Source organism: Nonomuraea sp. NPDC052634 (assembly GCF_040678535.1).
GTDB classification, from domain to species: Bacteria; Actinomycetota; Actinomycetes; order Streptosporangiales; family Streptosporangiaceae; genus Nonomuraea; species Nonomuraea fastidiosa.
Genome location: NZ_JBFATY010000001.1, coordinates 2,427,612 through 2,484,342 on the forward strand (window position 1 = coordinate 2,427,612; position 56,731 = coordinate 2,484,342).

53 protein-coding genes (2 of these 53 only partly in view) are annotated in these 56,731 nt (G+C 73.3%); 24 read left to right on the forward strand and 29 right to left on the reverse strand.

Features of this window, described 5'->3' with window-relative positions:
* The 3 genes from AB0K67_RS10820 to AB0K67_RS10830 all read right to left on the reverse strand — a co-directional run.
* Positions 1-132: the beginning of a C45 family peptidase gene (locus tag AB0K67_RS10820; RefSeq protein ID WP_364056327.1), read on the reverse strand. It extends 942 nt beyond the left edge of the window; the window shows 132 of its 1,074 coding nt (coding positions 1-132); its start codon is at positions 130-132; its stop codon lies off the left edge, out of view.
* A 500-nt stretch (positions 133-632) separates the two neighbouring features.
* On the reverse strand, positions 633-1,298 hold the full coding sequence (locus AB0K67_RS10825) for a lytic polysaccharide monooxygenase (RefSeq protein WP_364056330.1): 666 nt from the start codon (positions 1,296-1,298) through the stop codon (positions 633-635).
* Between the two features lie 185 nt (positions 1,299-1,483).
* Positions 1,484-1,759: a hypothetical protein gene (locus AB0K67_RS10830; RefSeq protein WP_364056333.1), complete on the reverse strand. Its 276-nt coding sequence runs from the start codon at positions 1,757-1,759 to the stop codon at positions 1,484-1,486.
* 187 nt (positions 1,760-1,946) lie between these two features.
* On the opposite strand from AB0K67_RS10830, the gene AB0K67_RS10835 reads away from it, so the two are divergent.
* Both AB0K67_RS10835 and AB0K67_RS10840 read left to right on the forward strand, forming a co-directional pair.
* Positions 1,947-2,738 (forward strand): SAM-dependent methyltransferase, encoded by a 792-nt coding sequence (locus AB0K67_RS10835; protein WP_364056336.1) that lies wholly within the window; start codon positions 1,947-1,949, stop codon positions 2,736-2,738.
* 63 nt (positions 2,739-2,801) lie between these two features.
* Positions 2,802-3,794, forward strand: coding sequence for an endonuclease/exonuclease/phosphatase family protein (locus AB0K67_RS10840; RefSeq protein WP_364056339.1), 993 nt, complete (start codon positions 2,802-2,804; stop codon positions 3,792-3,794).
* A gap of 181 nt (positions 3,795-3,975) precedes the next feature.
* Here AB0K67_RS10840 and AB0K67_RS10845 read toward each other — a convergent pair whose 3' ends face one another.
* Entirely contained in the window at positions 3,976-4,164 is a 189-nt protein-coding gene (locus AB0K67_RS10845; RefSeq protein ID WP_364056342.1) for a hypothetical protein, read from the reverse strand.
* Between the two features lie 470 nt (positions 4,165-4,634).
* On the opposite strand from AB0K67_RS10845, the gene AB0K67_RS10850 reads away from it, so the two are divergent.
* From AB0K67_RS10850 to AB0K67_RS10860, 3 genes are all read left to right on the forward strand, one after another.
* A complete protein-coding gene (locus tag AB0K67_RS10850) occupies positions 4,635-5,636 on the forward strand; it encodes a winged helix-turn-helix domain-containing protein (RefSeq protein ID WP_364056345.1) in 1,002 nt (333 codons plus the stop codon).
* Positions 5,637-5,696: 60 nt separating this feature from the next.
* On the forward strand, positions 5,697-5,978 hold the full coding sequence (locus tag AB0K67_RS10855) for a hypothetical protein (RefSeq protein WP_364056348.1): 282 nt from the start codon (positions 5,697-5,699) through the stop codon (positions 5,976-5,978).
* A gap of 142 nt (positions 5,979-6,120) precedes the next feature.
* Entirely contained in the window at positions 6,121-7,206 is a 1,086-nt protein-coding gene (locus AB0K67_RS10860; RefSeq protein WP_364056351.1) for a transglycosylase SLT domain-containing protein, read from the forward strand.
* Between the two features lie 4 nt (positions 7,207-7,210).
* On the opposite strand, the gene eccB is transcribed toward AB0K67_RS10860, so the two are convergent.
* On the reverse strand, positions 7,211-8,620 hold the full coding sequence (gene eccB, locus AB0K67_RS10865; protein ID WP_364056354.1) for a type VII secretion protein EccB: 1,410 nt from the start codon (positions 8,618-8,620) through the stop codon (positions 7,211-7,213).
* Between the two features lie 27 nt (positions 8,621-8,647).
* A complete protein-coding gene (gene eccD, locus AB0K67_RS10870; RefSeq protein ID WP_364056357.1) occupies positions 8,648-10,033 on the reverse strand; it encodes a type VII secretion integral membrane protein EccD in 1,386 nt (461 codons plus the stop codon).
* Between the two features lie 103 nt (positions 10,034-10,136).
* Here eccD and eccCa point away from each other — a divergent pair, with 103 nt between their 5' ends.
* Positions 10,137-14,114, forward strand: coding sequence for a type VII secretion protein EccCa (gene eccCa / locus AB0K67_RS10875; protein ID WP_364056360.1), 3,978 nt, complete (start codon positions 10,137-10,139; stop codon positions 14,112-14,114).
* A 102-nt stretch (positions 14,115-14,216) separates the two neighbouring features.
* Here eccCa and AB0K67_RS10880 read toward each other — a convergent pair whose 3' ends face one another.
* From AB0K67_RS10880 to mycP, 7 genes are read right to left on the reverse strand one after another with little or no spacing between them, the layout of a single operon-like run.
* The gene (locus tag AB0K67_RS10880) at positions 14,217-14,642 is read right to left on the reverse strand and encodes a YbaB/EbfC family nucleoid-associated protein (protein ID WP_364056363.1); all 426 of its coding nucleotides are present in this window, start codon (positions 14,640-14,642) and stop codon (positions 14,217-14,219) included.
* The gene (locus AB0K67_RS10885; protein WP_364056366.1) at positions 14,639-15,148 is read right to left on the reverse strand and encodes a hypothetical protein; all 510 of its coding nucleotides are present in this window, start codon (positions 15,146-15,148) and stop codon (positions 14,639-14,641) included. The genes AB0K67_RS10880 and AB0K67_RS10885 overlap by 4 nt, the downstream gene beginning before the upstream one ends.
* Positions 15,149-15,153: 5 nt before the next feature.
* On the reverse strand, positions 15,154-16,422 hold the full coding sequence (locus AB0K67_RS10890) for a hypothetical protein (protein ID WP_364056369.1): 1,269 nt from the start codon (positions 16,420-16,422) through the stop codon (positions 15,154-15,156).
* Between the two features lie 21 nt (positions 16,423-16,443).
* A complete protein-coding gene (locus AB0K67_RS10895) occupies positions 16,444-16,791 on the reverse strand; it encodes a hypothetical protein (RefSeq protein ID WP_364056372.1) in 348 nt (115 codons plus the stop codon).
* A 4-nt stretch (positions 16,792-16,795) separates the two neighbouring features.
* Positions 16,796-17,086, reverse strand: coding sequence for a WXG100 family type VII secretion target (locus tag AB0K67_RS10900; RefSeq protein WP_364056375.1), 291 nt, complete (start codon positions 17,084-17,086; stop codon positions 16,796-16,798).
* Positions 17,087-17,107: 21 nt separating this feature from the next.
* The gene (locus AB0K67_RS10905; RefSeq protein ID WP_364056378.1) at positions 17,108-17,449 is read right to left on the reverse strand and encodes a WXG100 family type VII secretion target; all 342 of its coding nucleotides are present in this window, start codon (positions 17,447-17,449) and stop codon (positions 17,108-17,110) included.
* Positions 17,443-18,711 (reverse strand): type VII secretion-associated serine protease mycosin, encoded by a 1,269-nt coding sequence (mycP, locus tag AB0K67_RS10910; protein ID WP_364056381.1) that lies wholly within the window; start codon positions 18,709-18,711, stop codon positions 17,443-17,445. Before mycP ends, AB0K67_RS10905 begins: the two co-directional genes overlap by 7 nt.
* Before the next feature lie 162 nt (positions 18,712-18,873).
* On the opposite strand from mycP, the gene AB0K67_RS10915 reads away from it, so the two are divergent.
* Genes AB0K67_RS10915 through AB0K67_RS10925 form a run of 3 tightly spaced genes read left to right on the forward strand, consistent with a single transcriptional unit; the run spans position 18,874 to position 22,860 of the window.
* Positions 18,874-19,497, forward strand: a complete 624-nt coding sequence (locus AB0K67_RS10915) for a hypothetical protein (RefSeq protein ID WP_364056384.1) — start codon at positions 18,874-18,876, stop codon at positions 19,495-19,497.
* A gap of 10 nt (positions 19,498-19,507) precedes the next feature.
* Entirely contained in the window at positions 19,508-20,755 is a 1,248-nt protein-coding gene (locus tag AB0K67_RS10920; protein ID WP_364056386.1) for a hypothetical protein, read from the forward strand.
* A complete protein-coding gene (locus tag AB0K67_RS10925) occupies positions 20,752-22,860 on the forward strand; it encodes a protein kinase (RefSeq protein ID WP_364056389.1) in 2,109 nt (702 codons plus the stop codon). The genes AB0K67_RS10920 and AB0K67_RS10925 overlap by 4 nt, the downstream gene beginning before the upstream one ends.
* Before the next feature lie 123 nt (positions 22,861-22,983).
* Here AB0K67_RS10925 and AB0K67_RS10930 read toward each other — a convergent pair whose 3' ends face one another.
* The 9 genes from AB0K67_RS10930 to AB0K67_RS10970 form a co-directional block, all read right to left on the reverse strand.
* Positions 22,984-25,545, reverse strand: coding sequence for a transglutaminaseTgpA domain-containing protein (locus tag AB0K67_RS10930; RefSeq protein ID WP_364056392.1), 2,562 nt, complete (start codon positions 25,543-25,545; stop codon positions 22,984-22,986).
* Positions 25,533-26,657 carry a DUF58 domain-containing protein gene (locus AB0K67_RS10935; protein WP_364056395.1) on the reverse strand — a complete coding sequence of 375 codons (1,125 nt, stop codon included), beginning with the start codon at positions 26,655-26,657 and terminating at the stop codon, positions 25,533-25,535. The genes AB0K67_RS10930 and AB0K67_RS10935 overlap by 13 nt, the downstream gene beginning before the upstream one ends.
* Positions 26,654-28,825: a hypothetical protein gene (locus tag AB0K67_RS10940; RefSeq protein WP_364056398.1), complete on the reverse strand. Its 2,172-nt coding sequence runs from the start codon at positions 28,823-28,825 to the stop codon at positions 26,654-26,656. The genes AB0K67_RS10935 and AB0K67_RS10940 overlap by 4 nt, the downstream gene beginning before the upstream one ends.
* 112 nt (positions 28,826-28,937) lie before the next feature.
* Complete coding sequence (locus AB0K67_RS10945) at positions 28,938-29,708, reverse strand: methyltransferase domain-containing protein (protein ID WP_364056401.1); 771 nt, start codon at positions 29,706-29,708, stop codon at positions 28,938-28,940.
* Positions 29,709-29,781: 73 nt separating this feature from the next.
* Positions 29,782-30,837 (reverse strand): LacI family DNA-binding transcriptional regulator, encoded by a 1,056-nt coding sequence (locus AB0K67_RS10950; RefSeq protein WP_364056404.1) that lies wholly within the window; start codon positions 30,835-30,837, stop codon positions 29,782-29,784.
* 12 nt (positions 30,838-30,849) lie between these two features.
* On the reverse strand, positions 30,850-31,569 hold the full coding sequence (locus AB0K67_RS10955; RefSeq protein WP_364056407.1) for a cupin domain-containing protein: 720 nt from the start codon (positions 31,567-31,569) through the stop codon (positions 30,850-30,852).
* Positions 31,566-32,468, reverse strand: coding sequence for a PmoA family protein (locus AB0K67_RS10960; RefSeq protein ID WP_364056410.1), 903 nt, complete (start codon positions 32,466-32,468; stop codon positions 31,566-31,568). Before AB0K67_RS10960 ends, AB0K67_RS10955 begins: the two co-directional genes overlap by 4 nt.
* A complete protein-coding gene (locus tag AB0K67_RS10965) occupies positions 32,465-33,556 on the reverse strand; it encodes a Gfo/Idh/MocA family oxidoreductase (RefSeq protein ID WP_364056413.1) in 1,092 nt (363 codons plus the stop codon). Before AB0K67_RS10965 ends, AB0K67_RS10960 begins: the two co-directional genes overlap by 4 nt.
* A 294-nt stretch (positions 33,557-33,850) precedes the next feature.
* Complete coding sequence (locus tag AB0K67_RS10970) at positions 33,851-34,882, reverse strand: LacI family DNA-binding transcriptional regulator (RefSeq protein WP_364056416.1); 1,032 nt, start codon at positions 34,880-34,882, stop codon at positions 33,851-33,853.
* 131 nt (positions 34,883-35,013) lie between these two features.
* On the opposite strand from AB0K67_RS10970, the gene AB0K67_RS10975 reads away from it, so the two are divergent.
* Positions 35,014-36,291, forward strand: coding sequence for a serine hydrolase domain-containing protein (locus AB0K67_RS10975; RefSeq protein ID WP_364056419.1), 1,278 nt, complete (start codon positions 35,014-35,016; stop codon positions 36,289-36,291).
* A gap of 263 nt (positions 36,292-36,554) precedes the next feature.
* Here the strand turns inward: AB0K67_RS10975 and AB0K67_RS10980 are convergent, their stop codons facing one another.
* The 3 genes from AB0K67_RS10980 to AB0K67_RS10990 are packed head-to-tail and all read right to left on the reverse strand — an operon-like array spanning position 36,555 to position 38,003.
* Positions 36,555-37,091, reverse strand: coding sequence for an NAD(P)H-dependent oxidoreductase (locus AB0K67_RS10980; RefSeq protein ID WP_364056422.1), 537 nt, complete (start codon positions 37,089-37,091; stop codon positions 36,555-36,557).
* Positions 37,088-37,249, reverse strand: a complete 162-nt coding sequence (locus tag AB0K67_RS10985; protein ID WP_364056425.1) for a hypothetical protein — start codon at positions 37,247-37,249, stop codon at positions 37,088-37,090. Before AB0K67_RS10985 ends, AB0K67_RS10980 begins: the two co-directional genes overlap by 4 nt.
* The gene (locus tag AB0K67_RS10990; protein ID WP_364056428.1) at positions 37,242-38,003 is read right to left on the reverse strand and encodes an ABC transporter ATP-binding protein; all 762 of its coding nucleotides are present in this window, start codon (positions 38,001-38,003) and stop codon (positions 37,242-37,244) included. The genes AB0K67_RS10985 and AB0K67_RS10990 overlap by 8 nt, the downstream gene beginning before the upstream one ends.
* 152 nt (positions 38,004-38,155) lie before the next feature.
* Between AB0K67_RS10990 and AB0K67_RS10995 the strand changes: the two genes are divergently transcribed.
* The 8 genes from AB0K67_RS10995 (at position 38,156) to AB0K67_RS11030 (ending at position 45,658) form a co-directional block, all read left to right on the forward strand.
* The gene (locus tag AB0K67_RS10995; protein ID WP_364056431.1) at positions 38,156-38,488 is read left to right on the forward strand and encodes a putative quinol monooxygenase; all 333 of its coding nucleotides are present in this window, start codon (positions 38,156-38,158) and stop codon (positions 38,486-38,488) included.
* 500 nt (positions 38,489-38,988) lie between these two features.
* On the forward strand, positions 38,989-40,233 hold the full coding sequence (locus AB0K67_RS11000; protein WP_364056433.1) for an ROK family protein: 1,245 nt from the start codon (positions 38,989-38,991) through the stop codon (positions 40,231-40,233).
* Between the two features lie 19 nt (positions 40,234-40,252).
* Complete coding sequence (locus AB0K67_RS11005; protein ID WP_364056436.1) at positions 40,253-41,062, forward strand: ABC transporter permease; 810 nt, start codon at positions 40,253-40,255, stop codon at positions 41,060-41,062.
* Positions 41,059-41,838, forward strand: a complete 780-nt coding sequence (locus tag AB0K67_RS11010) for an ABC transporter ATP-binding protein (RefSeq protein WP_364056439.1) — start codon at positions 41,059-41,061, stop codon at positions 41,836-41,838. The genes AB0K67_RS11005 and AB0K67_RS11010 overlap by 4 nt, the downstream gene beginning before the upstream one ends.
* Before the next feature lie 43 nt (positions 41,839-41,881).
* A complete protein-coding gene (locus AB0K67_RS11015; protein WP_364056442.1) occupies positions 41,882-42,850 on the forward strand; it encodes an aliphatic sulfonate ABC transporter substrate-binding protein in 969 nt (322 codons plus the stop codon).
* Positions 42,847-44,316: a sulfatase-like hydrolase/transferase gene (locus tag AB0K67_RS11020; RefSeq protein WP_364056445.1), complete on the forward strand. Its 1,470-nt coding sequence runs from the start codon at positions 42,847-42,849 to the stop codon at positions 44,314-44,316. The genes AB0K67_RS11015 and AB0K67_RS11020 overlap by 4 nt, the downstream gene beginning before the upstream one ends.
* A gap of 121 nt (positions 44,317-44,437) precedes the next feature.
* Positions 44,438-45,358 (forward strand): hypothetical protein, encoded by a 921-nt coding sequence (locus AB0K67_RS11025; RefSeq protein ID WP_364056448.1) that lies wholly within the window; start codon positions 44,438-44,440, stop codon positions 45,356-45,358.
* 3 nt (positions 45,359-45,361) lie between these two features.
* The gene (locus AB0K67_RS11030; protein WP_364056451.1) at positions 45,362-45,658 is read left to right on the forward strand and encodes a hypothetical protein; all 297 of its coding nucleotides are present in this window, start codon (positions 45,362-45,364) and stop codon (positions 45,656-45,658) included.
* A 135-nt stretch (positions 45,659-45,793) separates the two neighbouring features.
* On the opposite strand, the gene AB0K67_RS11035 is transcribed toward AB0K67_RS11030, so the two are convergent.
* Together AB0K67_RS11035 and AB0K67_RS11040 are read right to left on the reverse strand one after the other, a co-directional pair.
* Positions 45,794-46,660, reverse strand: coding sequence for a fumarylacetoacetate hydrolase family protein (locus AB0K67_RS11035; RefSeq protein ID WP_364056454.1), 867 nt, complete (start codon positions 46,658-46,660; stop codon positions 45,794-45,796).
* Between the two features lie 537 nt (positions 46,661-47,197).
* The gene (locus AB0K67_RS11040; protein WP_364056457.1) at positions 47,198-48,172 is read right to left on the reverse strand and encodes an Ig-like domain-containing protein; all 975 of its coding nucleotides are present in this window, start codon (positions 48,170-48,172) and stop codon (positions 47,198-47,200) included.
* On the opposite strand from AB0K67_RS11040, the gene AB0K67_RS11045 reads away from it, so the two are divergent.
* The 4 genes from AB0K67_RS11045 (at position 48,144) to AB0K67_RS11060 (ending at position 50,797) form a co-directional block, all read left to right on the forward strand.
* Positions 48,144-48,296 carry a hypothetical protein gene (locus AB0K67_RS11045; protein ID WP_364056460.1) on the forward strand — a complete coding sequence of 51 codons (153 nt, stop codon included), beginning with the start codon at positions 48,144-48,146 and terminating at the stop codon, positions 48,294-48,296. The genes AB0K67_RS11040 and AB0K67_RS11045 overlap by 29 nt on opposite strands.
* A 42-nt stretch (positions 48,297-48,338) precedes the next feature.
* Positions 48,339-48,542, forward strand: a complete 204-nt coding sequence (locus AB0K67_RS11050) for a hypothetical protein (RefSeq protein ID WP_364056463.1) — start codon at positions 48,339-48,341, stop codon at positions 48,540-48,542.
* A gap of 38 nt (positions 48,543-48,580) precedes the next feature.
* Entirely contained in the window at positions 48,581-49,231 is a 651-nt protein-coding gene (locus tag AB0K67_RS11055; protein ID WP_364056466.1) for a hypothetical protein, read from the forward strand.
* 93 nt (positions 49,232-49,324) lie between these two features.
* Complete coding sequence (locus AB0K67_RS11060; protein WP_364056469.1) at positions 49,325-50,797, forward strand: cytochrome b N-terminal domain-containing protein; 1,473 nt, start codon at positions 49,325-49,327, stop codon at positions 50,795-50,797.
* On the opposite strand, the gene AB0K67_RS11065 is transcribed toward AB0K67_RS11060, so the two are convergent.
* Positions 50,763-50,963: a hypothetical protein gene (locus tag AB0K67_RS11065; RefSeq protein ID WP_364056472.1), complete on the reverse strand. Its 201-nt coding sequence runs from the start codon at positions 50,961-50,963 to the stop codon at positions 50,763-50,765. The two genes, AB0K67_RS11060 and AB0K67_RS11065, sit on opposite strands and share 35 nt — an antisense overlap.
* Positions 50,964-51,764: 801 nt before the next feature.
* On the opposite strand from AB0K67_RS11065, the gene AB0K67_RS11070 reads away from it, so the two are divergent.
* Both AB0K67_RS11070 and AB0K67_RS11075 read left to right on the forward strand, forming a co-directional pair.
* Entirely contained in the window at positions 51,765-52,412 is a 648-nt protein-coding gene (locus tag AB0K67_RS11070) for a polysaccharide deacetylase family protein (RefSeq protein ID WP_364056474.1), read from the forward strand.
* Between the two features lie 820 nt (positions 52,413-53,232).
* Entirely contained in the window at positions 53,233-54,144 is a 912-nt protein-coding gene (locus tag AB0K67_RS11075; RefSeq protein WP_364056477.1) for a hypothetical protein, read from the forward strand.
* On the opposite strand, the gene AB0K67_RS11080 is transcribed toward AB0K67_RS11075, so the two are convergent.
* On the reverse strand, positions 54,102-56,731 hold the 3' portion of the coding sequence (locus tag AB0K67_RS11080) for a DUF5682 family protein (RefSeq protein ID WP_364056480.1). Its footprint extends 154 nt past the window's final position; only the last 2,630 of its 2,784 coding nucleotides appear in the window; the start codon falls outside the window, past its right edge; the stop codon is at positions 54,102-54,104. The two genes, AB0K67_RS11075 and AB0K67_RS11080, sit on opposite strands and share 43 nt — an antisense overlap.

Here is a 56,731-nt window from a genome sequence, read left to right on the forward strand (position 1 = left end):
GGCGCCGGCGACGGCGAACAGGTCGGTGTAGCCGGCGTAGTTGGCGGCGATGCGGTCGCGCAGGTGGGTGCCGAGCTCCTTGCCACGAGCGCGGGGGTCGATCTGGCTGGACGAGAAAGCAGGAAAAGTCATGATGCATCCATCAAGTCGGCGAGCCGCGGGTTGCGGGCGGCGAGATCGGCGCGGACGCGCGCGTACCGTTCGGCGTCGATGCCCTGGCTCAGCTTGAACATGGCCTTGACCGACCGTACGTCCACGCCGAAAGCCACTACCCCGGGCAGCAGCGCGCGGAACCTCTCGCGCGAGACGGGCGCCGGCTCCCAGCGCGGCGAGCGCGGCGATCCAGCGCGGCGAGCGCGGCCGAGGCGGCACAGCCGAGGCGGGGCGCGGCGGCTGCGCGCGCCGGGGGCCGGCGTACTGCGCGCCTCCCGCGTCGGCAGTGCGGCCACGCGCCGGCCGACCCGCCCATCACGGCCATCGGCCTGCGGCCCGAGAAGGCCGGCCCAAGCTGCGCCGAGCTGCTGTTCGAGCCGCTGCCGGGGCCGCACAGGCGGGGGCGGAACGCGTCCACCCCATCGAGCCGGCGGTACGCGCCTCCACGAGCCCCCGCCCGTAGCGGCCAGGCGAGCGCGTCAGCTGAAGGTGACGTCGCTGCAGAGGTAGTAGACCTGGTCCATGTGCGAGGCCTGCCAGATCGTGTAGACGACGTGGCGGCCGGTGCGCGAGCCCTTGTCGATGCCGGTGACCAGGTACTCGTTCGCGGGGGCGTACCGCTGGGTCTCCCTCACCAGCTCCAGGTCGCTCCAGCGGAGCGGCGTGGTGGTGGCGTCGTAGCCCTGCTTGGTGATGTAGACCCTGATGTAGTCGGCGCCGTGCAGCGCCTGGTCGTACAGCCGGATGTCGAACGTGCTGCCGAGGCTCGTCGTCTTCCACGCGCCCGGCGTGTCCATCGAGCGGTAGCGGCCGCCCTGCGTCTGGCCGGCGCTGCAGAGCTGGCCGTCGGGCACGGCGGCCTGGTGGTTGCCGCCGACGTTGTCGCGGTAGAGCCCGTTCCAGTTCCACATGGCGTTGGGGTCGTCCTGCCACGCCTGCCAGCACATCGGGTCTTCCTGCGCCATGGCGGGGTTCAGGTGGTCGCTGCCCCAGCGGTCCCAGCAACCGTAGTTGCGGGTGGCCGGGTCGATGACGGAACCGTGCGCCGAGGCGGTGCCGGTGAGCGGCACGAACAGGATCCCCAGGGCGGAGAAGAGCAGGATCAGGGCACGCGACGCCCTGCGACGACGTGGTGCTTGGGGCATAGTGCGGTCTCCGTGTTTCCGGTCGGGGGTTGCCGGTTGCTGGGAGCGCTCCCAGTGGCGGACGGTATCTGACGGCGGACGTACGGCCAAGTGACGGCGGATTGTCAACCGCGCCCGCCCTCTGTGACCCCGGGGGTTGAGCTGGGGAAAGGGCTTTCCCGATATTGCTCAGGAAGTTGAAACTTTCAGGGAAGATCGCTTGGTAGCAAGCGCGGCACGGAGCGTGACGCAGCCGGATAAGGTGCCGCGGAGAAGACGATGACGCGCTGCCCGCCCGCACACAGCTCGGCGACGCGGTCCATGACCATCGTGCCGCCCAGGTTGAGGTCCGGCAGCAGCACGTCGGCGGCGAGCGAGGTGCAGGTGGGCACGGTGGAGCCGCGCCCCGGCGACCGGGTGGCGATCGCGAGTGAGGGGGCGCTCGACGCGCTGGGCGCGGAGCGGCTGGAGGTGCTGCTCATGGCGGGCGCGTCGCCTGCGGCCTGCCTGGATCGCGTCTTCGACGGAGCTGACCGCTCAGGAGCGCAGACGAGATGGCCGCTCAGGAGCCCAAGGGCGACGCCACGGTGATCGTCGCGGAGTTCGTGACCGCCTGAGCCGCAAGGGCTGATCGCGGAATCAGCCTGACTTGCCCGTAAGATCCTCGGTGTGAGCGCACCCCACGGCATCAACCCGAACATTCCTCACTCCGCCCGGGTCTACGACTACTGGCTCGGTGGCAAGGACAACTTCGAAGCCGATCGCCGGGTGGCCGAAGCGACGATGGCCGCGGTGCCGGGCATCCGCGAGAGCGCGCGGAACAACCGGGCCTTCCTCGGCCGGGCCGTGCGCCACCTCGCGCAGCTCGGCGTGCGGCAGTTCCTCGACCTGGGCACCGGCATCCCCACCCAGGGCAACACCCACGAGGTGGCCCAGGAGGAGGCGCCGGAGTCGCGTGTGGTCTACGTCGACAACGACCCGATCGTGATGGCGCACGCCAGGGCCCTGCTGACCAGCACGCCCGAGGGCCGCACCGCGTACATCGAGGCCGACGTCCGCGAGCCCCGCTCGATCCTGGAGCACCCCGACACGCTGGCCACCCTCGACTTCACGCAGCCGATCGCGCTCGTCATGGTCGCGATCCTCATGCACATCCCCGACAGCGACGACCCCGAGGGCCTGGTCAAGGCGTACACGAAGGCGCTGCCGTCGGGCAGCTACCTGGTGCTCAGCCACCTGACGCTCGACCTGATCGACAAGAAGACCGCCGACGACTACGTGGCGGCGACCAGCACGCAGGCGATGCACAGGACGCCGCGCACCGGCGAGCAGATCAGCCGCTACTTCGACGGGTTCGACCTGCTGGAGCCGGGGCTCGTGGCGGTGTCGCAGTGGCGGGACACGCCGCTCTTCCCCGACGAGCCCGCCTGGATGTACGCGGGCGTGGGCCGCAAACGCTAGACGCCGTCCCTGGCGCGGCCGGGCATCGGCGAGTTACCTCCTCTGGGACGGGACGACGACGAAGTGAGCACGACGGTCGGCATCGAGCGAGCCGCGAGCGACGAGGCGCCGGTGCCGCGGCGACGGCGGCGCAGGCGGTGGATGTCGTGGACGGCGGCCGTGGTGGTCGGCGTGTGGGCGGTCGAGCGGCTCTTCGGGTGGGAGCGCGGCTCGTTCGACACCCAGCTCATGACCGTGACGCCGTACGGCGCGGTGCTTGCGGCGCTGACCGCGATCGTGGCGCTGCTGCGCCGCAACCGGTGGGCGGCGCTGGTCGCCGCGCTGGCGAGCGTGACGATGGCCGCCGTCGTGGCGCCGCGTACGGTGGCCGCCGAGCAGCCGCCGGCCAAGGGCGCGCCGCTGCGGGTGCTGTCGGTCAACCTGTTCGGCCGTGCCGACGCCGCCGCCGTGGTCGCCCTGGTACGCCGCTACGACATCGACGTCTTCAGCGCCCTTGAGCTGACCCACGCCGAGGCGGACCGGCTCGACGCGGCCGGGCTGCGGGAGCTGCTGCCGTACCGGGTGCTGCAGCCGGAGGCCGACGTGACGGGCAGCGGCATCTACGCCAAGCATCCGGTGGCGGAGCTGAAGGACCTGTTCACGCCGATCGGGCACAACATGCCGGCCGCCACCGTGACGCTGCCCGGCGGGAGCAGCGTGGAGTTCGTCGCCGTACACCCCAACCCGCCCCTGGGCCGCAAGGAACGGGAGTGGACGGCGTCGCTGCGCGCGCTGCCCGGGCCCTCGCCGTCGGCGATCAGGGTGCTCGCCGGGGACTTCAACGCGAGCCTCGACCACCGCGCCTTCCGCGAGCTGCTGGACAGGGGGTACGTGGACGCCGCCGACCAGCTCGGCCAGGGCCTCACGCCCACCTGGCCGAACTTCCGTCCGATGCCGCCGATCATCTCCATCGACCACGTGGTGGCGGACCGGCGGGTGGCGGTGCGCGACGTCGAGGTGGTGGACGTCCCCGGGACCGACCATCGCGGCGTGTTCGCCGAGCTGCGACTGCCCTGAGCCCAGGTGTGGCCTCTTGCCGGGCCCGCCGCCTCGCGGGCGGGGTCCGCGGGCACCCGCCCCTGCGCTCCAGCCGGGTGGGGTCCGCGGGCGCGCGCCCGCGCTCGTACCGGGCGGGGACCGATGAGTGCGGAGCGCCCGCTCCCCCTGGCGGGAGCGGGCGCCGTCGTGCTGCGGAATGTCAGGCCGCGCTCTCCTCGGCCACTCGGGGGAGCACGTCGAGATCGTACGCTCCCGACTTGACGGCCGCGGTGAACGCCTCCCAGTCGCGGCGAGGAACCTCCAGGACCACATCCGGGTGATCCACGTGGACGACCTCCACGTGGTCGTTGATCCGCTTCGCCGCGACGCGGCTGGCGTCAGGTGTCATCTGCAGCACTCCTCTCGGTGCGTTGCGGGCTCGCCCCGGCCGCCCGTTCGCAGGGCGGCCGGGGCGGTTGCCGGAAGGCTTTCATCCCGGCGCGCCGTACGCCACCCGTCGGCCCGGCATTCGGTGGAAAAAGCCATCACGCGGTGGTCCGTCTTTTGACCTCGGTACAACAAACGGTTTCCGCGGTGCGGCGGTGGCCCGGAGAGGCGGCCGCGCCCCACGAGGACGTATGACCCAGCAGGGGTTGTAAGCCGCTTTTAAGGCAAAAGTTAGCGGCGTGGCGTAACTTCCCGCACCGACAAATCCGCCCGCCCCTTTGCAGGAGGCGCGGGCGATGAACGCCGCCTCTCCGCCGAAGGGATGCCACGAAAGGTGCGGCACTTAGCCCCGTGATTCGCCCGCTTTATTGATGTTTCGAGCTTCGTTGAAGCATTCCTCCGCCGATGTCTTCTCTGTCTACAGTCCTACCCGTGGGGGCCGAAGTAACAAGGACCAATGCGTGGAGCGAACTGATCATCGGCTCCACACCGCAGCTCTCCATCTCGATCTCGCCCAACCTGACGGCGCTCGCCATGCTCGCCGACGCCCTCGCCGGCCGCCGCCGCGGCCTGCCCGAGCTCTGGCGGCGGGCGGTCGGCGCGCGGGTCGGCCCGCTCGGTCATGAGGCCGTGCGTCCCCTGTCGGCCCCCGGATCCGCGCTCGCGCCCGACTTCCTGGTGCCGCGCTCCCCCTCAGGCGGCGACTTCACGGTCGCGGCCCAGATCGCCGCACTTCAGGAGCTCGAGCCCGACGCGTTGATCAAGGATCTCGAGCGTACGTACGGGCCTGGCACGCCGCCCCCGCAGTGGCGCCCGGTCGTCGAGCGGCCAGACCTCTGGCTGCACGGCTACGCCACCGCGCTCGCCGACGTCTGGAGAACCACCGAACCGCTGTGGAAGCGGGCCCGCCGGCTGCTGGACAGGGAGGTCGAGCGGGTCGGCGTGACCACCGTGCGCGGCGGGCCCGAGCTGCTGCTCGGCGCGATCAGCGACCGCATGTCCTACGGCGAGCGCGGGCTGGTCTTCTCGGGTGTCGCGGCCGGCACGTACGAGCTGGGCGACCGGCGGATCGTGCTGGTGCCGATGCTGGCCGGGCGCGACGCGCTCATCCTCGGCCTTGACGACCCCGACGCCGTCTGGATCGCCTACCCGGTGCCGGGGGCGGACTCCCTGTGGCGGCGGCCCGTCGCACCGGCGGTGGACGAGTTGTCCGCGCTGGTCGGGCCGGTCCGCGCCGATCTGCTCTGCGCGCTGGAACAGCCGATGACGATGTCCATGCTGGCGACCGACATGAAGATCGCGCCCAGCGGGCTGACGTACCACTGCGACCGGCTGCGCGCCGGGCGGCTGATCACGAGGGAGCGCCGGGGGCGCGAGGTGTGGATCGCCCGCACCCACCGGGCCGAGGAGCTGCTGGAGCTCTTCCGGCGCTGAGCCCCGGCGCCGGGAGTGTGAGGCTGTGTGTAAGGGCTGAGGGAAGGAGAGTGCCTGGGGATGGCGCTCACGTTCCACCGCGACGCGCTGGACGACTGCGGCGCGGCGGCGAAGTCGGCCTCCGGGGTCTTCGCCGGGCTGATCGGTACGGACGCCCCGGAAGCGGCGGCCTTCGGGACGGTCTCGGGATCGCAGGCGCTGGCGTCGGCGGTCTCCGCGCTGCGCGGCGCCGCCGAGCAGGCGGCCAAGACGCTCGGCCGCAGGCTGGAGGCGGTGGACCGCACGCTCGACGCCGTCGATCGCACGTTCACCTCCGCCGACGGCCAGGCGGTCAGGCGATGACCCCGGCGCGGCCCCGTACGGGCAGGGCCAGGATAGGCCGCGCAGGCGGTCAGGCGATGACCCCGGGGCGGCCCCGTACGGGCAGGACCGGGGCAGGCCGCCAGGGCGGCGAGGCGATCACGTCACCGGAGGTGGCGCCGGCATGAGCGCGATCGACGACGTCGGCGGCATGCCCGGCGGGGCGGAGCTGGCCGGGCTCGCGCAGCGGCTGGTCGGCGACCCGGGCGCGATCTCCGCGCAGGCGGGCGCCTTGCGCACCGCGGCGAGCACGGCCCGGCGGCACACCGGCGCGCTGACCTCCGCGACCGGTGACGTGAGCGAGGCCTGGCAGGGCGGCAGCGCCGAGGCGTTCGCAGGCTACATGGGCAGGCTGACGGGTGCGGGCGACCGGCTGGCGCAGGCGCTGGAGACGGCGGCGGGCCACCTGGAGACCGCCGCCGAGACGCTGCGCGCCGCCGAGTCGCAGGCGCAGGAGGTGTGCCAGGCGTACGCCGCCGCCGTACGCGAGGCGCGCGCGGCCACCCCGCCGCCCACCGAGGAGCAGGTGGCGCGGAGCGTCGCCCCCGCGCTGAACGAGGCGCGCGGCATCCTGCAGCGGCTGGTCACCGAGACCGGCGGCACGCTGGCGAGCCTGGCGAGCAAGATCACCGAGGCCATGGAGGGCATCCCCGACGTGGGCGCGACCGTGCCGGAGCCGGACGCGCAGCCGTTCGCGCCCCGCGCCGGGCAGGCGCTCGGCTGGTCGCCGGCGTCACGCGGCGACGACCGGGGCACCTCGCTGGCCGGGTACGGCGGTGGCGGCACGACGGGCGGCTTCGGCGGCTACGGCCCGAGCGGTCCTCCCCCGCCGGGCGGCGGCCCCGCGCCCCAGGGCCAGGTGGCCGTCTGGATCGACCAGGCCATCGAGATCCTCAAGGCTCACGGGTACCCGGCCGACAAGATGCACCCGAACGACATCTACCTGATCATCAAGCACGAGTCGGGCGGCAACCCGCACGCCATCAACAACTGGGACTCGAACGCGGCCAGGGGCACCCCGTCGAAGGGCCTCATGCAGACGATCGACCCGACGTTCCAGCGTTACAAGCTGCCCGGACACGACGACATCTACAACCCGGTGGACAACATCATCGCGGGCGTCCGCTACGCGATCGCCCGCTACGGCTCGGTGTCGAACGTGCCGGGCGTCGTCGGCATGAAGACCGGCACGGGCTACCGGGGCTACTGACGGGCTACTGATCGGCCCGGTCGCCGTCGAGCACCGGCTTGGCGGCCCGCGCCGGGTCGAGCACCGGCCCTTCGGGGATGAGCTGGAGCAGGTTCAGCGGCACCGGCGCTGCCTGCGAGGGCGCGTAGCCGAGCTTGCCGAGGGCCTGCGCGCTGGGCACGGCGTGGCGGCGGCCCTCCTGGGTGATGAGGTAGTAGGAGCGCACGGCCTTGAGCTGGCCGTCGCCGGGCAGCACGCCGGCCAGGACGGCGCGGCCCGGCGGGAGGCGTACCAGGTCGGTGGCGTCGCCGCGCGGTGCGGGCAGCGCGGCGCCGGTGGTGAGGCGGACGCGGGTGGAGCCGGTGTCCGTCTCGGCGTACACCACGCAGAGCGGCCTGGCCGGGCTGTAGGCGATCATCTCCGGCATCGTGGCGGGCAGGCCGTCGGCGGGCACGGTGGTGCGCGAGCGCGGCGCGGCGTTGGCGGTGGCGGCGTCCACGGGGATCTCCCTGACCGCGCCGCCGCCGTACGCGGCCCTGCTGGCCGGGTCGCTGAGCAGCAGCGCGGCCTGCGCCTGCGTGACGGGGGCGAGGCCGTCGGCGAGCAGCACGTACCAGCGGTCCTCGCCGCCCGCGACCGCTCCTGCGCGGAACACCTGACCGACGGCCGCCGCCCTGCCGCCCGGCCCGGTGACGGGGCGGCCGCGTCCGCTGATCGCCGGGGCGGCCAGATCGGGGCCTTCCGGCAGCGCGTTGAGCCAGGCCACCGGTACGGACGCGGGGTCGGTGGCGGTGAGCCCGCGGGCGATGCCGGCGGGCACGCGCATGCGGGTGCCGCGCCAGATGGCCCACCGCTGCCCGCCGACGTCCACCAGCAGCGCCTGTCCCTCGGCGACGGGCGTGCCGCCGACCTCGCGTCCGGCGATCAGCGTCACGTACGGCTTGCGCCCGGTCGGCTCGGCCCGCTCCTGCACGCAGGCCGACCAGGGGCCGCGGGCCAGGTGCTCCGGGCCGGGCAGCGAGTCGGGCGCGCCGGGGATGCCGATGGGCACGCCCCGCTCGTACGAGGCCAGCGCTTCCCGAGCCACGACCCGCTCCTTGATCTGGCCGGACGGCAGCACGAGCCGGGCGGATGCGTAGTTGGCGACGGGGACGAGGCGGCGCTGGTCGGGGCTGTAGACGTAGCGGGCGCCGGTCTCGCGTTCGATGATCAGCGTGCCGGGCTCTTCCAGGGACGCGGTGCCACCGGGCCGCAGCAGCCCGTAGACGGCGAAGCCGACGCAGAGCAGCACCGCCACCATGATCCCGGCGAGGAACCCGATGGTCTGGCGGCGCAGCGGCCACTCCGGCTGGTTGGGCCGGCCGTGCAGCAGCGCCAGGCCGATCCGCTGGATGGTGAGGCGGTAGGCCTGGTAAAGGTCACGCCGGCTGTGCAACTGCGCCCTCGCTCCCGTTCACGGCCGCTAGCTGACCAGGCCGCGGATGGTCTCGTACAGGTTCATGACGGCGAGCGCGAGCGGGATGAGGGCGATCATCAGCAGGATGTCGAAGATGTCGCCCACCCGGCCCCAGAACGGCGACGGCCGCGAGGCGGCCAGCCAGAGCGCCGTGCCGGTCACGCCGAGCGCGAGGACCACCACGCCGGGCACGATCGCGTACAGCAGCAGCGCGTCGGCCGCGGTCAGCGCGGCTCCGGCGAGCGGCAGCGCCACGCCGGCCAGGGTCGCGGACAGCAGCCAGGCCCGCTGGCCGCGTCCTTCGAAGACGCGGGCCCGCATGAGCAGCGAGAGCGACAGCGCGGCGCTCATCACCAGCGCCGCCCAGGTGCCCTCCAGCGTCAGCAGCGCCTGCGCGCCGAGCACGACCAGCGACACCGTGCCGAGCAGCCCGGCGCAGAAGCGGTCGGCGACCACGGTCTTGTCGATGACCAGCTCGCCGTCGAGGTCGCCGGTCTCGCGCCGCAGCTCCTCGGCCGTGGTGGGCAGCGCGGGCAGCGGCATGCCGGCCAGCCGGAACGACAGCGACGGGACGACCGTGGTGAGCCCCACCGCGAGCGCGGCGAGCACCGCCGCCACACCCGCCGCGGGCAGGCCGAACGCCATGACCACGCCGGCGCCGAGCAGCCCGCAGAACGCCGCGGCGGCGATGCCGAGGAAGGCGGGCAGCCCCTGCGCGACCGCGAACCCGGTGGCGGTGGCGAGCATGAGGGTCACGCCGCAGGCGGACAGCAGGTTGTCCGGCTGGAGCACCGACGGGCCTGAGGCGGGGGCGACCAGGCCAGCGACGAAGCCGTACGGCAGGGCGGCGTAGCCGAGCACCGCGCCGGATCGGGCGTCGCCGAGCGCGCGGGAGAGCGCCACGGCGACCACCAGCAGCAGCACCGCCACGATGCCCGCGACCAGGGCGGCGGGCGTCCACGGCGGCCCGGCGAGCGGCAGCGCGGCGGCGCCGGGCGCGAGCAGGCAGGCGGCGGCGCGCAGGCCGTACGTCCTCGTCAGATCGGGCTGCCAGCGGCCGGTGCGCTCGGCCACGCCGGTCGCCACGGCGTCGGCCACGTCGTCGAAGACGGGCTCGGGCAGCTCGTGGCCGCGCGGGCGCAGGTGCAGCAGCTCGCCGTCGCGCACCTGCAGCTCGGCGAGGGTGACGCCGGGGTCGAACGGCGGCCCGCCGAGCCGCTGCAGCGCCCAGCCGCCGTGCGCCAGGCCCGCCTCGGCCAGCCCTTCGCCGGCGATGCGCAGCACGGTCGGCAGCAGGTTGCCGAGCGGGATGTCCGGCGGCAGGCCGAGGTCCAGGAAGCCGCGCGGGGTCACGATGGTGACCCGGCACAGGTCGGTTCCGGTGGCGCTCACCCGGACGAGTGTAGGGAGCGCGCTGTCGTGACGGCGGGCGTAACACGTACAGGAATTTTGAAATATCCGGCATATCCCTACGTCAGGGGCTTGTATGGGCCCGGTGAGCGGCAGCCTGATCGTGGTACGCAGGCCCGAGCGGCGCAGGCCGCCGGAGCCTCCGAGGGGCGAGGTGCTTCTGGAGTCGCCGCCGGAGATCCCCGAGACCGTCACGGGCGGCGGGCTGACGCAACTGCTGACGTATCTGCCGATGATCGCCGGGGCGGGCGCGATGGCGCTGATGTTCACCGGCGGGTCGGCGCACAACCCGATCATGCTGGTCTCCAGCGGCCTGTTCGCGGTCTCCATGATCGGCATGAGCGTGGGCCAGCTCATGCGGACGGCGGGCGAGCGCCGCAACCAGCTCAACGGCCTGCGCCGCGACTACTACCGCTACCTGGAGCAGGTCAGGAAGCGGGTGCGTACGGCCGCCGCGCAGCAGCGCCGCGCCATGACCTGGAACCACCCCGACCCGGCCACCCTGTGGTCGCTGGTGATGACCAGCCGTCTGTGGGAGCGGCGGCCCCGCGACGACGACTTCGCCCAGGTGCGGATCGCCACCTCGGCGCAGCGGCTGGCGCTGCCGCTCATCCCGCCGGAGACCCGGCCGATCGAGGACCTGGACCCGCTGACGGCGGGCGCGCTGCGCAGGTTCGTGCGCACGCACGCGACCGTGCCGGGGCTTCCGGTGGCGCTGGCGCTGCACTCGTTCGCCAGGATCACGCTGTCGGGGGATCCGGTGGCGGCGCGCGACCTCGTACGCGCCGCGCTGGCCCAGGCGGCGGCCCTGCACGCGCCCGACGAGATGCGGATCTCGGTGTGCGCGGCGGGCGAGCGGGCCAGGGAGTGGGAGCCGGTCAAGTGGCTGCCGCACGCCCTGCACCCGTCGGAGGAGGACGGCGCCGGTCCCGTGCGGCTGGTCGTGGGCGACCTCGGCGAGCTCGACGGGCTGCTGGGCTTCGAGCTGAAGGACCGGCCGCGCTTCACCAAGGGCCTGTCGGCGGACGCGGTGCCGTACCACGTGATCGTGGTTGACGGCGGGACGGTGCCGCAGGGCAGCCAGCTCGCGCTCGACGTCATCGAGGGCGTCACGGTGATCGACCTGAGCGGCACGGTGCCGCAGGGGCCCGCCCAGCTCACGCTGCGGCTTGAGGTCACCGGGGACGAGCTGGTCAGGATCTCCGAGGACGAGCTGGGCAAGGAGGTCAGGTCACCGCTCGGCCGTCCCGACCGGCTGTCGCAGCCCGCGTTCGCGGCGCTGGCCAGGCAGCTCGCGCCGATGCGCACGGGCACGGGCGGTCAGGAGGAGGCACGCGACGTCTTCGCCGCCAACACCACGCTCACCGACCTGCTGCGCCTCGGCGACGCCCGGCGCCTGTCCACCGCCGTCACCTGGCAGCCGCGCCCGCTGCGCAACCGGCTGCGGGTGCCGATCGGTCTCGGCGCGGACGGGCGGCCCGTGGAGCTGGACATCAAGGAGGCCGCGCAGGGCGGCATGGGCCCGCACGGCCTCGTGGTCGGCGCGACCGGATCCGGCAAGTCGGAGCTGCTGCGCACGCTCGTGCTGGCGCTGGCGATCACCCACTCGTCCGAGACGCTGAACTTCGTGCTCGTGGACTTCAAGGGCGGCGCGACCTTCCTCGGCCTGGAGTCGCTGCCGCACGTCTCGGCCGTCATCACCAACCTGGAGGACGAGCTGCCGCTGGTCGACCGCATGCACGACGCGCTCCACGGCGAGCTGGTACGCCGCCAGGAGCTGCTGCGCGCGGCCGGCAACTTCGCCTCGCTGCGCGACTACGAGCAGGCGCGCGAGCAGGGGGCCGACCTGCGGCCGCTGCCGACGCTCTTCATCGTGCTGGACGAGTTCAGCGAGCTGCTGTCGGCCAAGCCGGAGTTCATCGAGCTGTTCGTGATGATCGGGCGGCTGGGCCGCTCGCTCGGCGTGCATCTGCTGCTGGCCTCGCAGCGGCTGGAGTCCGGGCGGCTGCGCGGGCTCGACACGCATCTGTCGTACCGGATCGGGCTGCGCACCTTCTCCGCCGCCGAGAGCCGGGCCGTGCTCGGGGTGGCGGACGCGTACTCGCTGCCGCCCGAGCCGGGCAACGCGTACCTGATGTTCGAGACGACCGGCATGACGCGGTTCAGGGCCGCGTACGTGTCGGGGCCGTACCAGCCGGCGGCGGCGCAGAGCCCGGCCACGGCGGCGCGCTCCGGCCACCGCGGGAAGATCGTCTGGTACGGCCCGGAACGGGTGCCGCTGCCGCCCGCGCCCGAGACGCCGCCGCCCGCCGAGGAGAAGGGCAAGCAGGAGAGCCTGCTCGACATCGTGGTGTCCCGGCTGGCCGGCAAGGGCCCGGCGGCGCACCGGATCTGGCTGCCGCCGCTGAAGGAGCCCGCCTCGCTGGACCAGCTCCTCCCCCGCATCGTGGCCACGCCCCGTCACGGGCTCACCGCCGCGGGCACCGCGCGGGACCGGCCGGGGCGGCTGCACGCCGTCGCGGGGATCGTGGACAGCCCGTTCGACCAGCGGCGGGATCCGTACTGGCTGGACCTGTCGGGCGCGGCGGGCAACGTCGCGATCGTCGGGGCGCCGCAGACCGGCAAGAGCACGCTGCTGCGCACGCTGATCGCCTCGCTCGCGCTCACCCACACGCCGAAGGAGGTGCAGTTCTACTGCCTGGACTTCGGCGGCGGCACCCTGTCGGCGCTGGCCGGCCTGCCGCACGTCGGCGGCGTGGCCACCCGGCTGGACGCCGACGCGGTGCGCAGGACCGTCGCCGAGGTGCGGGGCGTGCTGGAGCGGCGCGAGCGGCTGTTCGTGGAGCGGGGCATCGACTCCATGGCCACCTACCGGCGGATGGTCGCATCGGGCGAGTACGAGGGCGACGGCTGGGGCGATGTGTTCCTCGTCGTGGACGGCTGGGCGACGCTGCGCCAGGAGTACGAGCAGCTCGAACCCGACCTCGGCGACCTGGTGACGCGCGGGCTCGGCTTCGGCGTGCACGTCGTCGGCACCGCGAACCGCTGGCTGGAGTTCAGGGCCGGCGTGCGCGACCTGCTCGGCACCCGCCTCGAACTGCGGCTCGGCGACGCCTTCGACTCCGAGATCGACCGGCGGGCCGCCGCCAACGTGCCGGAGGGCGCGCCGGGACGCGGCCTGACCCGCGAGGCGCTGCACTTCCTCGCCGCGCTGCCGCGCATCGACGGCCGCAGCACCGTCGACGACCTCGCCGACGGCGTGTCCGCGCTGGTCGAAGCCGCCGCGGCGGCCTGGCACGAGCAGGGCGCGCCGCCCGTGCGGCTGCTGCCGTCCCTGCTGCCCGCCCACACGCTGCCGCTGCCGCCCGGCGACGGCGCCCGCGTGCCGATCGGCATCGACGAGGCCGCGCTCGCGCCCGTCCTGCTGGACTTCGACGCCGACCCGCACTTCGTGGTGTTCGGCGACACCGAGACCGGCAAGAGCAACCTGCTGAAGGTGATCGCGCGCGGCATCGCCGCCGCCCGCACGCCCATGCAGGCCCGCTTCGTCGTCATCGACTACCGCCGCTCGCTGCTGGACGCCACCGACACCGAGCACCGCGTCGGCTACGCCGCATCGAGCACCGCCGCCGCGACGCTGCTCAAGGGCGTGCAGGAGGTGCTGCAGGAACGGCTGCCGCCGCCCGACCTCACCGCCGAGCAGCTGCGCACCCGGAGCTGGTGGACCGGGCAGGACCTGTACGTGATCGTGGACGACTACGACCTCGTCGCCACCTCGGCCAACCCGCTCGCGCTCCTCGGCGACCTGCTCCCCCAGGCCCGCGACATCGGCCTGCACCTCGTGCTCGGCCGGGCGATGGGCGGCGCGGGGCGGGCCATGCTGGATCCCGTGGTGCGGCGGCTGAAGGAGATGAACACGCCCGCCGTGCTGCTGTCGGGGCCGCGCGACGAGGGGCAGCTCTTCGGGAACGTGCGGCCGCGTACGCTGCCGGCCGGGCGGGGTGTGTACGTGGATCGGCGTTCCGGAGACAAGCTCATCCAGACCGCGTTCCTGCAGTCCTGAGCCCGGCCGCTCCCCGCGGCCCTCGGCCGGTTCCGGTGTGCGGGCTGCGCAGAGTGCGGCCGCCGTGCCGGGCCGTCGTGGCCGGGTTCTACAGCCGGGGTTCTACAGTTCGCGTTCGATGCGGGCGAGTTCGGCCATGGCCTGGTCGAGCGCGGACTCGTACGCCTCGCGCGCCTCGCGCATGCGCACGTCGGCCGGGTTGTCCTGGGCGGACAGGTCCAGCGGGCCGTCCCCCACCACCTCGCGCAGCAGCTCGGCCGAGCGCGCCTGCAGGTCGGCCAGGGCCTCGGCGATCAGGCGCAGGATCGTCTCCGACAGGCGCTGCGAGCCCCACCGCATGGCCCTCGGGTCGATGTGCAGGCCGGTGACTCCCTCAGCCGAGCACTCGACCCTGACCAGGTCGTCCGGGTCACTGGCGGTGCCCTTGACGGCCAGGACCTGCTGGTAGAGGTCGTCCAGCCCGGTGTCGGGCTGCCGGGCGCGGTCGATCAGCCGGTCCAGGGCTCCTTCGTCGGGGATCGCCGTCACGTCTGTCTCACCTCTCCGTCTCCGGGCTCATCTCCCGGGCGGGTCTCCGGACTGCTCCCCTGGCCCGTCTGACCGAACGGCGTCTGACCGAACGGCGTCTGACCGAACGGCGTCTGACCGAACGGCGGCCCGGGCGGCTCCTGCCGCAGCCTCGTCTCGCTGAACCGGGTCGCCACCGCCTGCTGGCCCAGCATGCCGCCGCCGAGCACCACCCCTCCGTAGAGCGCGAGCCTGCCCGGCGAGACCTTGACCAGGCGGCCCACGACCTTGCCGAGCACGCCCTGCCCGCCCGCCGCGAACTGCCTGACCCGGCTGGCGATCGCGCCCGCCTGCCGGTCGGCCCTGATGCCGAACTGCGTGGCGGCCACCTCGGACACGGCCCTGGTGAACGGGTTGAGCTGGGCGTACCTGTGCATCACGCCGGCGACGTGCCCGCGTACGGAGTCGGCGACGACGGCGACGGTGCCGGCGTCCATGCGCTGCGAACCCACGGAAGCGTGGTCCATGCCGATCACCCCACCACCGGCGGCGGCGTGTCCACGGACGGGCGGAAGAAGTCGTCGTCGGCCCGCTGGGTGCCGGGGCGGCGCGCACTCTGCCGGTCGAGCGGCGCGCCCGCGGCCATCGGCAGGAACGGCACCCCGCCGGCACCTGCCGTTCCGGCCGTGCCCTGCCCGCCGGTCCCGGCCGGTAGGCCCGCCGGAGATGACCCGCCCACCACGGGGACGCTGCCGGGCCGTGCGGAGGGGCCCTGGGCGGTGGAGGTGTCCCCTGCGGGAACGTGGCGGTCGGGCCTGGTGATCGGCTGGGCGACCGGGGTGGTGCGGGCCGTCCGCGGAACGGCGGCATGCGGCAGCACGCCGGTGGGGCGGGCGGTCTGCGGCTGCCGGGCGTTCTCCGCCGGGCCCGGCTGCCCGTCGGGGCCGGTCGAGAGAGGGCGCACCAGGTCCGATGTGCCGGTCAGGTGCGTGGTGCCGAGGTAGCCGGATGGGGTGGCGGTCACCGGGGTGCCTGCCGCTCCGGGGCCCGGCACGGCCGCGGGTGGGACGGTGCCCGGTGGGACGGCGGTGCCGGGTGGGACGGCGGCGCCGGGCGTGCCGGGTGGGACGGGCATCGTTGCCGGGGTCGTCTGCGGGGAGCCCGCCGTACCGGCCAGCTCCGTGCCCAGCCGCAGCGGGGTCGTGCTCTCCCCCGTACCGTCGCCGCCGTCACCGGCGGCGGCAGGCGGCAGGTACGGCGCGGGCGAGGCCAGCTCCGCGTCCCACGGCAGCCGGTCGGGCAGCGCCGTGTGCGCATGATGGAAGGCCGCGTTGAGCCGGGTGATGAACGCCCTGGCCGCCTCGTCGGGGTCGTTGGTGGGATGGCGGGGGTCGGTCGATCCCGCGCCCATCGCGTAGTAGGTCTGCGGCTTGGTGGCCTGGTCGAACTGTTCCTTGGCCGTGGCCAGCTCCTGCCCGACGCTCGTCAGCGAGGGCGGGATCTCCTGCAGCCGGTCGCGCAGCGCCTGGAGGTAGGTCTGCAGCCGGTTCATCCGGGTGAGCATGGCGCGGGCCGACTCCCCGCCCCAGTCACCGTCGGCGACCAGGCGGGCCGCGCCGTCGCCGAGCGTGGTGATCGTGGTGGTGAGCAGCTCGGCGGTCTGCCGGTACGCCGCCGCGACCGGCTCGAACTCCTCCGGCCGCGTACCCATGATCAGCGACCTGATCGCGTCGCGGCCCCCGTACTGGTGGGGGTTGCCGCCCTGGAGGCAGCCGTTCTTGATCGGTTTGGGTTCCGGCACGCGTTCCTCTATCTCGCGCCTCTATCTCGCGCTGTCAGTGCGGCCCGCCACGCCCGCGGCCCGCTGGTCGGCGTCGCGTACGGTGGTCGCGGTGTCGGCCAGGTCGCCGATGACCCGCTGGACCTGCTCCAGCACGAACTGCAGCGAGTCTCCCGTGGCCTCGCGGGCGCGGCGCACGGTGTCGGCGTACCCCTGGGCGATGTCCCACGTCCCCGCGGCTCCCCGGCTCAGGTCCGGCACCTGGAAACGCGCCGCCTCCAGCCGGGGCAGCAGCTCCCGCTGCAGCTTGCCGGCCACGTCGAGGAGCGCGTCGGGCCGGCACACGGTGCGGTCCCCGGCGGCGGCCGGGTCGATGAGCGGCTCGTTCACCTGCTCAGCCGGTCCAGCGGCGCACGTTGACGTGCTCGGCCTCGCGCATGATGCCGGTGGCCTCCTGCAGCGACGGGCCGAAGCGCTGCATGGTGTCGCCCATCTTCACGACGGCGTCGTTCCACTGGCGCTTGGCCTCCATGTAGACCTCCTTGGCCGCGCCCTCCCAGGTCTCCAGCACCTTGAAGTCGGCCTCCAGGTCCGCCAGCTCGCCGACGAGATTGGTGTACGCGCGGCCGAGCTCGTTCGCGATCTCGTCCATCTCGTCGAAATTGGCGAGAATGATGTCGCTCATGTCAGCTCCTCGATCCGTGGTTCAGGAGACGGGCCCGGAGAATTCGCCGCCGGCGAGCGCGGCCCGGAGTTTCGCCGCCACATCGGTCGCCTGGGTGTTCGCCTCGTTGTATTGAATGCCGGTCGCCTTCAGGTTCTCGCCGATCGAGTTGAGCGCGTCGATGACCCTTCTGAACTGCGGCGTCCACTCGGCGAGAACCTGCTGGTAAACGGTGGCCGCCTCGCCCTGCCAGGCGGCGCCGAGCGTCTCGGGGATCTGCGTGAGCCGGTTGTAGATCTGCTCGATGTTGGCGACGGCCTGCTGCGCGCGTTCTGCGGCGCTATGCTGGCTGCCCTCGGTATAAGTGGTCGGTTGATTTACCACGGTGCTCCTTTCGGCGCGGCGCGGGCCGGGATATCTCCCGGATCAACGTAAGCGGGTTCCGGCGGGCCGGGCTGCGATTTCAACTTTCCTGTAAATGTCGCGGGGCCGCCCGCGCGCCAGCCTCTGCGCCTGGCCCTGGGCAGCATGAGCGCCACGAACACCACGATCGCGGTGACGCCCGCCGCGCCGGCGGTGATGCCGACGGCGACCGTACGCGTGCGCGGGTCCGGGACGGGCGCCGCGGGCAGCACGAGCGGCGGCGCGGCGGCGGCACTCGCCGTGGCGGGGCCGTCGGGCGGCGGCAGCACCGAGGTGACCGCCTGCAGCGGGTTGATGAGTCCGGCGCCGGTGCCCGCCGCTCCCCCGCCCTCGGCGGTCTGCTCGATGCGGCGCTTGACCTGCCAGTGGTCGAGGTCCGGATATCGGGCTCTGACGAGGGCGGCGACGCCGGAGACGAAGGGGGCGGCGAAGCTGGTGCCGTCGAGCCCCGTACGGTAGCCGCCGCCCGTCCACGCGCTGGTGATCCCCGCGCCGGGCGCGGTGACGGAGACGCGGGTGGCGCCATTGGAGAAGTCCGGTTTGTCGCCGTCGGGCGAGGCCGCGCCGACCGCGATCACGCCGGGGTACTCGGCCGGGTACGCGGGCGTGACCTCGCCGCCGTCCTGCTCGACGTTCCCGGCGGCGGCCACGATGACCGCGTCCTGCTCCTGCGCGTACGCCACCGCCGCCTTCAGCTCGGGCGCGTCGTGGGCCTGCACGGACACGTTGATCACGTCGGCCCCGAGGTCGGCGGCCCGCCGGATGGCGGCGGCCAGCCGCGACACGTCGCCCGACCTGCCCGCGCTCTGCTTGATCGCCAGGATCTTCGCGGCCGGCGCCACGCCCAGCACCGGCACGCCGCGCGAGGTGAGGTCCTGGCCCGCGATGATGCCGGCCACCGCGGTGCCGTGGCCGACGCAGTCGCGCGCGTCCGTCCCCGTGAGGTCCACCTGGTCGGTGACGACACCTCGGAGCTGCGGGTGCGCGGCGTCCACGCCGCTGTCCACGACCGCGACCCGTACGCCTTCGCCCCTGGTGAGCCGCCACACCTGCGAGAACCGCAGCCGTTCCTGCGGCCACGGCGTCCCGGTGACCTCGGCGACGCCGGGCTCGGGGTCGCAGGTGACCGCGCGCGCCGGGGTCGGGGACACCGGACGCGTCGGCGCCGGGGTCGGGGTGAGCGCCAGGAGGAGAGCGGCGGCGCCGTACCAAAGCGAAGGCACGAAACGGAAGTCTGCCCACATATCCGGCTGCTGTGGCTCTCTTAGAAATATCTTGAAATGGCGCTTCACCTGGCGGTGCGGCCGGTAGGCAGATGTCGGCACGTCCGTCGATCGTTGACGTACATGCCGATGCGGACACCGGTGCGGACGCGGGGAGTGAGCATGACGGTACCTGTCGCCGAGGGCGGCGACGGCAACGGCGCCCCCAGGCCGGGCATCGGGCTGTCGCGGCTACAGCGTCCCACGCGGACCGTCGGCCACGAGGACGCGATCTCCTCGCACGAGGAGCACGTCGGGCCGCGCAGCGTCGAGGACGCCTACGCCGACCACATCCACGACCACCGCAACGGCGACTACCCGCCGGAGCCTCCGCTCGCCCCGGCCCAGGCGCAGCTCGACGAACTGCTCGCGGCCAACCGTGTGGACCCGGGCACGACGAGCAAGACGATGTTCATCAAGATCGGCGAGTACGAGGACCCGCAGTCCGGCAGGCCGCTCCTATCGTCCCCGGTCGAGCGGCTGCGCCAGGACCTGGAGCGGCTGCAGGGCGCGGCGGGCGAGAGCCTGCAGGTCCGGCTCACGCGGGCCCAGCTCACCGAGCGGGAGCTCGGCACGTGGCAGGCCGCCATGGACCTCAAGTTCACCACCGACCAGGCGTACCGGACCATCGACGAGGCGATCGGGCGCATCACCCAGGTGTACGCGGCCGTGGTGCAGGCACTCGACGAGACCGTCAAGACCGCCAAGAGCGCTGACCAGGCCATCGCGGGCGGCGTCAGGAAGTGACGGAGGCCCGATGACCGACTACTGGGTCAGAGCGCTCAAGGACCCGCGGGTGCCGCAGATCGACGGCACCCTGCCGCAGTACGGCGAGGCGGAGAGCAGCGACGACATCTCCAACCTCATCCAGTCCACCAAGCCCGACAAGGTGGCCGAGGCCGGGCGCAGGTACACCGAGATCGCCGAGATGTGCGCCGAGTCGGTGGAGACGCTGCACCGCGAGGCCGCCCGCATCGCCGAGACCCTGGGCGGCGAGTCGCTGGAGGGCATCTTCGAGAAGATCGGCGAGCTCCAGCGCGACCTCGGCCGGCTCAGCTTCGCCGCCCAGTCCGTGGGCCAGCCCCTCATCTGGTACGGCAGGGACGTCCTGCCCTGGTTCCACAACAACGTGCCCAGGACCGGCAGCGTGGACCTGGACGACTGGATGGGCGACGTCGTCGGCACCGACACCAACGCCCACGCGCTCGCCCGCCACCACCTGCAGCAGCTCAACCGCTTCATCCAGGACGTCTACCACTCCATCGGCGACCACGTGGAGCAGCGGGCCACGGCTCCGGCGACCGGGATGCCGGACTTCGGGGCCGGTCCTGGGCTGGGCCTGGGCGGCGGGCTGACCGAGAACCCGTACAAGGGGTTCGGCTCGACGCCGGACCTCGGCGACGGCCTCCCCGGTTCGGGCGTTCCCGACATGCCGGACTACGAAGACCCGTCGCTGCGCGACCCGTCAATTCCGGACCCCTCGCTGCAGGACCCGTCGTCGCAGGATCCGTCGTCGCAGAACCCGGGGCTGGAGAACCCCGCGCAGCCGGACCCGTCCCAGCAGAACCCGGACATGCGGACTCCGTCTTCGGACGACCCGGCACTGCGGAACCCCGGCCTCCCGAACCCCGGCCTGCAGCGTCCCGAGCCGCAGAACCCGGCGCTGCACCAGGCCGAGCTGAGCAACCCGGCCACGAACCTGTCCAGCCTGCCCAACACGAACGTGCCCGCGCCGCAGGCGTTCGTGCCCGGCACGCCCACCGGCTCAGGCCCCACGGTCGTGCCCGGCAGCGTCGCCGCCACCGGCCTCGGCAGCAGCGGCCTCGGCGGTTCGGCCACGCCCGGCGCGGCCGGCCTCACCGGCGGGCCGATGGGCATGATCCCGCCGCTCGGCGGCGCGGCCGGTGCCGGGCAGGAGCGCGAGCGGGAGCGCATGAAGATGCCGCTCACCGAGTACGACCCGTTCGACAGCGATGACCTGGGCGGCCCGCCCCTGATCACATGACCGCGCTCGCCGACCGGGTACGCGGTCATCACCTGCTCGGACCGGCCGGCCACGACGGCCCCTGGACCGTGCACCGGGCGCGCTCGGCGACGACCGGGGCGGACGTACTGGTCAAGACGCTGGCCTGCCACCGTGTGGACAAGCGGGCGCTGAAGCGGATCATCCGCGGGTTCGGCTTCCCCGCCGAGCTGTCCGCCCACGGCGGCGTGATCCCCGTCCTGGAGGTGGGCGCGACCGGCGACGGGCGACCGTACCTGGTGACGCCCCCGCACGACGGCCCCACCCTCGCCGAACGCCCGGGCCGCGACCGCCCGATGCCACTTGACCAGGCCGCCGCACTCGTGGCGGCCGTGGCCCGCGCCGTCGCGGCCACGCACGCGGCGGGCGGCGTCCATGGCCGCGTCATCCCCGAGAACATCGTGCCGGCCGGGAACGGCGTGAAGCTGACCGGATTCGCCATGTCGGCGCTGATGTCGATAGTGGAGCTGCCGGACGGAACGCCGCCCTCGGTACACGCCTCCCCAGAGGAGCTTGAGGGCCGCCCGCCCGTGCCCGCTTCGGATGTGTACGCGCTGGCTTCGACGGCGTACGAGCTGCTGACGGGCCGTCCCCCGTTCGCGCTGGACGGAAACGTGGCAAAGTTCGCCCTCGCCGTCCTGACCGAGGCCCCGCCGCCACTGCCCGCGTCGGTCCCCGAGGACCTGGCCGCCACCCTGATTCAGGCCCTCTCCAAGGATCCGGCCGCGCGCCCCGCCGCCACCGACCTGGCCACCACCGCCGACAAGCACGCCGCTCCCGCACACAACGCCCTGCCCCAGGCGACCGGCACCCCGACCAGGCAGCATCCGCCCGCAGGCGTTCCCACCGACCAGCGTGGCCCCGCCAACGGCCCGCACGTCATCGGCGGCGAGCCGGGGGGTGCGGCGGGGTCGCGGCCGCCGTTCGGCGAGGCCGGCGGGCCCCTGCCGGCCGGGCATCCGTCCGGATCCTCGGCCGCGCCCTCAGCTCAGTCGGCCGCGGAGCTGCCGCGCACCGCGCTGTTGCCGGAGCCCGGTCCTCAGTTGCCGCGGACGGCGCGGCTGCCCGTGCCGGGCGCGCCCGGTTACGGGGAGCCGTCGTCGTCGGCCGAGCAGTCGGAGGCTAAGGTCCTTTCACCGGCCGGGCCGCCTGGGCGCGGAGAGGCGTCTGGAACCGGGCAGGGCGAGGTTTCCGGTGCCGAGCGGTCGGGGCCCCGGGAGCTGGTGTGGACCGTGGACTCGGAGCGCTCCCGGGTCAGGCCCCCGGCGGGGCCGCAGCCGTTCCTCCCGCCGCCGCCCGAGGCGAGTGCGCCCGCGCAGGCCCAGGACGCCGCGCAGGAGCGGCGGCGCGGGCGGATGCCGTTGATCGTGGCGGGCGTTTCCGCGCTTGCCGTGCTGGCCGGTGCGGGCAGTGTGGCGCTGGCGATGAGCGGCGACCGGGGCGTCACCTTGACGGCCGACAGCGGGGCCGGCGCCACGCCGCCCGGTGACTCGGCCGTACAGGACGACCAGTCGAGCGACGACCGGTCCGGCGATGGCCGGCCTCAGGACGGTGTGGTCCACGACGGCCGGCCGCAGAGCGAGCAGCCTCAGGACACGCGAAACCGAGACGGGCGGCAGCAGCCCGACGCGCGGGCCACCGGCGGTCAGCCGCAGGCCGTGCCGTCGCCGGCTCCCGAGCAGGGCACGGCCGACCCGGCCACCTCCCCGCCGGCCACGCTCAGGACCCCCGACCCGGCCACGCTCACCGCCTACCGCCCCAAGAACCTCAAGCTGGTCGCCGACAACGGCACCACGGTGACGCTGTCGTGGAAGTCGGCACGCAAGACCCAGTACCCGGTGATCGTCCAGCAGGCCCCCGATGACCGGCTGATGTCGGCGCCGAGCGGCAGCACCACGTACACGGTCGGCAAGCTCGACCCCGGCACCGGCTACTGCTTCAAGGTGGGCGCGGTGGTCGCGCTCGGGCAGCCGTCCTCGGTGGCCTGGTCGTCGTCGCTGTGCATCAGGGGCGCGGCGGAGACCGGCACGGAGGACGACGTCCAGCCCCCGATCGTGCTCCCCCTGGTCACGCCACCCTCCAGCTGACCTTCGCCGAGCCACGCCCCGTCCGGGCAGACCTCCAGCCGAGCCACGCGCCGTCCCGCTCACCTGGACCGAGTCCCACGAGGGCCCGTCCAGCCGACCTCAGCCGCACCCGTCCAGCCGACCTCAGCCGAACAGCGACACCGGCGACAGCCGCCCGGCCGCCCGACGCAGCACCCCCACCTTCCCCTTCACCACCGCATCCACAGCGGCATAGTGCCGCCAGGCGAGGTCGGCGTCCGCGGCGTCCACGGGGGTGTCGCCGAAGGTGGCGAGGTTGGCCAGTTCGGCGAGGGCCGTGAGCGGTTCGCGGGCGGCGGGGTCCAGCGCCCGTTCCGCCAGGAACGCCACCTCACCGGCGGTCAGCGTCCCCGTCGTGACGGGCAGGCCGGCCGTGCGGAGCCGGGTGACGGTCTGCCGCCAGGCTCCGACGACGCGGGCGGCGGGCGAAGGAGCCCTGCGGCGGCGCGCCCGGCGTACGGCGGGGACGATCGCTACGGCGAGCAGGTAGACGGCGGCCAGGCCCCCACCGGCGGCGAGCCACATCAGCGGCCCGGCCGAGGCGTCCTCGTCGGGGACCGGCGGCGGGGTGGGGCGGTCGGTGGAAGGCTTGGGCGTCGGCTCGGCCTGACCGGCGGAGTCGTTGATGGCCTGCTCGATCTCCTTGGCCTGCTTGGGCGCGCCCTCGGCGACGTCGCCGCCGTCGCCGGAGCGCGTACGGGACGGCGTCGGATAGAACGGCACCCACCCGATGCCGTCGAACTCGACCTCCGCCCAGGCCAGCACGTCGCCGCCGCGCACCTGCCGGACGCCGCCCTTCTTCTCCTCTCCCGGCCGGAACCCGACGACGATCCTGGTGGGCAGCCCGAGCGCGCGCCCCAGCAGCGCGAACGACGCGGCGAACTGCTCGGTCGTCCCCCGCTTCGATTCGGTCAGGAAGAACTCGATGCTGCGGTAGCTGTGCCCGGGAGGCGCGTTGACGTCGTTCACGGCGTGCTTGCGCAGGTAGGAGGCCAGCTTGGCGGCCTGCTGGCCAGGGCTGCGTGCTCCCTTGGTGGCGCGGCGGGCGATCTCGCCGAGGCGGGCGCGCTGCGGCGGCGTGCGGCCGTCGGGCCCGTCGGGGAGGCGGCGCTGCTCCGGGTCGTCGGCGGGGGTGGCGTGGCGCAGCTCGGCGGCCGGATATCTCCGGATTCCTGAGGTCACGCGGTACGTCAGGCCCTCCCGCGCCTGCGTGCTGGCCAGCATGCCGGTGGCGGGATCGACCACGAGGTCCGTACCGGTCGCGGAGAGCGGCCTGTCGGCGGCGGGCAGCCACGGGCCCGGCAGCTTCTGCACGGTGAAGCGCTGCTCCACGGTCTCGCGCGCGGCGTCGTCGGCGCCGGGCACGCGTCCGCCCGTGGGGACGAAGCCGGCGCTGGACGTCCAGCTCACACCGTCGAAGGTGTCCAGGACGGCCAGCCGCAGGTTCGCGTCGGACGACGTCTCGACCGTGAACAGCTCGCGCCGCGGGTTCTGCAGCCACGCCGACACCTGGTCGAGCGCGCTCACGCCCTTGATCGGCCGCGGTGGCGGCTGCTCGACGAGGGTCCGTACGTCGAAGGGCCGCTCGGCGACGGGCAGCACGGGCGCCACGACGGTGGCGGCCAGCACCAGCAGGGCGAGGACCGGCACCCCCGCCGCCACGGCGAGCGGCGACCTGCCGGTCCTGACCAGGCCGAGCAGCAGGACGAGGCCCGCGAAGCAGGCCGCGTACGGCACGACCGTCCCGCCCCCGGCCACCCCCAGCACCACGGCCACCGCGAACACCGGCAGCGCGGCGACGGCGGGCAGCATCGCGGCACGACGGCGCAGCGCCAGCTCGGCCGCCACGGTCGCGGCGGCCCAGACCAGGAAGCTGACCAGCACGATCGCGGGGCTGCCCGGGGCGGCGGGCAGGATGGTGGTGAGCAGCCACCCGCCCGCGTCGCGCACACCGGTCAACGCCGCGCCGGCGGCGGACGGTCCGGGCAGGAACCCGAGCCACGCCTGCTCCCTGAAGAGGGTCGCCGACACCGTCGTCAGCCAGGCCAGCACACTGATCGGGATCGTCCCCCACAGCGGCAACCGCCCCGACAGCGCCAGCGCCAGCACGCACGGCCCGCCCGCCGCCGGCCCGACCACGGGCAGCAGCGACTCCAGCGGGAACACCCCGTCGAACGCCAGCCCGGCACAGGCCGCCAGCAGCCCGGCCACGACGACGGCCGCCGCCTTCCGCCCAGCGGACTCCCGCTCCCCGGCGCCCGATCGGGACCCGCCTTCGCGGCCCTGCCCGGCCGAGGTCCCGTCGGCGGCCGCCGTCGCCGCGTCGCCTCGCCCGGCCGGTCCTGCCGCACCGCCCGAACCGGGTGCTCCTCCGGCGGGCGCCGCGCCACTCCCGGCAGCGGCGAACCCGCCGCCCGGCCCGGACGCCGGGCTGCTCTCCCCGGGCGCGGGCATGGAGGTCTGCGCCGGGGCGGAGCGGGACGGCGGCTGTCCCGGAACCTGGGACTGCGCCGGTGCGGCCTGCGCGAACGTCGCGCCGGAAGGCTGCGCGGGTGCGGGACCCGCGGTGCCGGAGGGCGGTCGTCCCGTGGCCGCGGTGTGTCCCGTCGGGTGGCCGTCGGGAGAGGGGCCGCCGGGGGCCGGTGGGGGTGGGGTCAGCGTGGCCATGCCGCCGCCAGCTCGCCGAGGTCGGCCGCCTCGATGACCGTCACCCCGGCGGCACGGGGCCCGCCATCCGCTGCGGGCGCGCCGACGCGGACGAACAGGACCTGGTCGAAGCGGCGCCGCAGCGCCGCCGCGTCCGCCAGGGCCGCGTGGTCGCCGCTGACCAGCACCAGCGCTCCGCCCGCCCCCGCCTGGCGGAGCGCGTGGCGCGGGGGTTCGGCGCGGTCCGAGCGTTCCACGAGGGTGAGCCGGTCGAGGACCTCCTCGTCCTCGCCAGGGCCGCCCTTGGCGTGCAGCAGCTCGCCGTCCCCGGTGAGCACCCGTACGGGGAACCGGTCGCGGGCGACGGCGCAGGCCGCCGACGCGGCGACGTCCACGGCCAGCTCGAACGCGTCGTCCCCCTCGTACGACGACGCGCGGGTGTCGAGCACGACGACGGTGTCCGGCAGGTTGACGTCGGTCAGCTCCTTCACCATGAGCGTGCCGGTCCTGGCGGTGGAGCGCCAGTGGACGTGCCGCAGCTCGTCTCCGATGACGTACTCGCGCAGGCCGTTGAAGCTGCTCGCCCCGGCCGGGGCGGAGCGGGAGGCGAGCCCGTCGAGGTGCCGGCGCCGCCCGGAGTGCAGCGGCGTGAGCGGCACGGTGCGGGGCCGTACGAGGAGCACGTCGGCCCGCCCGTACGCGATCGAGCGCCGCGCCAGCCCGAACGGGTCGCCGCGGTCGAGCAGCAGCGGCCCCACCTGCGTGCGCCCGCGCCGCCGGGTGGGCAGCCGGTACGACACGGTGCGCGCCGACCGCCGCGCCAGCGACGGCACGTCCACGGTCACCGTGGTGTCCCTGCAGGTGTCGCGCGCGACCAGCCCGGAGTGCCGCCACCGGCCGGCGTTGCGCACGTGCAGGACGGCCACGGCCGGTTCGCCCCGGGCCACCTTGACCGGCGTGACCTCGCGCCGCACCTCGAGCCGGGCGCCGCGCAGGGTCCACAGCGCGCCGGCGCCCACGGCGGCCAGCCCGGTCACCGCGAGGACCGCCGCCTGGCCGTAGCCGAGCGGCGCGCCCGCCGCGTAGACCAGCGCCGATGCCGCGGCGAGGCCCCACCCCGCGCGGGTGATCATTCGCACTCCCAGAGCGGGGCGGCGGGGAAGCCCCCCTTCGGCGTGTTCACGAGCACGTCGTTGAGCCAGCCGTTGCCGTACTGCGATTCGATCTTGTTCCAGACGTCGCTGCTCTGGCCGGTGTACTCGTCGGTGTAGGCGGGGCCCTTCTGCTGGCAGAGCACGGTGAGCGTGATGTACACGCCCTTCGGGATCTTGCCCACCTCGCCGCCGCCGGGCGCGGAGCGGATGAGGGTGTTCACGTCGTCGTTGTTCGCGTTCTTGAACTGGGCGGACGGCGGCTTCAGGTCGGCGGTGGCCTCGGCGCGCTCCTCGCTCTCGCCGGCCTCGTTCCTGGCGCGCAGCGTCCACGTGTAGCTCTGGCCGTTCTTGAGCCCGGTCACCTCGGCGCTCGTGCCCTCCGGCTGCGCGGGGTGCTGTCCTGGGCCCTCCAGGATGTACGTGACGCCGTCCTGCGCGTTCTCAGGGGCCGACCAGGTGAGGTCGGCTCCGTGGTTCTTGCCCTTGGCGGTGAAGCCGGAGGGTGCGCCGGGGGCGACGCAGGGACGTACCGGGATGGACGGGGCCGACTCGACCTCGCCGCCGTCGTACACGGCGACGACCTGGAACGTGTACTCCTGGTCGCACCTGCCGCCGGTGACCCGGAACTGGAACGGCCCGTCCGGCCTGACCTGCGACGGCGTGACGTCGCCGTCGCTCGGGCCGCCCTTGAGCCGGTAGCCGGTCACCTCGCCCTTGGACGAGGGCGTGAAGACGATCTCCATCCAGCCGGGGCCGGAGTTAGCGGTGACACCGCCCGGCGGGTCGGGAGTGACCGTCGGCGTCGGCGTGGGGGTCGGAGTCGGTGTCGGGGTCGGCGTGGGAGTCGGCGTATGGGTGACCGTCGGCGTGGGGGTGGCGGTGACCGTCACCGTCGGCACGGCGGTCGTCGTCCGCGCGGGCACCGTGGTCGTCGCGGTCGGGACGTTCGTGGTCGCCGTGGTGACGACCGTGGGCCGCACGACGGTCGGAACGTTGGTGGGCTCGGGCAGCGGCGTCGGGGTGTCGTTCTGGCCGAGCGCCTCGTCGTACTTGCCGACGCGGTGCTGCCTGCCGTCCTCCTCGATGACCAGGGCGACCTCGCTGAACTGGTCGTTCACCCAGAGCAGCCCGTCCTTGACGAACACCTCCAGCGGGCCCGACTTGCCGGTCACGACCCGGTCGGCCTCGAAGCGCTTGGCCACCGTGTCGTACACGATGAGCTTGCCCGCGCTCTCGTCGGGGATGTAGATGCGGCGGCCGAGCGCCTGCGGCGCGCCCAGCTTGCCGCCCTTGACCGCGACCGTGGTGAGCGCGCCGGTGGAGGTGTCCACCAGCACGAGCGCGCCCTGCTTCGGCGCGAGCACCGGCACCACCTGGCTCTCGGCGACGGCGGGCACGAGCAGGCCGGCGCCGCCCGCATCGGTGATCGTGCTGGGCAGGCTGACCTGCAGCCTGGTGCCGGTGCCGCCGATCACCAGGGCGGTGGCGGCGGCGGAGTTGGTGACCAGCGGGACACCGTTCGCGATCGTCAGCGTGAGCGGGTCTCCGGGCTCGCCGACCGTGACCGCCTTGCCCTTCTGATCGCCGTTGATCTGGACGAGCGTGCCCTCCTCGGGGACGGGCACCCACAGCGTGCCGTTCTTGTCCAGCCCGCCCTGCCCGAGCGGCGGCTTCAGCGTGATCGGGGCGCCCATCGTGTCCACCGTCAGCGGGTTGAGCTGCTGTACGGTGCCGCCGCGCGGGTCGATGGCGTACGCCTTGCCCGCGCCCATCACGAGCTGCATGCCGCCCGCGCCGAGCTTGCCGGTCTGCGCCACCTCGAGCTGGGTGGGGTCGATGCGGCTGACCTGGCCGGTGGACTCGTCCATGACGAGCACGTTGTCGCCGTCCTGTACGACCTTGAGCTCCTGCCCGTCGGCGGAGGCGAGGTCCACCCGGCCGTCGAGCTGCCCGGACAGGCCGTTGGCGTGCACCACCTCGCCGTTGAGCGCGCTGGCCAGCCAGGCGCCCACGTCGGAGAGCTTCGGCCGGGCACTGGAGACACCCGTGCCCAGGAACAGGCCCACTCCTACCAGCGCGACGGCCAGCGCGGCCGCGACGATCCCCGCCGCCCGCCGCCCCGCCGCGCTCCGCCACCGAACGGCCACTGCTTCACTTCCCGCGAACTTCGTGCGCATACGTGTCCGCGGACACACTAGGGCGCGTCCGGAGGATCCCGAGGTCCCTTCAAATAACGTGGAAATGTCGTGGAATAGCACCTCAGCCGGGTCGGCAAGCCAGCAGCGCGAAGCGGTGGGCGGTGGCCTTGAGCGGGCGCCCTCGGGTCATCTCCTCGTGCAGGCAGCGGAGGCGGGCGTCGTACGCCGTCACGTCGAAGCCGGGGATCTGCCACGAGATCAGCCGCAGGAACAGCACGAGCGCCCCGATGTCGTGGAACGTCGTGGTGAAGGCGGCCTCCTCGCTCCACACGACGTCGAGTCCCGCCGCCCGCAGGCCGGCGACGGCGCCGGCGAGGTTCCATGCGGCGTCCTCGTGGGGCGGGGCGGCCAGGGCGGCGTTCAGCTCCTCCAGGTCGCGTCCGCCCACCTGCTGGGTGAGGTACGTGCCGCCGGGGGTCAGGAGGCGGCGGATCTCCTCCGGCCGGTACGACTCATGCCGGTTGATGATCAGGTCGAAGGAGGCGTCATCGAACGCGGCCGTGCCCTCGGCCACCTCGACGCCGAGGGGTTCCAGCCTTGCCCTGGCCACCGGGACGTTGGGGGCGTACTCCTCGGTCGCGGCGGTGCGCGGGGGCAGCGGGGCGAGCGAGGAGAGCAGCTCGCCGCCGCCCGTGCCCAGGTCGAGCAGCGCCTTCGTGGCAGGGAGCCGGTCGCGCACCATCGTCTCGTAGTCCCACGGCAGGCCCCCCTCGTGCGTCACGCGGTCGCCGAACAGCGAGAAGTCCCAGCCCTCGAAGGGGGTGTCCAGCGCCTCGCGGATCAGGTCGTCGTAGCCCTTCATGCCCGCGAGCCTGCCGGACGGCTCCGCCACCGCGCACCGCATCATCGGGTGGGAGATGAGAAGGGGCGGCGCGGCTCGGCGGCCCCGTCCTCGCCGGTGACGGTCAGCGGGGTGGGGTGCTGGCGCGGAGGATGACGCGGGCGGGGAGGCGCACCCCGGCCTCGCGGGCGCCGGCCTCGCAACCGGTGTCGCCGTCCGGCAGCGCGAGGCGTACGGCGGCCGCGCCCGCCTCGCGCAGCGGCACCGCGACCGAGGTCAGCGCCGGCACGACGTCCACGGCGGGCGCGATGTCGTCGAACCCGGCCACGCCGACGTCCGGGCCCGGCCTCACCCCGGCCTCGCGCAGCCCGGTCATCGCGCCGATCGCCATCACGTCGTTGACCGCGAACACCGCGTCGACGTCCCCGATCCCCCGCTCGGCGAGCCGCCGTGCCGCCGCGTACCCGCCGTCGCGGGTGAAGTCGGTCTCGACCGCGATCGGCTCGGGCACGCCGGACCCGGCGAGCCCGGCCAGGAATCCCTCGTGCCGCTCGCGCGAAGTGCGCAGCGCGGCGGGGGCGTGGAGGACGGCGAAGCGCCGGTAGCCCGCGCCGAGCAGGGCGCGGGCGAGCTCGGCCGCGCCGCCCGCGTTGTCGATGGTCACGGTCGGGTACGGCAGGTCCCGCTGGCTGATCATGACGGCCCGCCCGCCCGCCGTCCGGTACGCCTCCAGCTCCTCCACCAGCGCGTCCCTGGTGCCGGCCCCGTCGATGCGGCTGCCGGTGACGATGACGACGCGCGGGCGGGTGCCCCTGAGCGTCCTGACGATCTGCAGCTCGCGCTCCGGCGAGCCGCCGGCCACCGCCATCGTGACGATGAGCCCGGCGGCCTCGGCCTCTTCGATCACCCCTGCGGCGATGGCGGAGAAGTACGGGTCGGCCACGTCGCGGACCACCAGCGCGACGGTCCTGGTCGAACCCCTGGCGATGGCCTGGGCGGACAGGTGGGGCCGGTAGCCGAGCCGCTGCGCGGCGGCGCGGACGCGGGCGACGTTCTCCGCCCGGACGTTGCGGGCGCTGCCGTTGAGCGCCCGGGAGGCGGTGGCGACGGAGACCCCCGCCTCCCTGGCGACGTCGTGCAGGGTCGGCGGCGCGGCCTGCCCCTGCGGCCCGTCAGCCACGCCGCTCACCGCTCACGCCCGGGTGCGGACGACGGGGTGGGTGACGTCGTGGGCGCGCAGGTGGCCGCACATGCCCCACCGCTCCTCCGCGGGCGACTCCATGAGCGCCGCGTCCATCAGGTGACCGCCGTCGCCGCGCTCCAGGGCGTCGAGCACGGCGGAGGTGCGGCGGGTCTCCTCGGCGACCGTACGCTCCCAGATGCCCCGCCACTCCCCCACCCGGCCGCGGACGAGCGCGACCGCGCTGTCGTAGAAGGCGCGCAGCGCGCCGGGCCCGCCGTCCACGAGCCGCAGGAACCCCTCGACGGCCAGCTCCCTGCGGCGGCGCACCGCCTCCTCGACATCGGTGGCGGGCAGCGTGGCGGCCTCGCGGTAGCGGTCAGGGTCGGCCACGACGTCCGGTGGGAACGTCATGACCGCGTCCCCCGCCTCCGGCAGCCCCGCGTTGGACATCACGACCACCACCTCCAGGCCGCCCCTGTTGACGGCGCGGTGGATGGTGCCGGGCGTGAACCACACGGTGGTGCCGGGACGCAGCTCGGTCTCGCGCAGGCCGCGCGCGTCCAGCGTCTGCAGCGCGCCCTCGCCGCCGATCACCACGTACGCCTCCGTGGAGGCGGTGTGCAGGTGCGGCGTGCCGCCCTCCAGGCCGTCGGCGCAGGCGTTGCCGGAGTAGACCGACAGGCGGCTGACCGACGTGCCGCCGGGGAAGGCCCCGGGAGCGGCGGTCATCGCAGCGCCTCCCTCCCCCGCGCGGCGAGCTCGGCCGTGCCGTCCTCGCCCCGGTCGCCGTCGGCGATGACGACCGCGTACCGGAAGCGCAGGCTCTGCCCGTCGGGCAGCGGCACCTCCTCGCTGAAGAACGGCGCGGGGCACAAGCAGGCGAAGTACTCGGAGCGGGCGAACCACTGCGGCGGATGCTGCGGGTTGGCGGTGTCGTCCACCATGACGATCGTGGACCACTCGCCGGTCTCGTCGTGCCGGCCGCGGAAGCCGAACCACTCGGCGCGCTCGCCGCGCAGCTCGTCGCCGCCCGCCTTGCCGGGCGACTGGATGATGCCGCCGGTGAACGAGCGGGGACCGCGCCAGAACAGGCCGCCGTAGCCGGCGTTCTCGCGGCCCTTGGTGGTCGGGGAGCCGAAGTCGAGCGTGGCGCCGGAGACGTTCGTCATCGTGGTCTCGAAGACCAGCGTCCAGGCGTCGCCGTCCACCACGGACGCGCTCAGCGCGCGCTCCTCCTCGATGATGGGCGCGCCGGCCTGGGAGGTCCAGCCGAGCGTGTGGGCGATCTCGACCCGGCCGCCGTCGGCCGTGAGCTTCGTCATCTCGCGGTGGACGGCGCTGCCGTTGTTGTCGAGCTGGACGTAGCGCCCGTCGGTGAACGTCGGGCCGCCCCAGAAGTTGTGCTCGCCCACGTGCGGCAGCGACCAGGCGATGCCCTTGTGCCAGACGTGGTCGTGCGGCCGGTAGAGCGACACGAGCGCGCCGCCGAGCGTGCGGACCGGGTGCAGGTACGGCTTGGGCGACTCCAGCACCGGCGTGTCCGGGCGGTAGACGTAGGTGAACAGCTCGACGTCGCCCGCCGTGACCGCGACGGACCTGCCGAGGGTGTGGGTGGCCTGCAAGTTCACTGGTTCCTCCAAGGTGCGCCCGTGCCGTCCATCCTGCGGGCGAAGGGGTTGTCTGCGGTGATCTGCCCGGCCCGTACCCGCTCGCCGGTGAAGGCGGAGGCGTACAGCGCGGCGATGAACTCCATCGTGCGGCGGGCGTCCTCGGTGGTGACCGGCGGCTTCTCGCCCCGGTCGAGCGCGTCGAGCACGGCCGCGAACCAGCCGCTGTGCCCGCTCGAACCCTCGGTGCGGTCGGACTCCCACACCGTCTTGATCTCTTCGTGGGCGGGCGCCGGGGTGACCGTCCAGTCGTCGTCGGTGTAGCCGTACAGGTGCTCGACCTCGATGGTTGCGTGCTCGTAGTCGAAGCGCAGCACGGAGGTCTCGCGCGGCGACAGCACCGAGTTCACGACGGTGGCCATGGCGCCGTTCCCGAACGTCACGAGCGCCATCGACACGTCCTCGGTCTCCACCGGGCGGGCCTGGCGGGCGGCCATGGCGGTGACCTCGGTCCACGGGCCGAGCACCGACAGCAGCAGGTCGAACTGGTGGATGCCGTGCCCCATGGTGGGGCCGCCGCCCTCCGACTCCCAGGTGCCGCGCCACGGGACCGCGTAGTAGTCCTCGCCCCGATACCACTGGGTCAGGCAGGTGGCCACCAGCGGGCGGCCCAGGTCTCCGGCGTCCGCCAGGCGGCGCAGCCGGGCCGCGCCCGCGCCGAAGCGGTGCTGGAGCACGGTCGCGACGTGCGCGCCTGTGCGCTTCTCGGCCTCGATCAGCTGGTCGAACTCGGCGAGTGAGAGCGTCGGCGGCTTCTCCACCAGGGCGGTCACCCCGGCCTCCAGGCAGGCCAGTGCGAGCGGGGCGTGGAGCTGGGGCGGCGTGCACAGGTGCGCGACGTCGAGCTCCTGCTCGCGCAGCAGCTCCTCGGCGTCGGTGTAGGCGTGGGGGACTCCGTACTTGTCGGCGAACTCGCGGGCCCGGCCGGCGTCCACGTCGGCCACGGCGACGAGCTCCGCCCGTCCTCCGGAGTTCTGCACGGCCCTGGCGTGGGCATGGGCGATCCCTCCGGTGCCGATGATCGCGGCCCGGTACTGCTGTCGAGACATGTGTTCCTTCGTCCGGGGGTCGGTCGCGCGCCGCCGGGGAACGGCGCGGTCGCTTTCGGCCGGCGGCCCTGCCGGGAGCGCTCGTGTGGCCGGCACGGCCGTGATGGGAAAACGTATTCCGCAGTCTGCCCCGGCTGTCACAGGAGCGTCAAGAGTGGACATTCGGGACACCGGTACGTATTCGCCGCGCGTCGGCGGCGCGGGCGATGAAGCGGCGCGGGCGATGAAGCGGCGCGGGCGATGAAGCGGCGCGGGCGATGAAGCGGCGCGGGCGACGAGGCGGGCCCGGGAGGGTCAGCGGCGGGGGCGGGTGGTGGCGCGGGCGACGAGGCGGCCGGTCAGGCGGACGTGCCGGATCGGGCCGGGATCGGCCAGGGCGAAGCGGATCGCCCGCGCGCCCGCCTCGGCGAGCGGCAGCGCCACGGTGGTCAGCGGCGGCGTGACGTCGCGGGCGAGCGGGATGTCGTCCACGCCCGTCACGGACACGTCGCCGGGCACGTCGATCCCGGCCTCCCGGAAGCCGGAGAGGGCGCCGATGGCGATGGTGTCGTTGACCGCGAGCACGGCCTCCCGCCCGTCCATCCCGGCGGCGGCCAGCTCGCGCGCCGCCGCGAAGCCGCCGTCCCTGCTGACCGGGCAGGGCACGATGAGGATGTCGCGCTCGCGTACACCGCCCGCGGTGAGCCCGGCGACGCAGCCCGCCGTGCGATCGGCCAGGTTCCGCATGCCGGGCGTGCCGGCGAGGATCGCCACCCGCCGGTGCCCGAGACCGGCCACGTACTCCCCCGCGCTCCGCCCGGTGCCGTGGTTGTCGAAGCCGATCGCGTCGAACGGCAGGTCGGTGTCGCCGAAGATCACCGCCCGGCCGCCGTCCCGCTTGTACGACAGCAGCTCCTCGGCCAGCCGGTCGCCGGGCGCGCTCGCGAGGTACCGGTTGGAGGTGACGACGAGCGCCCGTGGCCGCAGCGCCCGCAGCACGCGCACGGTCTCGGCCTGCCGCTCGGCGTCGCCCATGGTGGCGGAGACGGTGACGAACGCGCCTGCCGTGCTGGCCTCCCGCTCCATGGCGGCCACCACCATGCCCATCGACGGCGTGGTCAGGTCGTCGGCGACCAGCGCGATGGAGTCGCCCGCCCTGCGCATGGCCCTGGCGGCGGCGTCGGCGGTGTAGCGCAGGGCCTTCGCGGCGGCCAGGACGCGGGCCTCGTACTCGGGTGCGACCTTCCTGGTGCTGCCGCTGAGCACGCGGGAGGCGGTGGAGATCGACACGCCCGCGGCGGCGGCCACGTCGTGCAGCGTGACCGTGGGCCGCGCCGCGTGGGGCATCCGCGATCGTCCTCTCGTGGGCTTCGGGCAGGGATTGCAGCGTACTGTCCCGGCGCATATGACGCGTGTCATACGGACCTCGTGACACCGGCGACTGCCCTGAAGGGGCCGCTTTCGATCATGCTGGCGGCATGACGATGCGACAGTTGAGAAAGACCGCCGTCCGCCGCGCCGCCGCCGTCGCGATGTCGCTCGGCGTCCTGGTCGCCGCAACGCCCGCCCAGGCGGCCGAGGCCGGGTCCGGCACCGGGCTCGACCGGCAGGCTCTGCGCCAGGCGCTCGGCGCCGTGCACGAGGCCGGCATGTACGGCATCTACAGCGCGGTACGCGACGGCGCCAAGAGCTGGCAGGGCGCCTCCGGCGTGGCCGACGTGCGGACGAACCGCCCGGTCACCTCCGGCATGGTGCACCGCGTGGGCAGCATCACCAAGACGTTCACCGCCGTCGCCCTGCTCCAGCAGGTCGCGCGCGGCACGGTCGAGCTGGACGCCCCGATCGGCCGCTACCTGCCCGACGTGGTGCCGGGCGAGCGCGGGCAGCGGATCACCGTACGGATGCTGCTCAACCACACCAGCCACATCGCCGACTTCGTCGGCCCCGCGTTCCCCTCGCTGTACGAGGGCTCGCCGCAGAGCCTCGACGACAACCGCTTCCGCCGCTTCACCCGCCTGGAGGTCGCCAGGCTCGGCCTCGACGCCCCGGCGACGGGCGAGCCCGGGTCCACGCCCGGCGTCTACTCGAACACGAACTACGTGCTCGCCGGCATGATCCTGCAGAAGGTCACGGGCATGGAGCCCGAGGAGTACATCACGCGCCACGTGATCCGTAAGGCGGGCCTGCGGCACACGTCGTTCCCGCGCACGCCGTTCATCCCCGGCCCGCACTCCAAGGCGTACGAGTCGCTGTTCGGCTTGATCGACCCGCCGCGCGACTACAGCGTCTACGAGGTGTCGTTCCTCAACACGGCCGGGGCGCTCACGTCCACGATGGACGACCTCAACCGCTTCTACCGCGCGCTGCTGCGCGGCGAACTGATCGGTCCCGCCGAGCTGGCGGAGATGCGGAAGACGGTGCCGGTGGCGGCCGGCGGGCTGCTGGACTACGGGCTCGGCATCTACGCCTACGACCTGCCGTGCGGCCGGTTCTGGGGGCACAGCGGCAGCGTGTTCGGCATGGCCACGGAGTCGCTGACCAGCGAGGACGGCAAGCGCCAGGTCTCGATGGGCGTCAACAGGACGAAGTACCAGACCGTGGACGAGAACGGCCAGGTGGTGCCGCACGCGATCGACTACGCCAGCCTGGAGTACCTGCTGCGCGCGGCGTGCGGCACCGGCGGGAACGCGCAGGCCAGGGCGGCGGCGCCGCAGTTCGTCCCGTTCGCGGTGGATCAGGTGCGGGTCAAGCGCTGAGGTGTGGCGCGCGGCACGTTCGTTGTGCGGATTCCTGCGCAGTCGATCCGGTACGTCCTCAGGGCCTGCCAAGATCTTGTCAAGGCGGAGAGATCAGCGTATGAACGCCCGGCTCCGTCCCGGCGGCCCCCCACACCGCCGGGACGGAGCGTTCACGCGGCGGGTCACCTTGGGTGGCGACCCGATGTGAGCGGCGGCGGCACTGCTGCTCTTTCCACGGACCCGGCCGCCGCCGCGGTCTGACGCGCCCTCGCGAACGCCGCTCAGGCGGGGGTGTCGATGCGCGAGCCGACCTGGGGGGCGATCTGCGGGGCGACGCGCTCCGCCCAGGCCGCGAGCACCTCGTCCAGCTTCGGCAGGTCCGCCTCGAGCACGGCCAGCCCCGGCGTGGGGACGGTCGCGCCCAGCTCCACCAGCAGCGGCCGCAGGTGCACCTCGACCGCGAGCGCGTGCCGGGCGTCGCCCATGACGAGCAGCGGCAGCGCCGGCTTCCCGGCCAGCGCGTTCGGCGGCAGCCGGTCGAGGAACGCTTTGAGCAGCCCGGTGTAGGTGCCCTTGTAGGTGGGGCTGGCCACGACCAGTACGCTCGCCTCGGCCACCTGCTCCAGCGCGACCTCCACGCCGCTGGACGCGCCGGGCCCGAACAGCTGCGGCCCGAGCGCCGACAGGTCGATCACCTCGTACGAGTCCGCCGCCGCGAGCCCGTCGATGCGCTGCCCGACGGCCTTGGCGGCCTCGACGGCCACGGTCAAGGTGCGGGATCCGCTCCGGGGGTTGCCCACCAGGACGACGACGCTCATCGGATCACCGCCGCGATGACGCGAAGCAGGCCGCCGCGCACCTGTGGCTCCGGCCGTCGTTCCTCGTCGCTCACCCAGTCCTCCTCGGCCTCGTCGTCGGGCAGGTCGTACCAGTGGACGTCGCCGTCGCGCTCGTCCAGTCGTGTCGTGTCAGCCATGCGCGGCCGCCACCCTTCGTTCCCTGGCCGCCGCGACCTCACCGCGCAGCAGGCTCCACACGTGCCGGCGGCCGCACGCCGCCGGCCGGGCCCGCGGGGTCTCCCCCGGCGGGCCGGCGTCCACGATCTCTCTGATGCGGCCCGGCGCCGCCGTCATCACCGCGACCCGACGCCCCAGCCTGACGGCCTCGTCGAGGTCGTGGGTGATGAGCAGCACGGTCTTGCCGGTCCTCCGCCAGACGCGGACGAGCTCTGCGCCGAGGCGGGCGCGGTCGCGCGCCTCCAGCCCGGCGAACGGCTCGTCCAGCAGCAACACGCCCGGGTCGAAGGCGAGGCTGCGGGCGAGGGCGACGAGCTGCCGGTCCGCGAGAGACAGCTCGTACGGATAACGCTCCTCGGCCCCGGCCAGCCCCACCAGCTCGAGCAGCTCGCGGGCCCGCCGGTCGCGCGCCCGCCCGGGCACGCCGCGGGCCTCGAGCCCGAACTCCACGTTGGCCCGCGCGCTGCGCCACGGGAACAGCCCGTGCTGCTGGACGACCACGCCGCGCTCCAGCGCGGGCCCGGTGACGGGGACGCCGCCGATGAGCACCTGCCCACGGGTGGGCCGGACGAGCCCCGCGACCAGCGCGAAGATGGTCGACTTGCCGCAGCCGCTGGGGCCGACGAGCGTGAGCAGCTCGCCGCCGGGCACGTCGAGATCGACGCCCGACAGCACCGTGACGGGGGCGGCGGGATCGCCGGCCTCCAGCGTCACGCCTCTCAAGCTGAGATGCGGGCCCTGACTCATGCGTATGAAGCTACGAGCCATCGCCCACAAAGTCAACATTTCCTACATGAGATGAAGACAATACTCCGCCGCTATCGTCAGCCATAGAGCCGCCTGACGATTCACATCGAGGGGTATCGATGATCTTCATTACCGCGAAGTTCCGCGTCCTGCCCGAGCACGCCGACGCCTGGCCGGACATCACCCGCGAGTTCACCGAGGCCACGCGGGCGGAGCCCGGCTGCCTGTGGTTCGACTGGTCGCGCAGCCTCGACGACCCGAACGAGTACGTGCTGGTGGAGGCGTTCAGGGACGACGCGGCCGGGGCCGCCCACGTCCAGTCGGAGCACTTCAAGAAGGCTCAGCAGACGCTCCCGCCGCACCTGGCGGAGACTCCGCGCATCGTGAACACCACCATCCCCCAGGACGACTGGTCCGAGCTGGGCGAGATGGCCGTCAAGAAGGGCGCCTGACCCGCCGCGCTCCCCTTCGCCGCCCCCTGCCGCCACTCTGCGGCCAGGGGGCGGCGCCATGCGGGGGCGACGCCATGCGGGGGCGACGCCATGCGGGGGCGACGCCATGCGGGGGGGCGACGCCGCGCCGGGGACGGCGCCACGCCGGGGACGGCGCCACGCCAGGGACGGCGTCGTGCCGGGCGGGCGTGCGACCGGCGAACAGGGGCGCATGCCGGACGGCGCGACGCCGGCGCGACACGCACAGCACCACCGCGCCGGAACAGCCCCGCAGAGCCGCGCACCGTTGAAGTGACAACGCAGGGCGCGATCGATCGCCGGACGGCGGCCTCACCGACGGTGCGCGTCCACACCCGGCGGCAGGCCGTTACGCGAACGTTACGACCGCCCGGGCAACCCCTCGCAGCAGCGTCATCCCAGCTCAGAGCTCACATCGCGGCACGCGCTTCTTTTTTTCCGGATTATTGACGAAAAACGGGACGCCTCGGCAGACTCTCCGCATGGCACCACCCAGTGGCCCTCTGTCGCAACTGCGGCGCGGGCACGAAGAGCTCGTGCTCGGCCTGCTGCGCAAGCACGGCCCCCTCAGCCGGGGCGAGCTGGGCAAGCGCTGCGGGCTGTCCAGGACGACCCTGTACGACATCCTCGCCGAGCTGGTCGCGAGCGGCGCCGTGGTCACCGCGTCCCCGCAGGAAGCGCCGCGCGGCCGCGGCAGACCCGCCGAGACGCTGACCCTCAACCCCGACGCCGGCCAGGCCATCGGCATCGACTTCGCCAGGGGCGGCCTGCACGTCGCGGCCGTCAACCTGGCGCACGAGATCGTCGGCTCCGCGAGCGAGCCGCACGACGCCGACCTGCCGTGGGAGCGGCGGGTCGAGCTGGCCGAGCGGCTCATCGGCTCGCTCACCGGCACCGGCTCGGGAGCGCTGCGGCTCGGGGCGCTCGACGCGATCGGCGTCGGCGTGGTCGGCGCCCAGGTCGAGGGCCCCACAGCCGAGGAAGCGGACGGCCGGGAAGGCGGCGGCGCGCCGGCCACCGGGGAGAGAGCGCCGCATCCCGCTCAGGTGCTGCTGCGCGAGCGGTTCGGCGTCCCGGTGCTGCTCGACAACAACACCAGGCTGGCCGCGCTCGGTGAGGCCATCTGGGGCGCGGCCGCGGGCGGCCAGGACGTGCTCTACCTGCGGCTGTCTCACGGCGTCGGCGGCGGGCTGGTGGTCGGCGGCTCGCTGCACCGCGGCGCGTACGGGCTGTCGGGCGAGCTCGGCCACATCACGGTCGAGCCCGGCGGCGCGCCCTGCGGCTGCGGCGGCAGAGGCTGCCTGGAGACCGTCGCCTCCATCAAAGCCGTGCTCGACGCCTACCGCGCCTCCGGCGGACAGGCCGGGGACGTGCGCGAGCTGGTCACAGCGGTGGAGGCCGGCGACCCGGGAGCGCTGGCCGTGCTCGAGCGGGCAGGCGGCAAGATCGGCGAGGTGCTGGCCGCCGTCTGCAACGCGATCGGCCCCAGCGTCATCGTGATCGGCGGCGAGCTGATCGAGACCGGCGCCGCGCTGGTCGGGCCGATCGAGCGGGCGCTGCACGACCACATCATGCCGGTCTCCCGCCACCGGGTGAGCCTGCGTCTCGCCACGCTCGGCGAGGCCGCGGGCGCCCTCGGCGGCATCGCCCTGGTGCTGCACGAATCTCCCCTGCTCTCCCGCTATCCGGCCGGGCCTGATCTCGCGGAGAGGCTCACTTCACCATGACGCAATCGAGGCACCACCCATGACCCAGCTCACCGCGACGGGCAAGGCGCAGGCGGCTCCGGCCGCGCGGCGTGGCCCCGGGCGCTCGCGGCGCGCCCTCGTACTCAACCTCGTCGCCGTCGTCGCCGGCCTGCTCGTCTGGACGGCGCTGGCCGGCTTCGGCGTGCAGGGACTGCCGAACCCGCTGGAGGTGGCGGGCAGGGCGGTCGAGCTGATCTCGGACGGCACGCTGGTGACCGACGCCCTGGCCAGCCTGCGCCGCGTCCTCATCGGTTTCCTGCTCGGCACGCTGCTCGCCATCCCCGTCGGCTTCCTCATGGGCTGGTACGCCACCGCGCGCGGCCTGCTGGAGCCGTACGTGCAGTTCTTCAGGACGATCCCGCCGCTGGCGATCATCCCGCTGGCCATCGTGCTCATGGGCATCGACGAGCGGCCGAAGATCTTCGTCATCTTCCTCGCGGCGTTCCTGTCGAGCGTGGTCTCGACGTTCCAGGGCGTGGTGGGCGTGGACCGGACGCTGATCAACGCCGCCCGCGTGCTCGGCGCGTCCGACCGCACCATCTTCCTCAGGGTCGTGGTGCCGGCCTCGACGCCGTTCATCCTGGTCGGGATGCGGGTCGGGCTCGGCGCGGCCTGGGGCACGCTGGTCGCCGCCGAGCTGATCGCCGCGCAGGAGGGCCTGGGCTTCCGGATGCAGCAGGCGCAGCTCTACTACGACCTGTCCACGATCTTCGTGGGCCTGATCACCATCGGCGTGCTCGGCCTGCTGATGGACCGCCTGCTGCTGCTCGCCGAGCGCCGCCTCACCGACTGGCAGGAGCGCCGATGAACAACAAGATCTCGTTCAGGGACGTCGTCAAGACGTACCCGATGAAGGACGGCGTCTTCACCGCGCTGGACCACGTGTCGCTGGACATCGCCGACCGCGAGTTCGTCACCGTCGTCGGGCCGTCGGGCTGCGGCAAGAGCACGCTGATGAGCATGGCGGCCGGGCTGGTGGAGCCGACCGGCGGCGAGGTGCTGGTGGACGGCCGCCCGGTGACCGGGCCCGGCCCCGACCGCGGGGTGATCTTCCAGCAGTACGCGCTGTTCCCGTGGCTGACCGTGCGCAAGAACGTCGAGTTCGGGCTGAAGCTCAAGGGCCTGCCCGCCGGCGAGCGCGCCCGCCGGGCCCAGCAGGCGATCGAGCTGGTCGGCCTGGCCGACTTCGCCGACGCGCTGCCCAAGACGCTGTCGGGCGGCATGAAGCAGCGCTGCGCGATCGCCCGCGCGTACGCGGTGGACCCGCAGGTGCTGCTCATGGACGAGCCGTTCGGCGCGCTCGACGCGCTGACCAGGGTGCGGCTTCAGGACCGGCTCCTTTCCACCTGGAGCAGGGAGCAGCGCACGGTCATGTTCATCACCCACGACGTGGACGAGGCCGTCTACCTGGCCAGCCGGGTGATCGTCATGGCCGCCAGGCCCGGCCGCATCCAGCAGGTCATCGACGTCGACCTGCCGTACCCGAGGACCGAGGAGATGCGGCTCTCCCCCGAGTTCGGGCGCATCCGCAACGAGGTCTGGCACGCCGTCTACCACCAGGCGCCCGCCGCGCCGGCGGCCTGAACCCCCTAGACGAGAAAGCTCGAGAAAGAAGGACTGATCGGCCATGCGTCTGCTTCGCCGCGCCCTGACGGCCGCCACAGCCGTGACGATGCTGTCACTGTCCGTCACCGCCTGCTCCGGCGACGGTTCGACCGTCAGGTTCGGCTACATCAGCGACTACAACGGCGCCAGCCTGCTCGCCATCGCCGAGAAGCAGGGCCTGTGGGACAAGCAGGGGCTCACCCCCGAGATCAAGGTGTTCACCAACGGGCCGCTGCAGATCCAGGCGCTCGGCGCGGGCGACCTCGACTTCGGCTACATCGGCCCCGGCGCGATGTGGCTGCCCGCCTCGGGCAAGGCCAAGGTCGTCGCGATCAACACGCTCGCGTACGCCGACCGCGTCATCGGCCGCCCCGGTATCACGTCGATCCAGGACCTCAAGGGCAAGAAGGTCGGCGTGCCGGAGGGCACCTCCGGCGACATGGTGCTCAACCTGGCGCTGCAGAAGGCCGGCATGTCGGTCAAGGATCTCCAGAAGGTGCCGATGGACCCGGCGACGGTCGTCTCGGCGTTCGCGTCCGGGCAGATCGACGGGGCCGGCATCTGGTACCCGCTGATCGACAACATCAAGCAGCAGGTGCCGGACATGGTGGAGCTCGCCAGCACCAGGCAGTGGCCGGACAGCTCGTTCCCCACCGCGTTCGTCGGCGCGCCGGACGCGGACGAGGAGCTCACCACCAAGGTGATCAAGGTGCTGCAGGAGGCCAACGACTGGCGGGCGGCCCACCCCGACGAGGCCGTCGCCGAGGCCGCCAGGCTGCTCAAGCTCGACCCGGCCAAGGTCAAGGCCGACGCGGCCAACGTCCAGACGATGACCACCGAGGACCTGGTCGCCAAGACCAAGGACGGCACGGTGGCCAAGTGGCTGAACAGCCTCGGCGACTTCTTCGTCAGCACGGGCCAGCTCACGTCCAAGCCCGACCCCTCCGCGTACTACACCGGCGATCTCTACACGAAGGCCTTCACGAAGTGAACCTGCTGTTCCTGATGACCGACCAGCACCGCGTCGACACCCTGGGCTGCTACGGCAATCCGCACGTCGCCACGCCCAACCTCGACCGGCTGGCCGCGAGCGGCACCCGCTTCGACCGGTTCTACACGCCCACCGCCATCTGCACGCCCGCGCGGGCCAGCCTGCTCACCGGGCAGGCGCCGTTCCGGCACCGGCTGCTGGCGAACTACGAGCGCAACGTCGGTTACCTGGAGGACCTGCGCGAGGACGCCTTCACCTTCCCCGAGGCGCTCAAGGCGCGCGGCTACCGGCTCGGCCTCATCGGCAAGTGGCACGGCGGCACCCACCGCAACGCCGCCTCCTACGGCTTCGACGGGCCCGACCTGCCCGGCTGGCACAACCCCGTCGATCACCCCGACTACCTGGCCTACCTGGAGGAGCGGGGGCTGCCGCCGTACCGGATCTCCGACCTGATCCGCGGCACCACTCCGAACGGCAACCAGGGCAACCTGCTGGCCGCCCGGCTGCATCAGCCGGAAGAGGCCACGTTCGAGCACTACCTGGCCACCAGGGCGATCGAGCACATGGAGCGGTACGCCGCCGACGGGCGGCCGTTCTTCCTCGCCACCCACTTCTTCGGGCCGCACCTGCCGTACCTGCTGCCCGACGAGTACTTCGACATGTACGACCCCGACCTGGTGGAGCTGCCGCCGTCGATCGCCGAGACGTTCGAGGGCAAGCCGCCGGTGCAGCGCAACTACAGCGCGCACTGGACGTTCGACACGATCCCCATCGAGGTCACCCGCAAGCTCATCGCCGTCTACTGGGGGTACGTGACGCTGATCGACCGGCAGATCGGCCGCATCCTCGACCGCATGGACGAGCTGGGACTCACCGACCGCACCGCCGTCTTCTTCACCGCCGACCACGGCGAGTTCACCGGCGCCCACCGCCTGCACGACAAGGGCCCGGCCATGTACGAGGACATCTACCGCATCCCCGGCATCATCCGCGTCCCCGGGCAGCCGGCCCAGGTCAGGAACGAGTTCGTCACGCTGACCGACTGCACGGCGACCATCCTCGAATTGGCCGGCTGCGACACCGCGCCCGCCGTGGACAGCCGCAGCCTGCTCCCGCTCGTACGCGGCGAACACCCCGAGTGGCCCGCCGAGCTGCTGGCCGAGTTCCACGGCCACCACTTCCCTTACCCGCAGCGGATGATCCGCGACGACCGCTACAAGCTGATCGTCAACCCGGAGTCGGTCAACGAGCTGTACGACCTGGAGGCCGACCCGTACGAGCTGAGCAACCGCTACACGCACCCCGAGCTGGCGCCCGTGCGGCGGCGTCTCATGCGGCGGCTGTACGACCTGCTGCGGGAGCGGGGCGACAACTTCTATCACTGGATGACCCCGATGTACGACATCGGCGCCCTCGACTACGACCCGACGCTCAGCTCGTTCGAGAAGGAGGGCTCGACCGCCTGAGCGGAGCCGCTGTGCTCCCTGGCTCTGCCGACCGATTCCCGTTCCGGCAAACGCGTGTCGCGGAGCCCGGTTCGTGTGCTTGACTCCCGCCTTGGCACAACAGCACCGATTGGGAGAGTTCATGGGGGAGTTCGTGGGGATCGACCCCCGTGGCGCGCACGAGCTGATCCGCCGGATGGAGGCGGTCAAGGCGTACCTGAGCGGAACCCGGCCCGGCCTCGACGCGGCCATCGCCGAGGCGGGCCAGGACTGGGCGGGCCGCCAGGGCACCACCGCCATGCACCGCGCCTGGATGTTCCTCCACGAGTCCCAGCAGGACCTGACGTGGCGCATCGACACGGTCGAGCAGCTCGTGCCGGTGCGGGAACGCGGCATGCTGACCGCCACCTTCCCCTTCCCCTCCGAGCCGGACGCGCGGCAGGCGGCGGAGACCGCGGCCCAGGCGATCTCGGCCTCGGGCGATGGCGCGGCAGGGCCGCAGGCCGCCAGGGCCGTCGCGGCCATCGAGGGCGAGGCCGGTGACCCCGCCTACGCGGCGACGCTGCTGGAGGCGCTCGGCCCGGAGGTGTTCACCCGGCTGCTCGAAGGGCTGCCCGGGGAACAGGGCAGGCCGCTGGCGCGGGCGTACGCGAGCGCCGAACGCACAGGACGGCTCGGCGACGCCTGGCACGAGCTGGTGGACAGCGCGCCGTCCGCCGCACTGGCGGCGCTGGTCACGGGGGCCGAGCAGTCGGGCACGGTGCTCAACCGGGTCGCGCTGGCGCTGCTGAACCGCCCGCAGGACGCCTCGTGGAGCCCCCGCGACCTGCTCCAGCCGTACGCCGCCGACCCGCTGGCCTTCCAGCAGCTGCTGGCCGAGCATCCGCGCGAGTCGCGCACCCTGCTGAACGCCGCCACCGCCGACCCGGCCGCCGCTCAGGCGCTCGCCACCGCGCTGCACGAGGCGCTGCAGCCCGGCGCCGGGGCCGACGGGCTGCGCGAACGCGCCTGGACCACCGTCATCGGCACACCGGGCGGCCGGTCGGCGGCCGAGGGCGGCTGACCCATGGCCACCAGGCACCAGCTCCTCCTTCGCGAGGCGGCCGACAAGGAGTCGCTGGCGGCCGCGTTCATGCGGTACGCCAGGGGCCTGGCGGGCGCGTTCGACGGCATCCCGGCGCGGCCCGCCGACTGCGAGTCGTACTGGAAAGGGCCGGCCGCCGAGCGTTACCTGACGCAGGTGGTCAGGCTCCGCCGCGAGCTGGCCGACCTGGAGGACTCCTGCCTGGCCACCGCCGACAATCTCCGCCGCCGCGCGGCGACCCTCCGCGCCACCGCCGCCACCATCCCCACCGACCCCTGACCCGCCGCACCACCCGGCCTGAAGGCACAACGCAGCAGGCGCACCTGGACACACCCCGCCCGCACACGCCGGACGCGCCGCTGCCCGGCAGGACCGGGTGCGGCGCGTCCTGGCGGGCCGAAGCCCGAAGGGCGCTCAGCGCATGGCGTCGAGGCCGCGGACCACGCCGGTGGTCAGCGTGCCGACCTCGGAGATGGAGATGGTGACGGTGTCGCCGTGCTGCAGCGTGAACGGCAGGTCGGGCACCAGGCACGTGCCGGTGGCGAGCACGGCGCCGTCGGGGAAGGAGTCGGCGCGGAAGAGGTAGCCGGCCAGGTCGTCGAGCCGCCGGTTGAGCTGGGAGGTGCTGGCCTTGCCCTCCCAGGCGGTCTCGCCGTCCCTGACGATGGTGAGCGCGATGTCCAGCGCGTACGGGTCGGCGACCTCCCACGCGGGCCGGATCGCCGGCCCGACCGCGCAACCGCCCAGGTAGATCTTGGCCTGGGGCAGGTAGAGCGGGTTGACCCCCTCGATGGTGCGGGAGCTGACGTCGTCGACGACGGTGTAGCCGACGATCTCACCGTGGGCGTTCAGGACGAGACCCAGCTCGGGCTCCGGCACGTCGATCTCGGAGTCCTCGCGTACGGAGATGCGGCCGCCTTCACCGGAGACCTTCCAGGCCACGGACTTGAAGAACAGCTCGGGACGTTCGGCGTCGTACACCAGCTCGTACACGTCGGCGGCGCGCTCGCTCTCCAGCACCCTCGCCTCGCGGGAGCGCCGGTAGGTCACGCCCGCGGCCCACACCTCCATGCGGCCGTCCACGGGCGGCAGCAGGGTGACGGAGCCCGACGGGTGGCGCGGACCGTCGGCCGCCGCGCACCGCTCCCGCAGTTCGTCGGAGGACAGCCGGAGCAGTTCGCCGACCGTGGTGATACCGGAGAGCTCGACCACCTGCTCGCCGTCGTCGACCCCGACCGCGTCGGCGCTGCTCAGAGGGCTGGTGAACCGTACGATCCGCATTCCTGCTCCTAGCTTCATCAGACGAGGGGGATCATGACATCCGATGAATCGTCCCCTGGGATCAACCTAGTAGGTCGCCGGGACGATGGGGAGGGGCGGTCCGGGTTGTGGGCACGCGAGCGGCCAGGCCGCCGTCCGGCGCCCGCGTACGAGGCCCCGGTTCAGAACGTGACCAGGAACTCGTAGCAGTTGAGCAGCCAGACCAGCAGCCACAGGGCGAGAGTCGGGAGCGGGATCAGCCCCCGGCCGGTTCCATATTCAGGCACCCGATACCACACGCCTTCCTTCCGACGGCGGGGCCAGGCTCGCAGCCCGTCTCCGGGGATGTGTGCGCTATTCGGAGCGGCCGGCGCTCCTGGAAGGATTTTCCGGTTTCGCGGCGGTTCCGGATTATGTGCTCCCTTAACGGGACAGCGTTCCTGTTGTGGCCCTCATGATAATTCTCCGGTATGGACCACTGCGGTATACGCCGCCAAAGGATTCCCGATTGTGTCCTTTACCGCCGCACAAGCAAGCGGCGATAACCGGAAATGTCGCCTATCCGGTGACAGGCTTGCCGAGCGCGCCGCCCGCCAGCCAGTCCTCCCACGACTTGGCCCACGGCGTCGGCCCGTTGCCGAATCGCAGTTTCCTGGACGTACCGGTCACCTCGATGATGTCGCCACGCTGGGTGAAGTCGTAGAACCAGCGGGCGTCGGCCGGGCTCGCGTTCACACAGCCGTGGCTGACGTTCGAGTTCCCCTGCGCGCCGGTGGACCAGGGGGCGGCGTGGAAGAAGGTGCCGCTGTAGGTCATCCGCACGTTCCACTTGGTCTTGATGCGATATTCACCGGGCTCGCCGATCGTGGCGGAGTCCATGACGATGTCGGCCGCCTTCTCCTGCGCGATCATGACGCCCGAATAGCTGTCGTCGCCCGGCCTGCCGAGGCTCACCGGGATGGTTTTGACGACCTTGCCGTTCTCACGGACGACCGCTTTGTGGATCTTGGCGCTGACCTTGGTGATGTGCTCGGGTCCCACGGTGAACGTCAGGCTGCGATCCTTCGTCCCCCACACCCCCGGTCCCGCCCGCAGCCCCGCCAGGTGCGCGACGACGGTCACCCTCTCCCCGACCGGCCAGTACTCACGGGGCCTGAACTGCACCTCGCGGTCGCTCACCCAGCTCCAGGCGCCTTCGACCGGCTCGGACATGCGCACCACCAGCGACCGCTCGATCGCCGCCCGCGCCTCGCGCGAGGTGATCGGCCGCGACAGCAGGAGCTGCACGGGCATCCCAACGCCGGCCTTCTCGCCGTCGAGCGGTGCCATGCCGCTCTCCAGCACGCGCTTGGGCTTGAGCGTGGTGAACGTGGACGCGCCGTTCACCTGCAGTCCGCCGGCGCCGGCGGCCTGGGCTTTCACCGTGTACGTCGTCGAGGGCCGCAGCGGCCACTCCGGCCGCCACGTGCCGTCGCTCCCGATGGCGCCCTTGACGGTGCGGCCCTTGGCGTCGGCCACGGTCACCTTCGTCACCTCGCCCCCGGTCGCCTTGACGGCGATGCCGGTGTCGGGCGCGACCTTCTTCGCGCCGTTCGCGGGGGTGATCGTCAGCGTGGCCGCCGGGCTCCGCTGCGACTACCCGCTCTGCTCGCCCTGATCCGGTCCGCCCTGAGTACCGCCGCCCGGCGACGTGCACCCCGTGACGGCGAGCGCCACCGCCGCCGCGACGACGATGAGAGTGGAGGTGGGGGTGGGACTGGTCCGGCCGTTCCGCATCGCCGATGCCTCCGTGCCCGATATAGAGGGAAATATCAACATTAGACCGTTTCTGGAGATCCGGCGGACACCTGCCCGGATTGGCGCCACGCATGCGGGCACCGGCACGCGCGGCGCGATTGAATGATCTTGATCTGGCGTTCCGCCGCCCACAATCATGGGCCGGTGGATTACTACCTGATCTCCGCGACCGCGGGCGATCGCACGCCCGCGGGGCTCCTGGTCGAGGAGTTCGTCCTGTGCGAGGACTACACGGCGGCCGGAATCGACGGCGCCGAGTGGAGACCGGAGATCGGCGCCTGGTCCTCCTCCGCCGAGCTGAGCCGCGCCATCCGCGCCGACAGCTCGCTGCGCGGGCGGGTCACGCCGGTCAGCAGGCAGCAGGCGTGCGAGGCCTTCGCCCGGATGGGCGGCGGCGTACTGCCTGAGGAGGCCGGGCTGCGCACGCTCTTCCAGGAGCGCCGTACGCTGCCCACCACCGCCCCGCTCAACCTCGGCGGCTCACGAGCGCGCCGCTACCGCATCCTGTTCGCCGGCGAGCTGGGCGCCGACGGCCTCGCCAACGCGCGTACGGCGCTGCGGCTCAAGCCGGCCACCGGCGACCCGCGCGTGGTCGGCACCGCGTCGGCCAGCTCCGGCGGCCACGGCTTCACCTGGGAGCTGCGCCGGATCGGCGCGGGCATCGCCTGGTGCGTGGACGTCACCGCCAGGCTCGGCTCCGGCCCGCTCACCGCGCTCGGCGCGCTGCTGCACCACCACCGCCAGGCGGTACGCGAACAGGGCCTCATCCCCGTCACCGTCGAACGCTTCGCCTGAGAGAAGACATCCACCGGCCGGTGACTGTCACATTCGCGGCCCCTGCCCCGTCTTGTTTCATGAAGGTGCGGGCAAGGGGCATGCGGAGCGGCGATGAAGGGCAGCTCACTGGCCAGAGCGTTGGACGACCGGCTCGGCGGGGCCGGGTTCCTGAAGAAGGCGATGCGGAAGGTCTTCCCCGACCACTGGACGTTCCTGCTGGGCGAGATCGCGTTATACGCCTTCGTGGTCATTTTGCTCACCGGCGTCTTCCTGACGTTCTTCTTCAAGCCGTCCATGCAGGAGGTCGTCTACGACGGTGGCTACGCGCCGCTGCGCGGCGTCACGATGAGCGAGGCGTACGCGTCGTCCCTGGAGATCAGCTTCGAGGTGCGCGGCGGCCTGCTGATGCGGCAGATGCACCACTGGGCGACGCTCATCTTCCTGGCCGCCATCGTCGCCCACCTGCTGCGCAACTTCTTCACCGGAGCCTTCCGCAAGCCGCGCGACCTCAACTGGCTGATCGGCGTGGCGCTGTTCGCCCTGGTGCTGATCAACGGGCTGTTCGGTTACTCGCTGCCGGACGACCTGCTGTCCGGGGCCGGGCTGCGCATCCTGCACGGGGTGATCATCTCGGTGCCGCTGGTAGGGACGTACCTGGCGATGTTCCTGTTCGGCGGGGAGTTCCCCGGCGAGGACATCATCTCCCGCCTCTACAGCCTGCACGTGCTGCTGATCCCCGCCCTGCTGCTCGTGCTGCTCCCGCTGCACGCGGTGGTGCTGACGTGGCGGCAGACGCACACGCAGTTCCGGGCCAAGGGGCTGCGGAACGAGCAGGTGCGCGGCGCGCCGTTCTTCCCCGCGTTCCTGGCGAAGACGACGGTGTTCTTCCTGTGGGTGACCGGGGTGATCTCGCTGCTCGCCACGGTGTTCCAGATCAACCCGATCTGGCTGTACGGGCCGTACCTGCCCAGCGCGGTCAGCGCCGGATCCCAGCCCGACTGGTACATGGGCTTCCTGGAGGGCGCGCTGCGGATCATGCCGCCGTGGGAGTTCACCGTCTTCGGCTCCACGGTGACGATGAGCGTGCTGATCCCCGCGCTCGGCGCGCCGGGCCTGCTGTTCACCGCGCTGGCGCTCTACCCGTTCGCCGAGCGGCGGTTCACCCGTGACCACGCCGCGCACCACCTGCTCGACCGGCCGCGCGACGTGCCCGTGCGGACAGGGCTCGGGGTCGCGGGCATCGTGTACTACGGCGTGCTGTGGGCGGCCGGCGGCAACGACGTGATCGCCTCGACCTTCCACATCTCGCTCAACGCGACCACCTGGATCTTCCGCGTCGCCATCGTCGCCGGGCCGGTCCTGGGGTACGTCGTCACCCGCCGGATCTGCCTGGGACTGCGGCTGCGCGACCGGCACACCGTCGCGCACGGGGTGGAGACCGGGGTGATCGTACGCGGACCCGGCGGCGGCTTCACCGAGATCGAACGCCCGGTGACCGAGGAGGAGGCGGCGGTACTGCGGGCCGAGCCCCTGCCGTACCCGGCGCAGGTCATGGAGAGGAGCCGCGCAGGCCGTCGAACATGACGGACAGGGCGCGCGTGCGCAGGCCCTCATCCCGTTGACCGCGCCCGGCGGCCAGGCAGGCCGCGCTGAGCAGGGCGAGCAGTCCGGGCATGCGCAACGACACCACCCCGGCCGCGGTCTCCCTTTCCGGCCATACGTGCCTTTCCCGCGAACCAAGAACGATCACCGGTAGTCCAACCCGTTGGTACGGTCCCGGCCGCCTCGCCGGGGCCTCCGTTCAGGGGGACGCACCGGGGGCGGTGCGCGAAGGGGGAACGGCATGAACATCGGCACACCACCGCGCCGGCCTGCCCGCGCTGGAGCGAGACGGGGGACGGCGGGAGCGCTCGCCCTGGCCGCCCTGCTGGCAGCAGGCTGCGACACGACCAGGCTCACCGGGGGACGGGACGGCGGCGAAGCCGCCGACGGCCGGCCCCGCACGACCCTTTCCGCCAAGTCCGGGCCGAGATCCAACAAACCGGCTCCCCGAACATCGTCCGGGACGAGATCCGACAAATCGGCTCCCCGAACATCGGCAGCCTCGGGCGCGTCGGGCACCTCGAGCGGATCGGGCTCCTCGCCCCGGCCGGGGGCCCGCGAGCGCGCCCATGCCGCCACACCCTCTCCCCAGCCGGAGGCGCAAGCCGGCGATCCCACGCCCTCTGTCCTGGGCCGGACGCAGGCCGACGCCCTGGGCCGGACGCAGGCCGACCCGCTGGGGCGGACGCAGGCCGACCCACTGGGGCGGACGCAGGCCGACCCACTGGGGCGCAAACCCGCTTCCGCTCCTCCGGCCAAAGCGCAGGCCAGCGTGCGCGCCCGTCCACCCGCGGCCCCCGGCCAAGCCGGGACACGGGCAGGCGCGCCAGAGCGCGAACCCGCGACCTCCGGCCGGGCTATGGAACGTTCCGAAACCTCCACCCGCGCCTCCGGAGCTCAGGCCCGTGGGCGGACGCGAGGCGGTTTACCGGCCACGACCACCGGGGCGGTGCAGGCGCCGGGGAAAGCGGGCGCGGCACGCCCGGTCAACTGCCGCCGGGTGAAGTGCGTGGCGCTGACGTTCGACGACGGGCCTGGCGCGTACACGGACGCGCTGCTCGGACACCTGGCTCGATACCGCGCCAAGGCGACGTTCTTCGTCGTCGGGCAGAACGTGGCGGCGAACCCCGGCATCGTGCGCAAGGCGTACGCGGCGGGGCACGAGATCGGCAGCCACACCTGGTCGCACCCGGACCTGACGAAGCTGACGGCCGCCGGGGTGCGCACCCAGCTCGCCCGTACCGACCACGTCGTCAAGTCGGCGATCGGGGTGGTGCCGAGGCTGGTCCGGCCACCGTACGGGGCGATCAACGCCACCGTCAGCCGGCTGACCGGGCGGCCGATGGTGTTGTGGAGCGTGGACACCTTGGACTGGCTGCACCGCGACAGCGGCAAGGTGGTCCGTAAGGCCGTCAGGTCCATACGTCCGGGCAGCGTCATCCTCTTCCACGACATCCACCCGTCCACGGTGCGGGCGATGCCCCGCATCCTCAAGATCCTGTCCAAGCGCGGCTACCGGTTCGTCACGGTCAGCCGGCTGTTCAACGGCAAGCCGCCGAAGACCGTCTACAGCGCCGCCCGCGCGGGCAAGGGCTGACCGGCGGCTCGCAGAGCCTCGCGCTCGGTCCCGCCGGGGGTTCGCGAGAAATCGTCGCGTCCGATGAACCGAGGCCGCGCCGCCGCCGTATCTCGTCGTGTCAGCGGTGATCGCACATGAAGTCCGTCGAGAAAGGATGCGGCATCGGTAGCAGGGACACCGCGCAGGCCGGTCGGCCCGGCCTGCGCGGGCTGCACGGCCGTCCAGCCGCACGACTCGGCCGTCATCGGCCCGGTAGCCGGGCACGTCGTCGGCGTCGACCTTCGCCGTCACAGGCCGGCCGCAGAGGTAGTGCGGGCGCTACCTCGAAGACTGGTCGTACCGCTATCGAGTTCCACGCCCGCGGCGGCGAGCGTTGAGGGCATGACCACATCCGCGATCGGCGCCCTGACGATGACCCTTACCCCGGCGACCGCCCCGGCCACGCCGGACGCCCTGAAGTGGGCTGCGTGCGACGGCGAGGGACGGCCACAGGACCTGCGGTGCGCGTCCATCGAGGTGCCGCTGGACTGGAACGCCCGAACGGCAGGAAGCTCACCATCAAGATCGCCAAGCTGCCGGCGACGGGACGGCGGGCGGGCACGGTGTTCAGCATCCCCGGCGGCCCTGGCGGGTCCGGCATCGACGACCTCACCTCCTCCCGCGACAGCTTCACCGAGCTGCGCGAACGGTTCGACGTGGTGAGCCTCGAGCCGCGCAACGCCGGCACGTACGGACGCCTTCCCCGACGATGCTTCACCACCGGCCCGTGGCTGACCCGCCCGGACACCGTGCGCGAGTACACGCGCCAGGCGGCCACCGTACGGGCGAGCGCGCAGGAGTGCAGGAAGGCACGCACGAGGCGCAGTTCCGGCGCTTCCTGGCCTGGTGCGACCAGAACACGGACGTGTGCGGCCACGGCATGGGGGCGCGCTGGCGCAGGCTGGTGGCCGGCGCCGACCGCGAGCCCCTGCCGGTCGACGGCGCGCGGGTGGCCGCCGATCGCAGGCACCTCCCGATCGAGGACGGCGCCGACGAACAACCCCTGCCGGGCGGGGACGCGCGGGTGACGTACACCGGGTTCGACATGAAGGTGGCCGCGATGCCGCACCTGTTCGCCCCGGGCCCCGCACCCGGCTACCCGCGCTGGCGGCAGCTCGCCCAGGCCATCAGGCAGGCCGAGGGCGGGGACGCGGGCGGCTTCGCGGCGTACGTACGGGCGGGCACCGGCAGCCTGAAGCCGCCGTCGCTCGTCGGCATGAACGCCACCCAGTGCCTGGACGGCCTGCGCTTCCGCGACCACCGCGAGTACCGGAAGGTGCGGGCGCTCGGGGAGCGCAGGTCGCCGAACCTCGCCGGAGCCGAGGTGTGGCACCGGCTCGGCTGCGCGGGCTGGCCCACGCCGGCGACGAACCCGGCGCGGGCGCTGCCGGAGGGGCTGCCGCCGTTCCTCGGCGCGGGCACCTGGACCGACTACACGGACACCGCCGACCTCGTACGGCGCGTGCCCGGCTCGCGCACCGTGAGGTTCGACGGCCCAGGGCACGGGCTGTACCTGACGGGGACCCGTACACGATCGCGCACGCGTACGCGTACCTCACCGATCTCCGTCTGCCCCCGCCCGGCGCCACCTGCCGCCCGGCCCCCGCCGCCTCCTGACACCGGATCAGGAGACGGCGACCGGGACCGGTCAACGGCTTGCCGCCCGCCTCACCCCAGCAGCCCGGCCACCGCGAGCGCAGACTCGGGGTGAGCCGCCAGCAGCGCCGCCACCCGCGGATCCGCGCCGGGCGCAGCGCCCTCGCCGGGCGCAAGCCACTCGCCGGAGCAGCCCAGCACCCCGGCCACGGCGTCGCAGGCCGCCGGGTGGGCGCGCAGCAGCTCGGCCACCGGCCCGCCCGCCACCGGAGCGGCGGCGGGCGCGGCCGGCTTGGGGCGGGCGGTCCACGGCGGCACCCACGAGTCGACCGCCGTCAGCGAGCCGGGGAACGTCCGCCCTGCCTCGCGTACGAGCATCGGCATCAGCTCGGCGGCGCCGTCGCGCAGCGCGGTGATGAGCTTCGGCAGCCACGGCAGCAGCACGCTGTCCGGCAGCCGCCCGAACGCCTTCGAGATCACCTCGACCACGAACCCCGACAGCGCGGGCACCGGCTCCAGGGCCTGGACGAACCCGATGACGTACTGCGGGAACGACGGGATCACCAGCGGGTTGGCCAGCAGCTCGTCGCAGCGCGACCGCAGCTCGGCCGGCGGCAGCAGGCCGAGCTGGTGCTGGGCCGCCCACAGCAGCGCCACCTTGGCCGGCGACTCGGGGTGTGACTGCTGCACGGCCAGCTCGAGCTGGGCGCGGTCGCAGCCGAGCGCCAGCGCCAGGCTCTCCATGTGGAACAGGAAGCCGAGCATGGCCCCCACCTGCCGTACGCCGGTGTCGTCGTCGACGAACGCCGTGGGCAGCAGCGTGCAGTAGTGGGCGTAGCCGGACGTCACGAACTTCTCGCACCACGCGGGCAGCTCCGGCTCGGTGGCCCGGTAGTGGGCGAGCAGCCGCCGGATACGGCGCAGCACGTCGGGCGCGTCGTCCACGCTCCGCTCGGCGGCGAGCAGCTCGACCGCCCGCTCCCCCAGCTCGTCGGCGAAGCGGCGGCTGCCGAGGAACAGGATGGCGTCCTCGACCGCCGCCAGCACGACGGACGCGGTGGCCTTCGGATCCCACACCGAGCGCCGCAGCCGCTGCTCCAGCACCTGCTCGACGGTGACGCCCTCGTAGCCGAGCTCGATGATCGAGCGCTGGTATTTGCCGATCGCGAGGTCCCAGCTCTCCTGGACGGAGCGTTCGCCGAGGCGCCGCTCCCCCATGATCGGCCGTACGGCGTCGGACGGCAGCAGGTAGCGCAGCATCCACAGCACGTCGGAGCAGGGCCGCAGCTCGGGCTCCGCGGTGAAGTCGAGCAGCGCCCGCTGGATCGTGCGTTTGCTCAGGTCGAGCCCGAGAGGGGCGAGCCGGTCGTAGACGTCCCTGGCCAGCGGCGGCAGCGCGTCGTAGCCGACCTCGCCGATCTTGTCGCCGCCCAGCAGGATCTCGCAGAGCCGCCGCACGTCGCGCCGTCCCGGCACGACGTCCTTCTCGATGCAGGTGACGGCGGCGTCCTGGAAGTCGTACGGGGTGGGCCTGGCGCGGTTGCGCATGCCGGCCAGCAGGATCGAGGTCTCGTAGACCGCGATCGCGTCGGCGGTGCTGGCGAGGTAGCCGTTGCGGCGGGCCAGCCTGACGATGTCGACCGACCAGCCGAGCAGCTCGGCCTCGTCGAGCGGGTCGAGCGCGGGCGGCCGCGACAGGAACCCGGTCAGCTTGTCGGCCACCTCGCCCTGCGGCGCGGGCGGCGGCAGCTTGGCATGGCGCTTGCTCCCCTTGCCTGCCGAGCCCTTCTGCCCGGCCAGCCGGAACGGGGTGAGCTTGCTGCGCGTCAGCGCCTTGTTCCAGGTGGCCGCCGCGATCGACACCGAGCCGGGGGCCAGCCCGAACTGCGCCTCGATGGCCGAGTGGCTGGAGGGGATGAGCCCGTACAGCCACTTCGTGCCGGTGCGCGGGCTGATCTCGAACGTGGCCGTGGACCTCAGCCCGAACTGCTCGACCCGGCTCGCGGCGTGGAAGGCGCCGCAGACGTAGAGGCAGTCGGCGGGGTCGGCGCCGGAGGCGGCCAGGTGCTCGCGCATCCTGGTCCACATGTAGCGCTCGCGGTCCTCGTCCACCGACAGGCGCGCGTCGCCCTCGGGCCGCAGCCGCCGGAACAGGCTGCCGATGAGCACCATGACCTGGCGGTAGGTGTCGTAGTCCGCGCCGGACAGCGGCTGCTCGACGTACTGGTCCCACCACTCCGACCAGTGGCGCACCTTGCCGTGGTGCAGCAGGTGCTCCTCCAGCTCGGCGAAGCGGGGCCGCAGGTCGCCGATCTCCACGCCGACCGCGTCGCCGTGCAGGCCCGCGCCCTCGTCGGGCTTGGGCTTGGCCTCCTTCTCGGGCGCCCACTGGAAGACGTGGTCGGTCGAGCGGTCCACCAGCACCAGCTCGACGCCGGGGGTTTCGAGCGCGTACGCGATGGCCTGGTATTCGGCGGACGCCTCCGTGATGGGCGCCACCACGCTGAGCGGCGCCCACGACTTCGGGAACCCGTCGAGGTCGGTCGCGAACGCCTGCACCGCCACCGGCAGCTTGCAGTTGCGCAGCTCGGTGAGCAGCGGCTGCAGGTCCTCGCACAGCTCCAGATAGATGACCTTCGGCTGCTTCTCGCGCAGCCTGCGCACCATGGCCAGCGCCGAGGCCGGCGAGTGGTGGCAGACCG

Bases quoted from the DNA above. Each gene is read 5' to 3' on its own strand.
- AB0K67_RS10860 (WP_364056351.1), top strand. From the start codon at position 6,121: ATGAGCGCGATCGACGACGTCGGCGGCATGCCCGGCGGGGCGGAGCTG.
- AB0K67_RS10900 (WP_364056375.1), bottom strand. From the start codon at position 17,086: ATGAGCGACATCATTCTCGCCAATTTCGACGAGATGGACGAGATCGCG.
- AB0K67_RS10965 (WP_364056413.1), bottom strand. From the start codon at position 33,556: ATGTCTCGACAGCAGTACCGGGCCGCGATCATCGGCACCGGAGGGATC.
- AB0K67_RS10825 (WP_364056330.1), bottom strand. From the start codon at position 1,298: ATGCCCCAAGCACCACGTCGTCGCAGGGCGTCGCGTGCCCTGATCCTG.
- AB0K67_RS10930 (WP_364056392.1), bottom strand. From the start codon at position 25,545: ATGGCCACGCTGACCCCACCCCCACCGGCCCCCGGCGGCCCCTCTCCC.
- AB0K67_RS11060 (WP_364056469.1), top strand. From the start codon at position 49,325: ATGAAGGGCAGCTCACTGGCCAGAGCGTTGGACGACCGGCTCGGCGGG.
- AB0K67_RS11010 (WP_364056439.1), top strand. From the start codon at position 41,059: ATGAACAACAAGATCTCGTTCAGGGACGTCGTCAAGACGTACCCGATG.
- AB0K67_RS10955 (WP_364056407.1), bottom strand. From the start codon at position 31,569: ATGACCGCCGCTCCCGGGGCCTTCCCCGGCGGCACGTCGGTCAGCCGC.
- AB0K67_RS10920 (WP_364056386.1), top strand. From the start codon at position 19,508: ATGACCGACTACTGGGTCAGAGCGCTCAAGGACCCGCGGGTGCCGCAG.
- AB0K67_RS10980 (WP_364056422.1), bottom strand. From the start codon at position 37,091: ATGAGCGTCGTCGTCCTGGTGGGCAACCCCCGGAGCGGATCCCGCACC.
- AB0K67_RS10975 (WP_364056419.1), top strand. From the start codon at position 35,014: ATGACGATGCGACAGTTGAGAAAGACCGCCGTCCGCCGCGCCGCCGCC.
- AB0K67_RS10970 (WP_364056416.1), bottom strand. From the start codon at position 34,882: ATGCCCCACGCGGCGCGGCCCACGGTCACGCTGCACGACGTGGCCGCC.
- AB0K67_RS10845 (WP_364056342.1), bottom strand. From the start codon at position 4,164: ATGACACCTGACGCCAGCCGCGTCGCGGCGAAGCGGATCAACGACCAC.
- AB0K67_RS11035 (WP_364056454.1), bottom strand. From the start codon at position 46,660: ATGCGGATCGTACGGTTCACCAGCCCTCTGAGCAGCGCCGACGCGGTC.
- AB0K67_RS11030 (WP_364056451.1), top strand. From the start codon at position 45,362: ATGGCCACCAGGCACCAGCTCCTCCTTCGCGAGGCGGCCGACAAGGAG.
- AB0K67_RS11005 (WP_364056436.1), top strand. From the start codon at position 40,253: ATGACCCAGCTCACCGCGACGGGCAAGGCGCAGGCGGCTCCGGCCGCG.
- AB0K67_RS11015 (WP_364056442.1), top strand. From the start codon at position 41,882: ATGCGTCTGCTTCGCCGCGCCCTGACGGCCGCCACAGCCGTGACGATG.
- AB0K67_RS10855 (WP_364056348.1), top strand. From the start codon at position 5,697: ATGGCGCTCACGTTCCACCGCGACGCGCTGGACGACTGCGGCGCGGCG.
- AB0K67_RS10925 (WP_364056389.1), top strand. From the start codon at position 20,752: ATGACCGCGCTCGCCGACCGGGTACGCGGTCATCACCTGCTCGGACCG.
- AB0K67_RS10830 (WP_364056333.1), bottom strand. From the start codon at position 1,759: ATGAGCAGCACCTCCAGCCGCTCCGCGCCCAGCGCGTCGAGCGCCCCC.
- AB0K67_RS11025 (WP_364056448.1), top strand. From the start codon at position 44,438: ATGGGGGAGTTCGTGGGGATCGACCCCCGTGGCGCGCACGAGCTGATC.
- AB0K67_RS10935 (WP_364056395.1), bottom strand. From the start codon at position 26,657: ATGATCACCCGCGCGGGGTGGGGCCTCGCCGCGGCATCGGCGCTGGTC.
- AB0K67_RS10915 (WP_364056384.1), top strand. From the start codon at position 18,874: ATGACGGTACCTGTCGCCGAGGGCGGCGACGGCAACGGCGCCCCCAGG.
- AB0K67_RS11000 (WP_364056433.1), top strand. From the start codon at position 38,989: ATGGCACCACCCAGTGGCCCTCTGTCGCAACTGCGGCGCGGGCACGAA.
- AB0K67_RS10885 (WP_364056366.1), bottom strand. From the start codon at position 15,148: ATGGACCACGCTTCCGTGGGTTCGCAGCGCATGGACGCCGGCACCGTC.
- AB0K67_RS10995 (WP_364056431.1), top strand. From the start codon at position 38,156: ATGATCTTCATTACCGCGAAGTTCCGCGTCCTGCCCGAGCACGCCGAC.
- AB0K67_RS10985 (WP_364056425.1), bottom strand. From the start codon at position 37,249: ATGGCTGACACGACACGACTGGACGAGCGCGACGGCGACGTCCACTGG.